At 31.3% G+C, this 57,671-nt stretch carries 51 protein-coding genes (1 of these 51 running past the window's edge); 19 read left to right on the top strand and 32 right to left on the bottom strand.

Translation table 11 applies throughout. The annotated features are described in order from the left end of the window. The 5 genes in view from mgtE to AC2FB1_RS05035 are tightly spaced (at most 18 nt apart) and all read right to left on the bottom strand, a layout consistent with a single transcriptional unit that may run on beyond the window. A protein-coding gene (gene mgtE / locus AC2FB1_RS05055; RefSeq protein ID WP_490674197.1) for a magnesium transporter crosses the window boundary here: on the bottom strand, window positions 1–1,276 show its 5' portion. The gene continues 110 nt to the left of window position 1, outside the view; 1,276 of the gene's 1,386 nt are visible here — the first part of the coding sequence; the start codon lies at window positions 1,274–1,276; its stop codon lies off the left edge, out of view. An 18-nt stretch (window positions 1,277–1,294) separates the two neighbouring features. Further along, window positions 1,295–2,161 carry an RluA family pseudouridine synthase gene (locus tag AC2FB1_RS05050; protein WP_490674196.1) on the bottom strand — a complete coding sequence of 289 codons (867 nt, stop codon included), beginning with the start codon at window positions 2,159–2,161 and terminating at the stop codon, window positions 1,295–1,297. Next, a complete protein-coding gene (locus tag AC2FB1_RS05045) occupies window positions 2,158–2,967 on the bottom strand; it encodes an NAD kinase (protein ID WP_490674195.1) in 810 nt (269 codons plus the stop codon). Before AC2FB1_RS05045 ends, AC2FB1_RS05050 begins: the two co-directional genes overlap by 4 nt. A gap of 13 nt (window positions 2,968–2,980) precedes the next feature. Further along, entirely contained in the window at window positions 2,981–3,610 is a 630-nt protein-coding gene (gene yjbM / locus AC2FB1_RS05040; RefSeq protein WP_490674194.1) for a GTP diphosphokinase, read from the bottom strand. A gap of 16 nt (window positions 3,611–3,626) precedes the next feature. Continuing rightward, a complete protein-coding gene (locus tag AC2FB1_RS05035; RefSeq protein WP_490674193.1) occupies window positions 3,627–3,974 on the bottom strand; it encodes a UPF0738 family protein in 348 nt (115 codons plus the stop codon). Between the two features lie 205 nt (window positions 3,975–4,179). On the opposite strand from AC2FB1_RS05035, the gene AC2FB1_RS05030 reads away from it, so the two are divergent. From AC2FB1_RS05030 to yjbH, 3 genes are all read left to right on the top strand, one after another. Beyond that, window positions 4,180–4,755 (top strand): CYTH domain-containing protein, encoded by a 576-nt coding sequence (locus AC2FB1_RS05030; RefSeq protein ID WP_490674191.1) that lies wholly within the window; start codon window positions 4,180–4,182, stop codon window positions 4,753–4,755. 93 nt (window positions 4,756–4,848) lie between these two features. Next, window positions 4,849–5,214 (top strand): truncated hemoglobin YjbI, encoded by a 366-nt coding sequence (locus AC2FB1_RS05025; protein ID WP_490674190.1) that lies wholly within the window; start codon window positions 4,849–4,851, stop codon window positions 5,212–5,214. A gap of 23 nt (window positions 5,215–5,237) precedes the next feature. Then, entirely contained in the window at window positions 5,238–6,035 is a 798-nt protein-coding gene (gene yjbH / locus AC2FB1_RS05020) for a protease adaptor protein YjbH (protein WP_490674189.1), read from the top strand. A gap of 266 nt (window positions 6,036–6,301) precedes the next feature. Here yjbH and pepF read toward each other — a convergent pair whose 3' ends face one another. From pepF to spxA, 4 genes are all read right to left on the bottom strand, one after another. Then, complete coding sequence (pepF, locus tag AC2FB1_RS05015; protein WP_490674188.1) at window positions 6,302–8,110, bottom strand: oligoendopeptidase F; 1,809 nt, start codon at window positions 8,108–8,110, stop codon at window positions 6,302–6,304. A 48-nt stretch (window positions 8,111–8,158) separates the two neighbouring features. Then, on the bottom strand, window positions 8,159–9,133 hold the full coding sequence (locus AC2FB1_RS05010; protein ID WP_490674187.1) for a competence protein CoiA: 975 nt from the start codon (window positions 9,131–9,133) through the stop codon (window positions 8,159–8,161). 111 nt (window positions 9,134–9,244) lie between these two features. Then, window positions 9,245–9,964, bottom strand: coding sequence for an adaptor protein MecA (gene mecA, locus AC2FB1_RS05005; RefSeq protein ID WP_490674186.1), 720 nt, complete (start codon window positions 9,962–9,964; stop codon window positions 9,245–9,247). Between the two features lie 198 nt (window positions 9,965–10,162). Next, complete coding sequence (gene spxA, locus AC2FB1_RS05000) at window positions 10,163–10,558, bottom strand: transcriptional regulator SpxA (protein ID WP_002448146.1); 396 nt, start codon at window positions 10,556–10,558, stop codon at window positions 10,163–10,165. A gap of 267 nt (window positions 10,559–10,825) precedes the next feature. Here spxA and trpS point away from each other — a divergent pair, with 267 nt between their 5' ends. Further along, window positions 10,826–11,815 (top strand): tryptophan--tRNA ligase, encoded by a 990-nt coding sequence (trpS, locus tag AC2FB1_RS04995; RefSeq protein WP_490674185.1) that lies wholly within the window; start codon window positions 10,826–10,828, stop codon window positions 11,813–11,815. 50 nt (window positions 11,816–11,865) lie between these two features. Here the strand turns inward: trpS and AC2FB1_RS04990 are convergent, their stop codons facing one another. From AC2FB1_RS04990 to opp3b, 5 genes are read right to left on the bottom strand one after another with little or no spacing between them, the layout of a single operon-like run. Then, on the bottom strand, window positions 11,866–13,524 hold the full coding sequence (locus tag AC2FB1_RS04990; RefSeq protein ID WP_490674184.1) for a peptide ABC transporter substrate-binding protein: 1,659 nt from the start codon (window positions 13,522–13,524) through the stop codon (window positions 11,866–11,868). Between the two features lie 24 nt (window positions 13,525–13,548). Beyond that, on the bottom strand, window positions 13,549–14,502 hold the full coding sequence (locus tag AC2FB1_RS04985) for an ABC transporter ATP-binding protein (protein WP_490674183.1): 954 nt from the start codon (window positions 14,500–14,502) through the stop codon (window positions 13,549–13,551). Next, a complete protein-coding gene (locus AC2FB1_RS04980; protein ID WP_490674182.1) occupies window positions 14,489–15,574 on the bottom strand; it encodes an ABC transporter ATP-binding protein in 1,086 nt (361 codons plus the stop codon). Before AC2FB1_RS04980 ends, AC2FB1_RS04985 begins: the two co-directional genes overlap by 14 nt. A 17-nt stretch (window positions 15,575–15,591) precedes the next feature. Next, window positions 15,592–16,656 carry an oligopeptide ABC transporter permease gene (opp3C, locus tag AC2FB1_RS04975; RefSeq protein ID WP_490674181.1) on the bottom strand — a complete coding sequence of 355 codons (1,065 nt, stop codon included), beginning with the start codon at window positions 16,654–16,656 and terminating at the stop codon, window positions 15,592–15,594. Continuing rightward, window positions 16,656–17,582, bottom strand: coding sequence for an oligopeptide ABC transporter permease (opp3b, locus tag AC2FB1_RS04970; RefSeq protein WP_037554449.1), 927 nt, complete (start codon window positions 17,580–17,582; stop codon window positions 16,656–16,658). The genes opp3C and opp3b overlap by 1 nt, the downstream gene beginning before the upstream one ends. A gap of 234 nt (window positions 17,583–17,816) precedes the next feature. Here opp3b and AC2FB1_RS04965 point away from each other — a divergent pair, with 234 nt between their 5' ends. Continuing rightward, a complete protein-coding gene (locus AC2FB1_RS04965) occupies window positions 17,817–18,194 on the top strand; it encodes a DUF3899 domain-containing protein (protein WP_490674180.1) in 378 nt (125 codons plus the stop codon). Between the two features lie 300 nt (window positions 18,195–18,494). Here the strand turns inward: AC2FB1_RS04965 and fabF are convergent, their stop codons facing one another. Continuing rightward, window positions 18,495–19,742 (bottom strand): beta-ketoacyl-ACP synthase II, encoded by a 1,248-nt coding sequence (fabF, locus tag AC2FB1_RS04960; RefSeq protein ID WP_490674179.1) that lies wholly within the window; start codon window positions 19,740–19,742, stop codon window positions 18,495–18,497. A 13-nt stretch (window positions 19,743–19,755) separates the two neighbouring features. Further along, on the bottom strand, window positions 19,756–20,697 hold the full coding sequence (locus tag AC2FB1_RS04955) for a beta-ketoacyl-ACP synthase III (RefSeq protein WP_490674178.1): 942 nt from the start codon (window positions 20,695–20,697) through the stop codon (window positions 19,756–19,758). A gap of 223 nt (window positions 20,698–20,920) precedes the next feature. On the opposite strand from AC2FB1_RS04955, the gene AC2FB1_RS04950 reads away from it, so the two are divergent. Next, entirely contained in the window at window positions 20,921–21,121 is a 201-nt protein-coding gene (locus tag AC2FB1_RS04950) for a DUF2929 family protein (RefSeq protein ID WP_490674177.1), read from the top strand. Window positions 21,122–21,218: 97 nt separating this feature from the next. Here AC2FB1_RS04950 and clpB read toward each other — a convergent pair whose 3' ends face one another. The 3 genes from clpB to AC2FB1_RS04935 all read right to left on the bottom strand — a co-directional run bounded on the left by clpB (window position 21,219) and on the right by AC2FB1_RS04935 (window position 26,721). After that, window positions 21,219–23,828, bottom strand: a complete 2,610-nt coding sequence (gene clpB, locus AC2FB1_RS04945) for an ATP-dependent chaperone ClpB (protein ID WP_490674176.1) — start codon at window positions 23,826–23,828, stop codon at window positions 21,219–21,221. 290 nt (window positions 23,829–24,118) lie between these two features. Beyond that, complete coding sequence (locus AC2FB1_RS04940) at window positions 24,119–25,933, bottom strand: acyltransferase family protein (RefSeq protein WP_490674175.1); 1,815 nt, start codon at window positions 25,931–25,933, stop codon at window positions 24,119–24,121. Window positions 25,934–26,412: 479 nt separating this feature from the next. Next, complete coding sequence (locus AC2FB1_RS04935) at window positions 26,413–26,721, bottom strand: metal-sulfur cluster assembly factor (protein WP_002448080.1); 309 nt, start codon at window positions 26,719–26,721, stop codon at window positions 26,413–26,415. Window positions 26,722–26,840: 119 nt separating this feature from the next. On the opposite strand from AC2FB1_RS04935, the gene AC2FB1_RS04930 reads away from it, so the two are divergent. Both AC2FB1_RS04930 and AC2FB1_RS04925 read left to right on the top strand, forming a co-directional pair. Further along, a complete protein-coding gene (locus AC2FB1_RS04930; RefSeq protein ID WP_490674174.1) occupies window positions 26,841–27,662 on the top strand; it encodes a Cof-type HAD-IIB family hydrolase in 822 nt (273 codons plus the stop codon). Window positions 27,663–27,743: 81 nt separating this feature from the next. Beyond that, the gene (locus tag AC2FB1_RS04925) at window positions 27,744–29,066 is read left to right on the top strand and encodes a CoA-disulfide reductase (protein ID WP_490674173.1); all 1,323 of its coding nucleotides are present in this window, start codon (window positions 27,744–27,746) and stop codon (window positions 29,064–29,066) included. A 453-nt stretch (window positions 29,067–29,519) separates the two neighbouring features. Here AC2FB1_RS04925 and AC2FB1_RS04920 read toward each other — a convergent pair whose 3' ends face one another. The 8 genes from AC2FB1_RS04920 to AC2FB1_RS04885 all read right to left on the bottom strand — a co-directional run bounded on the left by AC2FB1_RS04920 (window position 29,520) and on the right by AC2FB1_RS04885 (window position 41,702). Continuing rightward, window positions 29,520–29,921, bottom strand: coding sequence for a YisL family protein (locus AC2FB1_RS04920; RefSeq protein WP_490674172.1), 402 nt, complete (start codon window positions 29,919–29,921; stop codon window positions 29,520–29,522). Between the two features lie 124 nt (window positions 29,922–30,045). Next, complete coding sequence (locus AC2FB1_RS04915) at window positions 30,046–30,951, bottom strand: fumarylacetoacetate hydrolase family protein (RefSeq protein ID WP_490674171.1); 906 nt, start codon at window positions 30,949–30,951, stop codon at window positions 30,046–30,048. A 126-nt stretch (window positions 30,952–31,077) separates the two neighbouring features. After that, window positions 31,078–34,743, bottom strand: coding sequence for a helicase-exonuclease AddAB subunit AddA (gene addA / locus AC2FB1_RS04910; protein ID WP_490674170.1), 3,666 nt, complete (start codon window positions 34,741–34,743; stop codon window positions 31,078–31,080). Then, window positions 34,736–38,224 carry a helicase-exonuclease AddAB subunit AddB gene (gene addB, locus AC2FB1_RS04905; RefSeq protein ID WP_490674169.1) on the bottom strand — a complete coding sequence of 1,163 codons (3,489 nt, stop codon included), beginning with the start codon at window positions 38,222–38,224 and terminating at the stop codon, window positions 34,736–34,738. The genes addA and addB overlap by 8 nt, the downstream gene beginning before the upstream one ends. A gap of 187 nt (window positions 38,225–38,411) precedes the next feature. Beyond that, window positions 38,412–38,978, bottom strand: coding sequence for a signal peptidase I (gene lepB, locus AC2FB1_RS04900; protein ID WP_490674168.1), 567 nt, complete (start codon window positions 38,976–38,978; stop codon window positions 38,412–38,414). Window positions 38,979–38,992: 14 nt separating this feature from the next. After that, a complete protein-coding gene (gene lepB / locus AC2FB1_RS04895; RefSeq protein WP_490674167.1) occupies window positions 38,993–39,517 on the bottom strand; it encodes a signal peptidase I in 525 nt (174 codons plus the stop codon). Window positions 39,518–39,521: 4 nt separating this feature from the next. After that, complete coding sequence (locus AC2FB1_RS04890) at window positions 39,522–40,097, bottom strand: TVP38/TMEM64 family protein (RefSeq protein ID WP_490674201.1); 576 nt, start codon at window positions 40,095–40,097, stop codon at window positions 39,522–39,524. Window positions 40,098–40,370: 273 nt separating this feature from the next. Beyond that, window positions 40,371–41,702 carry a glucose-6-phosphate isomerase gene (locus AC2FB1_RS04885; protein WP_490674166.1) on the bottom strand — a complete coding sequence of 444 codons (1,332 nt, stop codon included), beginning with the start codon at window positions 41,700–41,702 and terminating at the stop codon, window positions 40,371–40,373. A gap of 327 nt (window positions 41,703–42,029) precedes the next feature. Between AC2FB1_RS04885 and AC2FB1_RS04880 the strand changes: the two genes are divergently transcribed. The 3 genes from AC2FB1_RS04880 (at window position 42,030) to AC2FB1_RS04870 (ending at window position 45,820) form a co-directional block, all read left to right on the top strand. Beyond that, on the top strand, window positions 42,030–43,232 hold the full coding sequence (locus AC2FB1_RS04880; protein WP_490674165.1) for an argininosuccinate synthase: 1,203 nt from the start codon (window positions 42,030–42,032) through the stop codon (window positions 43,230–43,232). After that, window positions 43,225–44,607 carry an argininosuccinate lyase gene (gene argH, locus AC2FB1_RS04875; protein ID WP_490674164.1) on the top strand — a complete coding sequence of 461 codons (1,383 nt, stop codon included), beginning with the start codon at window positions 43,225–43,227 and terminating at the stop codon, window positions 44,605–44,607. The genes AC2FB1_RS04880 and argH overlap by 8 nt, the downstream gene beginning before the upstream one ends. A gap of 187 nt (window positions 44,608–44,794) precedes the next feature. Further along, window positions 44,795–45,820 carry a glycerophosphodiester phosphodiesterase gene (locus tag AC2FB1_RS04870; protein WP_490674163.1) on the top strand — a complete coding sequence of 342 codons (1,026 nt, stop codon included), beginning with the start codon at window positions 44,795–44,797 and terminating at the stop codon, window positions 45,818–45,820. 85 nt (window positions 45,821–45,905) lie between these two features. Here AC2FB1_RS04870 and AC2FB1_RS04865 read toward each other — a convergent pair whose 3' ends face one another. From AC2FB1_RS04865 to AC2FB1_RS04845, 5 genes are all read right to left on the bottom strand, one after another. Further along, window positions 45,906–47,150, bottom strand: coding sequence for a Glu/Leu/Phe/Val family dehydrogenase (locus AC2FB1_RS04865; RefSeq protein WP_490674200.1), 1,245 nt, complete (start codon window positions 47,148–47,150; stop codon window positions 45,906–45,908). Window positions 47,151–47,256: 106 nt separating this feature from the next. Continuing rightward, window positions 47,257–48,447: an ornithine--oxo-acid transaminase gene (locus AC2FB1_RS04860; protein WP_490674162.1), complete on the bottom strand. Its 1,191-nt coding sequence runs from the start codon at window positions 48,445–48,447 to the stop codon at window positions 47,257–47,259. A gap of 266 nt (window positions 48,448–48,713) precedes the next feature. Continuing rightward, a complete protein-coding gene (locus AC2FB1_RS04855) occupies window positions 48,714–49,841 on the bottom strand; it encodes an NADH-dependent flavin oxidoreductase (protein ID WP_490674161.1) in 1,128 nt (375 codons plus the stop codon). Window positions 49,842–50,015: 174 nt separating this feature from the next. Next, complete coding sequence (gene ygs, locus AC2FB1_RS04850; RefSeq protein WP_002455545.1) at window positions 50,016–50,399, bottom strand: S1 domain-containing post-transcriptional regulator Ygs; 384 nt, start codon at window positions 50,397–50,399, stop codon at window positions 50,016–50,018. A gap of 224 nt (window positions 50,400–50,623) precedes the next feature. Then, window positions 50,624–51,226, bottom strand: coding sequence for a peptidylprolyl isomerase (locus AC2FB1_RS04845; protein ID WP_490674160.1), 603 nt, complete (start codon window positions 51,224–51,226; stop codon window positions 50,624–50,626). A 68-nt stretch (window positions 51,227–51,294) separates the two neighbouring features. On the opposite strand from AC2FB1_RS04845, the gene kapB reads away from it, so the two are divergent. The 8 genes from kapB to AC2FB1_RS04805 all read left to right on the top strand — a co-directional run bounded on the left by kapB (window position 51,295) and on the right by AC2FB1_RS04805 (window position 57,567). Next, window positions 51,295–51,675 carry a sporulation phosphorelay system protein KapB gene (kapB, locus tag AC2FB1_RS04840; RefSeq protein ID WP_490674159.1) on the top strand — a complete coding sequence of 127 codons (381 nt, stop codon included), beginning with the start codon at window positions 51,295–51,297 and terminating at the stop codon, window positions 51,673–51,675. Window positions 51,676–51,807: 132 nt separating this feature from the next. Then, window positions 51,808–54,210, top strand: a complete 2,403-nt coding sequence (locus AC2FB1_RS04835) for a Na+/H+ antiporter subunit A (protein ID WP_490674158.1) — start codon at window positions 51,808–51,810, stop codon at window positions 54,208–54,210. Further along, window positions 54,203–54,631, top strand: coding sequence for a Na(+)/H(+) antiporter subunit B (locus tag AC2FB1_RS04830; protein WP_490674157.1), 429 nt, complete (start codon window positions 54,203–54,205; stop codon window positions 54,629–54,631). Before AC2FB1_RS04835 ends, AC2FB1_RS04830 begins: the two co-directional genes overlap by 8 nt. Continuing rightward, a complete protein-coding gene (gene mnhC1 / locus AC2FB1_RS04825) occupies window positions 54,631–54,978 on the top strand; it encodes a Na+/H+ antiporter Mnh1 subunit C (RefSeq protein WP_490674156.1) in 348 nt (115 codons plus the stop codon). Before AC2FB1_RS04830 ends, mnhC1 begins: the two co-directional genes overlap by 1 nt. Continuing rightward, the gene (locus AC2FB1_RS04820; RefSeq protein WP_490674155.1) at window positions 54,965–56,461 is read left to right on the top strand and encodes a Na+/H+ antiporter subunit D; all 1,497 of its coding nucleotides are present in this window, start codon (window positions 54,965–54,967) and stop codon (window positions 56,459–56,461) included. The genes mnhC1 and AC2FB1_RS04820 overlap by 14 nt, the downstream gene beginning before the upstream one ends. 2 nt (window positions 56,462–56,463) lie before the next feature. Next, entirely contained in the window at window positions 56,464–56,943 is a 480-nt protein-coding gene (locus AC2FB1_RS04815) for a Na+/H+ antiporter subunit E (RefSeq protein ID WP_490674154.1), read from the top strand. After that, the gene (locus AC2FB1_RS04810; protein ID WP_490674153.1) at window positions 56,943–57,233 is read left to right on the top strand and encodes a Na(+)/H(+) antiporter subunit F1; all 291 of its coding nucleotides are present in this window, start codon (window positions 56,943–56,945) and stop codon (window positions 57,231–57,233) included. The genes AC2FB1_RS04815 and AC2FB1_RS04810 overlap by 1 nt, the downstream gene beginning before the upstream one ends. Beyond that, entirely contained in the window at window positions 57,211–57,567 is a 357-nt protein-coding gene (locus tag AC2FB1_RS04805) for a Na+/H+ antiporter subunit G1 (RefSeq protein ID WP_490674152.1), read from the top strand. The genes AC2FB1_RS04810 and AC2FB1_RS04805 overlap by 23 nt, the downstream gene beginning before the upstream one ends. The last annotated feature ends 104 nt before the right edge of the window (window positions 57,568–57,671 follow it).

Below are 57,671 nucleotides of genomic sequence, written 5' to 3'. Positions count from 1 at the left end.
GAATCTTATTCATTAAAATTGGAATCATTGATCCCACTAACGTGCCCACTGTCATAGCAATAGTTAAACTTGCACCTACAATAAGTGCTAAGAATGGTTGACGATAAATAATAACAATAATTAAGGATAAAATCACTGCACATACAAAACCTGTTATTAATCCACTTCCCGCTTCTTTTAAAGCTATTTTCAGTTTACTTTTTTCTTTAATATCACCATTAGAAATATTACGAACAGAAACCGCTAATGATTGGGTACCAGAATTACCTGACATCCCACTTATAATAGGTATAAATGCCGCTAATAATGCAACTTGAGATAACGTATCTTCAAAGCCACCCAGAATGGTTGCTGTTATCATGCCTAAAAATGTTAAAATAATAAGCCACGGCAATCTTTTCAATGCTTTTTTAAATACTGATTGATCAGTAGATTTAGTATCAGAAACCCCTGCTAAACGTGAGTAATCTTCATCTGCTTCTTCATTTACAACATCTAAAATATCATCTATTGTGATAATACCTACTAAATGATGTTGATAATCAATAACAGGCATCGCAATAAAGTCGTAATCTTTCATTTTTTGAGCAACGAGTTCTTGATCTTCTTCTACATTTACGCTTACAACACGTTGAATCATTACTTCTTCAACATGATCATCAATATTTGCTACAATTAAATCTTTCAAAGATAAAACACCTACGAGTTGACCGTCAGTATCAACAACATAAATCACGTATATCGTTTCTGCATCAGGGGCTTGACTTTTAACTAACATGAGTGCTTCTTTTACAGGTGTACCAATATCTAATGATATGTATTCAGTAGTCATTATACCGCCAGCAGTATCTTCTTTATAATGTAATAACTTTTTAACTTCATCCGTAGCTTTGTTATCCATCAACGCCAATAAACTTGCAACTTTTGAGTTGGATAATTCGTTTAAAATATCAACTGCATTATCTGTAGACATATTTTCTAATACTTCACTGGCATAATGTGCATGCATGGAATCAAATAATGTTTCATATTCTTTTCCCTCAATATCTAATTGATTAAAAAAACGACTCACTTCTTGAGGAGACAAATATTCGAACAATCTTTGTCTATTCTGATCAGTTGTGTTCTCGAAATACTCACTTTGTTCATATTGATGTAAAGTCAGAAACTCTTTTCTGAATTGATCAATATCATTTCGGTTTAAACTATCATCCAATGACTCTTGATTATATACTCTATTATGTTTTATGTCATTTGTTTCTATATTTAATGACATCAAGCGTACCTCCTAATTTTAGTTAATATTTTTATATATTTTTTCTAAGTTTTTATAATCTATAGTAATCTCGATTTCTTTATTATAAATTGGATGTATAAATTTTACTTTATAACACTGTAAAGATTGTGTTTGAATATGAGGATGAAAACCATCATATAAGTCATCTCCAATAAGTGGATGGCCAATATACTGAAAATGAACCCTAATTTGGTGTGTTCGTCCAGTATGTAATTTAACTTCACATAGACTAGCACTTTGATGACTACTCAACGTTTTATATTCCGTTTTTGCATATTTACCAGATGATGTAATACATCGAGTAATAATACTATCTTTATTTCTACCAATAGGTGCCTCTATTATAGATTGTTCCTTAGTTTTACCGTGACACACACATATATATCGCTTATCTATTTCAAACGTCGAGATGAGATGATGAATATGACCATGTTTAGTTAAGATAACGATTCCCGTCGTATTACGATCTAATCTGGTAACAATATGAGGTACTACATATTGTACTGTATTCGTAGAATGATTTAAATAATACATCACGCGTTCAATCAAACTATCATGAGGATGTTCTCTTGAAGGTGCACAATTTAAATGCACTGGCTTTGAAACGATAATTAAATATGTATCTTCATATAATATTTCAATATGCTTATTTGATGGAAGAAGATATGTACTTGGAACTTCATCAGGAAGTTGAACAGTAAGGTGATCATCTTTTTCTAACATATATCTAACTGTCACAGGTTGATTATTGATAATTAAAGCGCCATCACGTTTAATGGCGCTAATTGTTTTCTTTGAATAATTATGACGTTGTAAAAATGTCTTAAGCATTTCTTCGCTGCGAATATGGTATACAAATTTCATCGATCATCTTCACTTTCAATAAATGAATCATGAACTCTTTTCCAAAAAGGAAATGGTCTAAATCTGGCAAAACGAACTTTTTTATTTGCAACTCTAAATTGAATATCACTCACATTTTTATGTTTTAGACTGACGTGATCAATTGTTGTTCGAATTGTATTATGATTTACAGGTGTAATCAAACATGTATGATGCTTTGGTAATACTAATGGAGAACCTACCGTTCTAAATACTCTATTATTAATTGATGCAATTTCAGCAATTTGTATGGCTTCAAGAGAAGGATGAATAAGTGCACCACCTAGTGCTTTATTATAAGCTGTCGACCCAGAAGGAGTGGAAATACATAGACCATCTCCTCTAAATCGTTCAAAGTGTTTACCTCTAATTGCGACATCTGCTACTAATGTCGATCCATTTTCAGTTTTCATAGTTGCTTCATTTAGTGCTAGATAGTGTGTTTCATTCTTCGTATTGTTATATTTAACAATAATTTCAAGTAATGGGTATTCAATTACTTGAAATTCAGAATGTTGAATTTCATCAATTAACTTTTCAACTTCATGAGGTAACCAGTCTGCATAAAAGCCTAAATGACCAGTATGTACTCCAACGAATGCTACGTTTGATAACATATGCGTATACTGGTGAAAAGCTTGCAAAAGTGTTCCATCTCCACCGACAGATATTACTATTTCTGGATTTTCAATATCTTCTATCATATGAAATGAATTCATTTGATTCATCATTTTTCGTTTAAGAGTATTTGATTTAGAGTCACCCTTAGATAAAATGGTATAACGCATTATTGACACCTCATCAGTCATGTTTTTTTGAACGTTTTTGAGTATAGTATTTTTGAGCTTCTTGAATCTCTTCTTTAATTTCAGACATCTCTTCATCTAGTAAGTAGGCCGCTTCAGCAGCTCTTTCTAAACGATGTTGTATCTCAGCAGGATAATCTCCATCATATTTGTATCTTAATGTATGTTCAATTGTAGCCCAAAAATTCATTGCTAATGTTCGAATTTGGATTTCAGCTAATATTATTTTTTGGCCATTTAATGTTTCAATTGGATACTCGATAATTACGTGATATGAACGATAACCACTTTGTTTTGTATTGTTAATATAATCCCTTTCTTCTACAACTTTAAAATCTTGACGTTGTCTAAGCATGTTCACAACTACATCAATATCATCTACGAACTGACACATCATTCTTAAACCAGCTATGTCATACATTTCTTCACGCAATCGATCAAAAGGAATTCCCCTTTTATTTGCTTTATCAATGATACTTGTAATAGGTTTCACACGACCAGTTACAAATTCAATGGGTGAGGCGTTTTCTCCAACTTCATATTGCTTACGTAAGCCTTTTAATTTCACCTTTAATTCATCAACTGCTTGTTTATATGGTGTTAAAAATTGCTCCCATTGATTCATATGGTTCCACTCCGTTTCACTTTAGTTCGAAAGTTTCTTCAACTGCTGAAACAAACTCCTTACCATAGTTATTATTTCCTTCAATATTTTCTAAGAGATAACTTAATTCATCTTGAAAATGTTCTAATTCTAATTCATCATTAATAATTACTTTTTTATCTCTATTATTATGTAGCATTGACCACGTCTCTTGTACAAAAATCAAATACGAATATGACGAGCCATCATCTAATAAATAAGCAAAACTAAAATTATCACTATCTACAAGCATTTGCCCTACTTCATCTAATCCATCAGTTGGATTTTCTGAGTAGCAATAAATGCTATCATCTTTGATTTTAATTTCATTTACATATATACGCATGCTTGTTCCTCCTTATTATTCCTTATTATTTTAACATAATTTATCTTTCAAACACACATTAGAGTGCCCTGGCTCAAGTATGCTCAGTATGATTAACTATTTAGCACTATAAATCTTTTTAATATTGTTATTACTTTAATTTTTCATAAATGTCCGTCATAATGAACTACAATAATATATAAAGGATTTCTAATGAGGTGTAATTATGAGTACTAATAATGAAATTGAATTTAAGCAATTAATTGATTTCAATACATATAACGTGATTAAAGATTCTTATTTTAAACAAATCACACCATTTTCTCAAACGAATTATTATATTGAATCTCCTAGTTTCAAACTACGTGATCATCATTCTGCTTTAAGAATACGTGTTAAACAAAACACATTTGAAATCACACTAAAAGTACCAGCTAAAGTTGGATTGATAGAATATAATCATATCATCGATTTTGAGCCTCATATCGGACAAACAATTGTCAAATCAACTTTACCTACTGATATTCAAAAAATCCTTACTGAATTTAACGTTGGAGAAAATGAATTGAGTATTTTAGGTGCATTGACAACTGAGAGATTAGAAGTTGAATTTCAAAATGAACTATTAGTATTAGACAAAAGTCAATACTTTGATAAAACAGACTATGAGCTCGAATTTGAAGTCAGTAATTATCAAATAGGCTTTGAAAAATTTCAAAATTTATTAAATCAATTTAACTTAGTTCATGAACCACCTAAAAATAAAGTTCAACGATTTTTTGAATATCAAGCTCAATTTTGACAAATGCGAGATAAACTTGTAAAAAGTCGAATTACTTTTAAATGTAAAAATTCATGTTATATTAGAAATATATTAATAGAAGTCGGTGATATTATGGCTACAACACCTTATGATGTAATAGGAGACAAAGCTTTGTATGATATGATTGATTATTTTTACTATCTTGTAGAGAATGATCAAAGAATCAATCATTTATTTCCTGGAGATTTTAATGAAACAAGTAGAAAGCAAAAGCAGTTCTTAACCCAATTTCTAGGAGGTCCTAATCTATACACTCAAGAACATGGTCACCCAATGTTAAAAAAGAAACATATGGAATTTAGAATTACTACTTATGAAAGAGATGCATGGTTAGAAAACATGTATAAAGCAATCAATAAAGCTCAATTTCCAGCAGGAGTTGGCGAATACTTGTATGAAAGATTGCGTTTAACTGCTAACCATATGGTGAATTCCTAAATATAATTGAAGGTGAGTTAAACATGGCTGAAGAACTTAAAATTTTAGATAATGCGAGTCGTGAAAATACTAATCTGTCACCTATAAATAAAATAGAAATTTATTCATTCTTTGATCCTTTTAATAAAGATTGTTTTAAATTATCCGCAATTATTTCTAAATTAAGAATTGAATATAATCAATATATTCGTATCAGACATATTTTAAATCCTTCATTGAAGGTTTTGACTAAATGTCAAGCTCAAAGTACTTCAGACTTTGATAATATTGCTTTAGCATATAAAGCGGCTGAATTACAAGGAAGATTAAGAGCGGAACGTTTTATTCATTTAATGCAGAATGAAATTATACCTAAAAAAGATATTATCACTGAAGAAATGATTTGTAATTGTATTAAAAATGCTGGCTTAGATTATGATGTTTTCAAAGAAGACTTACAAAAAAATAAACTAACTGAAAGTTTAAAAATAGATTTGCATATTGCAAGAGAGATGGAAATTGAACAAGCGCCTTCACTTGTATTTTTTAATGAAGATGTACATGAAGAAGGTTTGAAAGTCGAAGGTCTTTATCCTTACCATATTTACACATATATTATTAATGAATTAATGGGATGTCCTATCGAAAAAGAATTGCCGCCAAACCTCGAATCTTATATTCAATCCAAGCAATTAGTTACAATGGAAGAGTTGCTTACTATTTATGAATGGCCGGAAAAGTTGCTCATAAAAGAATTAAAAAAATTAGTTTTACAACAAAAAGTGGAAAAATTAAATTATCCCGACGGTGAATTTTGGCAGTCTAAAATGCCTAAGAAATAACAAAGAGCGATCACTTATTTGAAGTGTATCGCTCTTTTTATATTAAATTAATTTAATAATTAAGCATAAAAAAACGCCGTGTCTGATTACACGACGCTAAACAAAGGGGATGGGAGAAATTTTTCACTTCAAACAAAGGGGTATGTTTGTTATGTGATTAATTTCATGTATATAATATAACACGCTCAAAAGTACGTTTCAATATTAAACTACATTCCCATCCAAAATGTCACAAATTAGACATATTGAAAACGAATACATCGTTTTTAGTGCTTCATAAGTTTTTCAAATGCTTCTAATTTTTGTTCAAAAACTTCACAAGCTTGCTCTATAGGTTCTGGCGTAGTCATATCTACGCCTGCATTTTTAAGAATCTCAATTGGGTAATTAGAACTACCTTTTTTCAAGAATTCGTTTATATATCTTTCAACAGCTGGCTGCCCTTCTGTTAAAATTTGATGACTTAAACTTTGAGCTGCACTATATCCTGTAGCATATTGGTATACATAATAATTCATATAGAAGTGTGGAATGCGAGACCATTCTTTACTGATGTGGTCATCTGTTTCTACAACATCGCCAAAGTATTGTTTGTTTAATTTCGCATACTCTTCATTCATACGAGTTGATGTTAATGGTTCCCCAGCTTCCTCAATTTGATGAATTTTATGTTCAAATTCAGCAAACATAGTTTGACGGAATAATGTCGCTCTGAAACGTTCAAGTTCTTGGTTTAATAATAATAGACGTCGATCATAATCTAAATGTTTATCCATATAATCACTTAGTAAAGCTTCATTACATGTTGAAGCAACTTCAGCTACAAAGATAGAATAATCACTAGAGTTTGACGGTTGGTTTTTACGACTAAAGTAACTATGTGCAGAATGTCCAAATTCGTGAACAAGTGTATATAAATCAGAAATTGTGTCCGACCAGTTTAATAAAATAAATGGATTAGTCAAATGTGCTCCTGAAGAATAACCACCTGATCGTTTTCCTTTATTCTCATAAACATCTACCCAACGATGATTTAAACCTTCTTTAACTACATCTAAATATTCTTCACCCATTGGTTCTAGTGCTTTTAGCATCCATTCTTTAGCTTCATCATATGGCATATCAAATTTGACATTTTTAACTAATGGAGTATAAAGGTCATACATTTTCAAATCATCAATACCCAAAAGTTCTTTTCTCAATTGAGTATATTTATGCAATAACGGAAGGTATTTGTGCACTGTTGCAACTAAATTATCATATACTTCTTCAGGAATATGATTATTACTTAAGGCGCGTTCACGTGCTGTTTTATAGTTATGAGCACGCGCATTGAAAATATTTTTCTTAATTTCACCAGCTAAAGTTGATCCTAATGTATTATTATATGCACCATAAGCCTCATATAAGTTATGATAAGCAGATTGACGTAATTCACGATCATCAGATTCTAAATACTTAATAAATGTACCTTGTGTTAAAGGATGTTTCTTTCCATCTTTATCTACTGCGTCTTTAAATTCTAAGTCAGCATTACTAAACATACCATAGACATTTTCTGGAGTTGATAATGCATCTTGTGCTTGTGTTAATAACTTTTCTTTATCAGCATCTAAGATATGTGGGCGTTTTTCATTAATTAATTTCAAATCGAATGCGTAACGTTTTAAATCATCATTACTCTTAATAAAAGATTCTAATTTCTCTTCATCAATTTGCAAAATCTCTGGAACTAAGAAACTCCATGCTGAACTAATTTTTATGATAAGTTGGTGCGCACGAGATTCAAAACCAGTATATTTATCATTAGATGTGTCTTGGTCTTGTTTTAAATGTGCATAAACATAAACCTTTTCTAATTGTGTACCAATGTCGTCTTCTAAAGCTAAAGCATTATATAATGTTTCAGCACTATCTCCTAGATGTCCTTTAAATTGTTCTTCTTTACCCAGATAACTTTCTACCTCTTTTAATGCCTGTTCAAAAGCTTCATCATTTTCAAAAATTGTTGTTAAATCCCAAGTTTCATTTGGGTATTTTCGTTCTTGCTCTTCTCTAGTAAGTTGTTGACTCATACGTATACCTCCTAATTGAGTTAATGCTATAATTTTCTCATTCTTTTATCAATTTTGCACGTTTAAACGTCCACTTACTTGCTTAATATAATCATCTATTAATTTTAAAGTAATTTCTTTCTTATTAATATCTTGTAAATAAAATTGTCTAAATTTCAAATACGACATTAAGTAATGCTTAGGAAGATTATATTTTAACAGCAACTTAAGCTTTAGTTGCCATTGTACTGGATGATTTTCAATGAAAATTTGATAAGGAAAAATATAACCTGTATCTCTACATACTTCATCATCATTCATTTGTAATTGATACATAGCACTTAAAGACGGTTCTAGCACTGAACGCTTTCTTCTACAATTTATAATGTAACGATAAATATGTCTATTCGATAATTTATAACAATATAAATAATTCTCTTTTTCATTGAATGATAACAATTCAGAAATTTGAATGATTTGTCTATGTGCAATAAATTTTCGTCCACCAATATGTTGTATATTAATGTACTTTACTATAACTTGTTCTTCATGATCCCAGCTATATAGCGTTCGATCAATCGGATTAATAAAATAAGCTTGAAACGTGTTTAAGTATAAATATCCCTTATTATATTGTAATTGTTCGATAATCCAAATCACGGTAATCCCAATTTGTTTAAACCCTCTTGATCGAGTTTTTATTTCTTTCATACTTATTCTTGAAAATTGAACTTCTATAGCTACTTTAGCGTTTACAAGAATATCAGGATACTGCATTATTTTAGAAAAATAAGGTTCTATTTCAACATTAAGGTGATGTTTTTTTAAACGTTGAGCAATAAGAAATTTAACATAGTAATGTTTTTCGGTTTCATTTTTTGCACATTTTCTTTTAGATTGATAGACATGGGCAAAATGTGGAATCTTTTTTAATCCTTTTTTCAAGAGAAGTTTTTCTTTACAATATGGACATCGATATTCTTCGGTAATAATTGCTTGATAGGCATATACGGTTTCATTATTACGATTAATCGCTACTAACATGCACTCACCTCATACTATAAAACGTTTAAGATGAGACATTTACTTTAAAAAAGAGAGTAGAGAAAACATTTATTTTGAATGTCTTCTCTACTCTCGTTCACTCGTTATATATTATTCTACTGAATCAGTAAAATAACGACGTACTTGTGAAGTAACATTATGACTCATAATAATTTTAGCGTAATCATTTAAATACACTTCTGTTTTATCACTAGGATAAGCAAATTCAAGTAATTGACTATAACTATCATTAATTGTCTCTTGGTTAACAGTACTATCAAAGTGAATTGCATAATAGTAACGTGAATCACTCATATACAATAAATCTTCAAATTCATCTGTAGATAGATTATGATGATAAGCGTAATTAATGACTTCCTCTAAGTCTTCAAATTTCACAATAATTGTTCTTAGACTTGAACGTTGTTGTGATGATTTATGTTTAGATTTGTGTGCTTTCTTTTGTTGCGCACGTTGCTCAAATAAATCTTCAATACTCTCTTCTTGTTCTAATGTGTTAGCTAGCAACTCATTCACTTGTTCCTCAAACTGCTCATTTGTATGATCATCTGCCATGTTCATTGCTTCTTCATTTTTAGATTTAGAGATTGTTACTTCCACGCCTTTTTCAAATGCATGTACTTGAATCCAAAGAGGACCTTCAACTACAAAATCTTCTTCTTCATTAATCTCGTCCATCATTGACCAAAAGAATTCCTCACCACGCTTACGATTTGTCCATAAATCTTCACGACTAAATCCTCTTGCTTCAATATCACCATAAGTTATAAATAATTTCACAGTTGTGTCGTCAACGCGTTCTATTCTCATATCATCTCACTCCTTACAGTCGATGAATAGTAACCATATTGTATTAGAACGTAAGTTAAATTACAATTGATTTGTTTGATTAAATTTAACTATTTTTAATAGGACACTATATCATAGTATATTCCCTTTTTCTATTATAAAAAACAGCACTATAGCAAAGCCAGTGCTGTTTAGTAATATGTTCTTAAATTTTAAATATCAGTCAACTAGACGTTGAGCTTCTTGTAATTGGAAAGTACGAACCTTTCTAGGTAAGAAACGTCTAATCTCATCTTCATTATATCCAACTTGCAAGCGTTTTTCGTCTAAAATAATTGGACGACGTAATAGTCCAGGATTATCTTGAATAATTGTATATAAATCTTGCAATGGTAAAGAATCAATATCTACGTTTAACTTTTGATACGTTTTAGAACGAGTTGAAATAATTTCATCTGTTCCATCTTCAGTCATTTTTAAAATTTGTTTAATTTCATCAATTGTTAAATGTTCAGAAAAAATGTTACGCTCCGTATACGGAATGTCATGTTCTTGTAACCATGCTTTCGCTTTACGGCAAGATGTGCAACTTGGTGATGTAAATAATGTTACCATACATCTCACTCTCCTATTGAATAAATATTATTCATTATATTAATAATTATGCTAATTCATCTTAAGCTTATATTATAAGTATAACGTGTTAACATTAAAATTAAATGAGAAAATCCTAGTTATTTTGAGAAATTTCAAATTTTCTAAAATTTCTTTGAATGTTTTAGTATTTCCTATACATCACTATCATAACATAACTTACAATTTAAAAAAATACTGTTATAATCTAGTTAAGATGAATTATTTTTAAAGAAGGTAGGCATCTATATGGAAACATTATTTTCAGGAATACAGCCAAGTGGGATACCTACATTAGGTAACTATATTGGTGCATTAAAACAATTTGCAGAAGTACAAAATGATTATAATTGTTACTTTTGTATTGTAGACCAACATGCAATTACTGTCCCACAAGACAAAATCAAATTACGTAAACAAATTCGTCAACTCGCAGCAATTTACCTTGCTTCAGGAATTGATCCAGAAAAATCAACATTATTTATTCAATCAGAGGTTCCAGCTCATGTACAAGCCGGCTGGATGTTAACGACAATTTCAAGTGTCGGTGAACTTGAACGTATGACACAATATAAAGATAAAGCGCAAAAACGTACAGATGGTATTCCAGCTGGTTTATTAACTTATCCACCTTTAATGGCAGCAGATATTGTTATTTATAATACAAATATCGTTCCTGTAGGTGAAGACCAAAAGCAACATATGGAGCTTACTAGAAATTTAGTTGAACGCTTTAATAGCCGTTATAACGATGTATTAGTAAAACCAGAAATTCGTATGCCAAAAGTTGGCGGACGTGTAATGAGTTTACAAGACCCAACAAAGAAAATGAGTAAGAGTGATGATAATCAAAAAAACTTTATCTCATTGCTAGATGAACCAAATGTTGCAGCGAAAAAAATCAAAAGCGCTGTTACTGATTCAGATGGCGTTATCAAATTCGATAAAGAAAATAAGCCAGGTATTTCTAACTTGCTTACAATTTATACAAGTTTAACTGATCAATCAATTAAAGATCTTGAAACACAGTATGAGAATGAAGGATATGGAAAATTCAAAACAGATTTATCTGAAGTTGTTAAAGACTTTTTAGTACATTTCCAAGAAAAATATAACGAATTTTATAATTCAGATAAGTTAGATGACATCTTAGATCAAGGTCGTGACAAAGCTCAGAAAGCTTCATTTAAAACATTGAAAAAAATGGAGCGTGCAATGGGTTTAGGACGTAAGAGATAAACCATTATAAAAAAGACCACGAGTATAAGTAAATTACTCGTGGTCTTATTTTAGTTATCCTTCTTTTTCCCTGTTTCACGATCAATTGATTTGTCGATATATACATGTTTAAGTGTAGTATCTGGACCAATTTTATGATACTGTAATCCTTTAACCTGTGGATTAGTTAAGTGTGCTTCACCTTTTTGATAAACAGGAGCTACTGGTGCATCATGGAGTAAGATACTTTCCGCACGTTGTAGCGCTTCATTTCTTTTTTCTGTTTCATGTAACAATGAACTATTTGCTTCTTTTAAAAGCTTGTTATATTCTTTGTTATCCCAATCAGTATTATTTTGAGCATTATCCTTAGTCATTGTTTCTAAAAATGCTGTTGGATCAGGATAATCTGGACTCCAACCTGAATAAGTCGCTTCGTAATTATTAGCTAATTCTAAAGTGGTTTTTTGTTTAAATGGCATTTGTTTAATTTTTAATGTAACGCCTGGTAAGTTTGTTTCAATTTGAGATTTAATATACTCTGCAGCTATTTTAGAAGCTGGTGTATCTTGCGTATTCATTGTAAATGCAAACTCTTTTTTACCTAATTCTTTTTTCGCCTTTTCCCAATTTTGTTTTGCTATCTTAGGATTATATTTTAAAGGAGACTCAACTGTACTTGCGAAGTCTTTTTCGTCAGGCGTCTTCGCTGTACCTACTCCTGTGAAATTATTTGACGCAATAGACCCATCATTTAAAACAGTTTTTACATACCCTTTTTTATTGATAGCTTGCGCAATAGCTAATCTCAAATTTTTATTTTTAAATTCAGGCACTGTTTTTTCATTCATTTTAATATAAAAAGTACCAGCAGTTAAACGGTAGTTCAATTCTTTACTGCCTTTATATTTATCGACTTGTTCAGAAGTGATGATTGTATCATCGATTGAATTAGTATCATATAAAGAAGCGCCTGCTTGTTGATCTTTTAAAACTTTATAATTTACTTTATCTAATTTAACATTTTTCTTATCCCAATATTGATTATTTTTAACCAATTGTATTTTATCTTCTACCTGCCAATTAGTAACTTTGAATGGACCATTATAAACTGCTCTTTCAGCATTCGTTCCATATTTTTTATCATATTTTTTGGCGATTTTAGCATCTTGTGGATAAAAGGTACTTAAAGCAAGTAATTCATTTATGTACGGTACCGGTCTTTCTAAATCAATTTGAAGTTTATATTTATTTAACGCTTTGACTCCTAAAGAATTTAATGGTTTTTTTCCAGTATTAACTAAATCTGCATTTTTTATATCACTCATTATATATGCAAATTCAGAGGCAGTTTTTGGATCTACAACTTTTCTCCATGCATAAACAAAGTCATGCGCTGTTACAGGATCTCCGTTTGACCATTTTGCATCTTTTCTTAAATTGATAGTCAGAGTTTTACCGCCATTACTTTTTTGTGGTGTTTCTTTTGCTACACCTAAAGTTACTTTGTCATTTTTATCTATTGAATATAATCCTTCGAAAGTTTGACCAGCAACATCGCTAGAAACAGCATCTGTAATAAGAGCCGTATCTAAAGTAGTTATATCTTGAGAAATTATTTTTCTGAATACCTGTCCTTCATCAGAATATAAACTTTTGTTATTACTACACGCTGATAGTATTAAAGTGACAATAACTAAAAGTGTTAAATATTTATATTTTTTCTTCACATTCTCGTCCTCCCTTCCTCAGACTTAATTATGTTGAAGATGAGTTTGATCTTGTTCTTTTAAATTCACTGCCTCTTCCTCTGTCACAAATACATAATGGCCTGGTCTAATTTCTTTTAGACTCCGTTCTGAATTTTTGGATTCGTCTTCTTCATAAACGATACGTTTTCTTGTTCTTTCACTATCTGGATCAGGTTGAGGAATTGCAGATAATAAAGATTTTGTATAGTCATGTAAAGGGTGATAATAGATTTCATTAGCTGGCCCTAATTCAACAATTTTTCCAAAATGCATCACTGCGATACGGTCTGAAATATATTTCACCATTGATAAATCATGGGCAATAAATAAGAAAGTAATACCTCGTTCTTTTTGTAATTTCATCATTAAATTCACAACTTGAGCTTGAATTGACACGTCAAGTGCAGAAATAGGCTCATCTGCAATAATAAATTCCGGTTCTACTGCTAGTGCACGAGCAATTCCAATCCGTTGACGTTGTCCACCTGAAAATTCATGGGGATAACGATTCGCATGTTCTTTACTCAATCCAACAGTTTCAAGTAAATCATATACTCGACGCTTTCGATCTTTCTTATCACTTGCTAACTTATGAATATCAATACCTTCAGCCACAATATCCATGACTTTTAGTCGAGGATTAAGTGAAGCATAGGGATCTTGGAAAATCATTTGAATTTTTTTATTAAATTTCAATAGTTCTTTTCTTTTAGTAATTTTTTGAATATCTTTACCCTTATATATAATTTCTCCATCAGTAATATTATTTAATTTAATAATCGCTTTTCCGGTTGTTGATTTTCCACAACCAGATTCTCCTACTAAACCTAATGTTTCCCCTTTATAAATATCAAATGAAATACCTTTTATTGCTTTTACTTCATTACGCTTACCCTCATTAAAATATTGCTTCAAATTTTTTATTTCTAATAATATCTCTTTACTATTCTTCTCCATCGAACGACACCCTTTCTACTCGACGTGGCTTTTCATAATTATTAGGTATTTGACGTTGTATCTTTTGAACCATTTCTGGTGGTTCAACTTTTGGAGCGCGTTCATCTAATAACCATGATTTCACAAAATGCGTAGGCGATACTTTAAACCAGGGTGGTGCTTCTTTAAAATCGATATTTAATGCGTATTGACTACGTCTTGCAAATGCATCACCCGTTGGTGGATGTAATAAATCTGGAGGCGTGCCTGGAATAGCAACTAATTCTGTTTCATTACTTGTTGTTAAATCTGGCATTGAAGACAGTAATCCCCAAGTATAAGGATGCTTTGGATCGTAGAAAATTTCATCGACATTGCCGGTTTCAATCATTTGTCCGCCATACATCACTGCTACTCTATCAGCAATATTTGCTACTACCCCTAAGTCATGTGTAATAAAAATGATTGACGTATCAATTTTTTCTTGTAAATCTTTCATTAAATCTAAAATTTGTGCTTGCATTGTAACATCAAGTGCTGTAGTTGGTTCATCCGCAATTAGTACTTTTGGTTCACATGCTAAAGCTGTGGCAATAACAATCCTTTGACGTTGTCCACCTGAAAATTGATGTGGATATGCTTTAAAACGTTTTTCAGCATTAGGTAAGCCCACTAAATTTAAAATCTCTAGTGCTCTTTTTTTTGCATCAGATTTATTATAGTTACGATGTTTCATTAAAGGCTCCATCACCTGTTTACCAATTTGCATCGTTGGATTTAAAGAAGTCATAGGATCTTGAAATATCATTGAGATATCTTTTCCACGTAACTTATTCAATTCTTTTTCTGATTTAACTGCTAAATCTTCTCCTAAAAAATCGATTGTCCCTTTTTTTATTCTCCCAGTATCCCCTTGGAATAACTTAGTAATTGCTTTAGTAGTGACTGATTTCCCAGAACCAGATTCTCCGACAATTGCTAAAGTTTCCCCTTTGTTCAAATAAAAATCTACACCTCTAACTGCTTGTACTTCCCCTGCTGTAATGTCAAAGGAAACATGCAAGTTGTTGACTTCTAATACTCTTTCTGACATCACTTATGCCTCCTTTGTTATTTACGCATTTTAGGATCAAATGCATCGCGTAAACCATCACTAAATAGATAAAAGAATAAAATTAATAAACTCAATACTGTAGCTGGAATAAATAACTCGTGTGGATGAATAAGTAACATTGCACGACCGTCATTTACCAATGAACCAAGTGATGTCTTAGGTGCTGGTACCCCAATTCCGATAAAACTTAAAAATGCTTCGAAGAAAATAGCACTTGGTACAGTAAACATAGAGGTTACAACAATGGCACCTAATGCATTCGGTAAAATATGTTTAAAAATTAATTTTAATTTTGAAGCTCCTAATGTTCTAGAAGCCATGACGAATTCTTGATTTTTTAATTTTAAAAATTCACCACGAACAACTCGACTCATTCCTAGCCAACCAGTAATAGACATGGCCAAAATAATCGTCCAAATTGATGGTTCAAAAATTAATACAAATAAAATAACCACGATTAGGTTAGGAATCGATGCTATAATTTCTAAAATACGCTGCATGATATTATCTATGCGTCCTCCGAAAAATCCGGAAATAGCACCATATACGACACCAATAAAAATATCAAGAGCCGCTGCAACAACACCAATAAATAATGAAATTTGAGCGCCCTTCCAAGTACGCGTCCAAAGATCTCTACCTAATTGATCTGTACCAAACCAGAAATTTTCTTTCACTTCTGCTTCTTTATACGCGTTTTTTCCATCTGCTCCAGTTCCATCAAATGGTAGAAATGGAACTTTATCTAGAACAGGAACTTTGGCAGGTAAATTACGTCTATTGACATCTTGTTCTGTATAGTCGTGTTTACTAAATGCTGGACCGACAAAAGCAAGAATGACAATTAAAATAAGGCCAATTAAACCGACAATTGCTAATTTGTTTCTTTTTAACTGTGTCCAAGCATCTTGCCAAAAGTTTTTACTTTCTCTTTGAATTTCAGGTTCTTTATTTAAGTCATGTTCTCTAATAACAAAATCTGATGCGACCGCGCCTTCAGAGGTATGCGTCATTGCTGCATTTGAATGATCATCAAATGGTTTATTAAAATTGTCAGTCATTACTTTTTACCTCCTTGTACACGAATTCTTGGATCAATAACACCATAAAGAATATCTACGATAAAAATTGAAACGATGAATAACGTACTAAATAAAATCGTTGTTGCCATAATCACTGAGAAATCATTTGTTGTAATCGATCTAACAAATTGGTCCCCTAAACCGGGTACACCAAAGATATTTTCAATAGTCAAAGTCCCTGTTAAAATACCGGCTAACATTGGAACAATAATTGTAATAATAGGAATTAATGCATTTCTTAATGCATGCCCAAAAAGGACTCTTATCGGCGAGTTACCTTTAGCTCTTGCTAATAATATGTAATCAGAACTTAGTACCTCTATCATTTCAGCTCGAATATAACGAGCTACTGTGGCCATTACACTTGCTGATAATGCTAAGGAAGGCAACACTGCAGTTGAAAATCCTTCCCATCCTGCCACTGGAAACCATCTTAAACGTACTGCAAAAACGTATTGTAATAGTACTGCTAAGACGAATGAAGGTACTGATACTGCTATAACTGAAATAACAGTAGTTGTATAGTCTACCCAAGTGTTTTGTTTCGTAGCAGCTGCTACGCCTAAAATTAAACCTAAAATCACTCCAATAATCATTGCAGTAATACCCATTTCCATAGAAGGAATCAATCTCGGTCTAATTAATGACCAAACTGGTTGATTATGATATTGGAACGAATAGCCAAAATCCCCAGTTACTACATTTTTTAAATAATGAAGATATTGCACTGCTACTGGATCGTTTAATCCATATTTTTCGTTTAAAATTGCTTTTTGCTCAGCGCTTAATTTAGCATCATTAAATGGTGATCCAGGCATCATTTTCATTAAGAAAAATGTAATTGTGATGATAATAAATAACGATAAAACCATATATCCCAAACGTTTTAATATATATCGCGTCATCATACAGTCCCCCTTTACTAAATTTTCAAAATTAACATTCCCTTCAAAATTTTCAGAAATATTTATACATATTATATATACTTTTTTCATATAATTGCAATATAATTTTACATTTTATTAATATAAGTGTAATTTTTATATATATTATTTAAAAGAAATTTATTTTTAGATTTTAATTTGTAGTAAACTTACAATAAGTTAGACTATATAGTTTTAAAAAAGATGGAGGCGTATATGAAAAATTTTAAAACTTGGTTGATATGGCTATTCATTCCACTTTTAATTGCTTTTATTGTCTGGGTAGCTTTTACTCAACGTTCATTTATTTCTTTTCTTGATATATTGTTTTATATTTCTCTTATTTTATTTATTTGTCTATTTTTAATTCTTCTAGTACAAGAAGGGATATTTGATGCTACTAGTTTTGGCTTTAGACGTATGCGTTATCAACTCTCTTCTCGTTCAAAAAAGAAAACTTTAAAAGATGATGAATTTTTTAATCCGAAACAAGTAAAAAAAGATAATTATATTATTTCAGCATGGATACTCCCCGCTCTTATACTTTGTGCATTTTACTTCATATTGATCATTCTTATTTCACTTTTACTATAAAAAGTAATGAGATAGAATTCATTATCTTGACCCATTAATTCAACTCCCTTACAAGATGTTGATTTTTTCGAATACTAAATCACATCTCACATTGTACGTGAACTTTCATAAGAAAATCTTTTAGCTTTTATTGTAAGATTAGAATGGAAAATAATTAATATCAATACATTCTCAATTTAATCACCAACTGCTCTCACATAAAAAAATGGCTGATTTTGCATAAAACAAAATCAGCCAACTCTATTAATTATTCATTTAATGAAATGTACTTCAAATCTATATTTCAAACTTTATATTTCGTTATTCATCTTTAAATTTTTTAAATACTAATACTGCATTATGTCCACCGAAACCTAAACTATTACTCATAGCATATTCAATTTCTAAATCTTGCGCTTCATTAGGAATAATATCTAAGTCACACTCTGGATCTGGTGAGTCTGCATGAATAGTTGGTGCAACTTTAGAATCACGAATAGATAATGCAGAGAAAATAGCTTCAACTCCCCCTGTAGCACCTAATAAATGCCCTGTCATCGATTTAGTTGAGCTAATTTTCAAGCTTTTAGCAGCCTCTCCGAAGGTATTTTTAATTGCTTTAATTTCATACAAGTCACCTACTGGCGTACTTGTTCCATGTGCATTTAAGTATTGAATATCTTTAGCTTCAATACCTGCATCATCTAAAGCCGCTTGCATTGCACGAGAACCACCTTCACCTTCAGGAGCTGGCGCAGTGATGTGATAAGCATCTCCAGTTGAACCATAACCTACAATTTCAGCATAAATTTGAGCACCACGTGCTTGTGCTGATTCTAATGATTCAATGACTAAGATACCAGCGCCTTCACCCATGATAAATCCGTCACGTCCTTCTTGGAAGGGACGACAAGCTGTTTCTTTATCATCGTTTGTTGATAATGCACGACTTGCACTGAATCCTGCAAGTGCCATATGTGTAATAGGTGCTTCAGTACCACCAGTAATCATAGCATCAGCATCGCCTCTTTGAATGATTTTAAATGCTTCACCGATAGAATTTGTACCTGTCGCACAAGCAGTTACTGTTGACCCATTAGGTCCTTTTGCACCTAAATCAATGGATACTTGACCAGTAGCCATATCAGGAATAAGCATTGGTACAAAGAAAGGACTAACTCTTCTTGGTCCTTTGTTTTGTAACATTGTATGTGCTACTTCAAATGTTTCCATTCCACCAATACCCGAGCCAATCCATACACCAATACGATTAGCATTATCATCATTGATAGTTAAATTAGCATCTTTTACAGCTTGTCTTGCAGCTACTACTGCATATTGTGTAAATCGATCCATGCGACGCGCATCTTTTTTTGAAATATGATCTTCAATATTAAAATCTTTTAATTCACCTGCTAAATGAACATTATATCCTTCAGTATCAACGCGTGTAATTGTATCAATTCCATTGACACCTTTTAAGGCGTTTTCCCAACTTGTTTGGGCGTCGTTTCCAATAGGTGATAATGCACCCAGGCCTGTAATTACTACTCTTTTGTTTTCAGTCATACATTAAATCCTCCTATTTACCCCATTTGATTACCATAGCACCCCATGTAAGGCCACCACCGAAACCTACGAGTACTAAAGTGTCATCATTATTAATTCTTCCGTTTTCTAATTCTTGTTGAATACTTAAAGGAATTGAAGCAGCTGATGTGTTTCCAAAACGGTTAACTGAAACACTCATTTTTTCTTTTTCAATACCTAATCTTTCACGTGCTGATTCCATAATTCTGATATTTGCTTGATGTGGTATAAACATATCAATATCATCAGATTCTAAACCAGCTTTTTCAACTACACGTGTAGACGCTTCGCCCATAATTCTTACAGCAAATTTAAAAACTTCACGTCCATTCATTACTAGTTTACCAGTCTCTTTATTTAAATATAAGTATTTTCCACCTGACCCATCTGAGCCCATTTCATAGCTAATAATACCTCGTCCTTCTGAAACTTCACCAATGACTACTGCACCTGCACCGTCTCCAAATAATACAGCAGTTGAACGATCAGTTAAGTCAGTAATTTTAGATAACTTATCTGCACCCACTACTAAAATATTTTTATAATCCCCAGATTGAACATATTGTTTTGCAGTAATCATTGAATACATGAAACCTGAGCATGCAGCAAGCTGATCCATAGTTGGCACTTTTCCAGTACCTAATTTTTCTTGTAGTATATTGGCTACAGAAGGAAATGGCATATCTCCAGTTGCTGTAGCTACAATTATCATATCTATATCGGCTGGTTCAATACCAGCATCTTTAATTGCCTTTTTACTTGCTTCATATGCTAAGTCTGACGTATCTTGATCGTCACGAGACCAACGTCTTTCTTTAATACCAGTCATTTTTGAAATCCATTCATCAGACGTATCTAAAAAACCTTCAAAATAGGCATTGTCGACTACTCTTTCAGGTGCATAAGCACCAAAACCTTTTATACCTACGTTCATGAACGTACACCTTCTTACTTCAATTTTTAATACCAGGTATTAATTTAACATACTTTTTAAATCTAACTCAAGTAGTTAAACTTTTTTAAACGATTTTCTAAAAAGTTGCGAGTCATAATTCATATAAAAATTGGTACAAATTTTCATACATTCTCTACTAATACTATACAAATAATTCACTTTACTTTAAAATAATAATATATATAAATTGGAGGTCGTGTGTATGAAATACCTCGTAACTTTTATTTGGGCGTTAATCTTAACACAAATGGTTAACTTTGTACTTAATAGTTTAAATGGTGGTGGCAGTTTAGATGTTGTTAAACCAATTATTATTGCACTTATCATTACAATTGCAATTGCCATCTTAGGTGCTATGATTAAATCTAATGATTTCGCTCGTAAAGGAAATAGAGACGTCTAAATAGTATTACGTGTTGGAAATAATAGAACACTCTTAACATGTGTAATAATAAGAAAAGGCATTGGAAAGCTTAAGCTTTCCAATGCCTTTTTATATACTATTCAGCTGATGGTTTTTGTACATCAAATGTTAATTCTTGACTATCATTTAAATCAACATTTACTTTTGTACCTTCTGGCATATTTTCTTTAATCATCATACGAGCAAGTGGTGTTTCAATTTGACGTTGTACAAAACGTTTAAGTGGTCTAGCACCAAATTGAGGTTCATATGCTTCTTCACCTAACCATTTTTTAGCTTCGTCAGATACTTCAATTGAAATACGTTGATCCATTAATCGAATATTTAATTGAGTTAAGATTTTATCTACAATCATACTCATATCATTTATAGATAATGGTTTAAATAATACAATGTCATCCATACGGTTTAAGATTTCTGGTTTGAAGAATGCATGTAAACTATCCATAACTGCTTTTTCAGTAATTTCAGTAATTTCACCAGAATCTTTAACATTTTCTAATAATATTTGTGAACCAATATTACTAGTCATAATAATAATTGTATTTTTAAAGTCTACGCTACGACCTTTAGAATCAGTGAGACGTCCTTCATCTAAAATTTGAAGCAACACGTTGAAAACATCACTATGTGCTTTCTCAACTTCGTCGAGTAGAATAACTGAATATGGATTACGTCTTACCGCTTCAGTTAATTGGCCACCTTCATCATGACCTACATAACCTGGAGGGGCACCAATTAATCTAGAAACTGAGTGTTTTTCCATATATTCACTCATATCAATACGAATCATATGTTTTTCAGAGTCGAATAATGATGAAGCAAGTGATTTAGCTAATTCTGTTTTACCTACACCAGTTGGACCTAAGAATAAGAAACTACCTATTGGACGATTAGGATCTTTTATGCCTGCACGTGCTCTCACTACAGCATCTGACACAAGATCTACCGCTTTATCTTGTCCTACGACACGTTCGTGTAAGATATCACTTAAGTTTAATAATTTTTCTCTTTCTGTTTCGACTAATTTAGAAACTGGAATACCTGTCCATTGACTTACAATGTCTCCAATTTCCTCATCAGAAACAACTTCACGAATCATGCGTTCGTTATCGCCTTGTTCATCATGGAAAGCTTCTTCGTATTCTTTTAATTCTCTTTCTAATTGTGGAATAGTGCCATATTGTAATTCTGCCGCTTTTTCATAATTACTTTCTGTTTGAGCATCTTCTAATGCTTGACGACTACGATCTAATTCAGCACGTTTTTCTTGAACTTTCGCGATTTTTTCTTTTTCTTGTTCTACACGAGATTGTAATGACGCTTGTTTTTCTTTTTCATTTGAAAGTTCTTCTTGCAATTCTTCTAATCGATGTTTACTTGCATTATCTGATTCATTTTTTAATGCACTTTCTTCAATCTCTAATTGCATAACACGACGATTAACTTGGTCTAATTCAGTTGGATTTGATCCCATTTCTGTTCTGATAGTCGCACATGCTTGATCGACTAAATCTATTGCTTTGTCTGGTAAGAATCGATCAGTAATATAACGATCTGATAATTCTGCTGCTGCTACTAATGCGCGGTCTTGAATACGTACGCCATGGTACACTTCATAGCGTTCTTTTAAACCACGTAAGATAGAAATTGTATCTTCTACGTCTGGTTCACTTACACCTACTTTTTGGAATCGACGTTCAAGCGCTGAATCTTTTTCAATGTATTCTCTATATTCATTTAATGTTGTAGCACCGATACAATGCAACTCACCACGAGCTAGCATTGGTTTTAACATGTTACCTGCATCCATTGCACCATCTGTTTTACCAGCACCAACTAACATATGAATTTCATCGATAAATAAGATAATACGTCCATCTGATTCTTTCACTTCTTTAAGTACTGCTTTAAGACGTTCTTCAAATTCACCTCTAAATTTAGCACCAGCAACTAGTGCACTTAAATCTAGTTCAAATATTGTTTTATCTAATAATGATTCAGGTACGTCTTTACGTACAATACGTTGTGCCAATCCTTCTACTATTGCAGTTTTACCTACACCAGGCTCACCAATTAATACTGGGTTATTTTTAGTTTTACGGCTTAAAATTCGAATGGTATTACGAATCTCTTCATCTCTACCAATAACTGGGTCCATTTTTCCTTGGCGAACTTCTTCTACTAAATCTCTTCCATATTTTTCTAAAGCTTCATAATTTACTTCTGGGTTTTGTGAAGTCACGTGATTTCCCCCTCTAACTTTAGTAATAATTTCTTTAACTACGTCTATTTTATTTCCTACAAATTGTTTTGTTGTTTCATCAATATCCATAGCAGCACGTAAAATATGTTCCATTGAAATATATTCATCTTCATATTCTTTCATATATGACTCAGCTTTATTTAACAATTCGTTTGCTTTTGAGCCAATATATTGCCCATATTGAACATTATCTCCTTGTACTGATGGATAGTGTTTTAATTTTTCACTATACGCTTGATTTAATTTATCAGTATCTATATTTGCACGTTCTAAAATACTTTTAAACAAGCTTTCGTCTTCTTCTAAAGTTCCCTTTAATATTGCTTCAATTTCAATATTTTGTAATTTATTTTCTTTACTAAATTCAATTGCTTTTTGCAAAGCTTCTTGTACTTTATAAGTCATTTGATTAATATCCAAATTTATTCACCCCTACTTAATGAATAAAAGTACGGTCAAATACTTCTTTTTTGACTTTGACTTTCTTTGACCTTAATTATATTATAGACCCTATTTACTGATTAATCAACAATTTTATTCAACTTTTTAACAATTTAATAAATACTATCATATCAAGCTTTCATAAATGTTTCACTCATTATTTAACACATAACTTTATTATTCAAACATAGTAATATTACATTTTTCTTAAAGTCAAAAAAGGGACTAACTTTGTGAGCCTCCTCAACTAGTTAATCCCTTTTAATTATTTATTTTTTAGTTATATTTTTAATTATTTCGTCCGATAATGCTTGTACACCACTATTTTCTAAGTGAACACCATCAGATGCAAAATATTCAGTGTGACCAGCAGATCGTTTATACCAATCTACTAAAACAACGTTTTTATGTCGTTTAGCTGCGTCTGCAAATTGTTTATTTACATTATCTTGCCAGCTTCTCGGTACTCTCGTATTAACTAAATATATTTTTGCTTTACCAAATTTACTAATAAGTTGGTCAAGCTCATCTTGAGTAAAATCGCCGTTTGTACCAAGTTCTAATACCACTTGATCTGACGATTTATTATAATTAGTGTAATTATTTGCAACTGTCAACGCTTCTTGTAAGTGACGACCTACTTTACCATCTATAGTTGCTTTAGGAACTTGAGATTTAAATTGTTCACCAATATCTACCATAACTGAATCACCAATAAGTAATGGACTAATATTTGTATATACTTTATCTTTTTTCTCACTCTTACTTGTTTGTCCATTTAACTTAATATTTTCACCAGGCATCAGGTTGACTAAATATTTATCGGCAGTACTTGTATTAAAACTATTTACTTTATTTGCAATCTCATCTTTTCCAAATCGATCAAATGCACCCATAAATATTAATAGTAATGGAATCAAAGCTACTATTGTAACTATTGTTCTTATAAATTTAGGTGTACGTAATCGATCAAAAGAAAATGCTCTTAACCCTTCACGTCTAAATGGCGTTTCAATATAACGATAAGATAATTCCGCAAATAACACAGTCAATATCATATCTAAGAGATACACATATATTGGTAATTGACCATCAACAAAATGTATATGTAGAAAACTAATGACAGCAAAATGCCATAAATATAAACTATATGATCGTTTTCCGATATACACTAACAAAGGATGCCCTAGAACTTTAGCAATCATTGTAGATGGATGAACGACACTTGCAATAACAAATAATGTCATTAAAGATATCAAATAAAATCCACCATTATATATCCAATCGCTATCGTCATTAACTGTAAAGAATAAAATAATTAAGATAAGTAGACTACCTATACCAATACCATCTATTGCACGACGTAATATTTGTGGCGGATTAGCTTTTAATTTAAATGGTGGCCAAATAAATGCTAATATAACGCCCAATAATAAAGTTTGTAAACGTGTGTCTGTTCCAAAATAAACACGTGAATATCCCACATTTGGTTGTGATATAATGATCATTTCTAATAAAGAGGCCAATGATACAATCCAAAATATAAGTGTCACATTCCGATATTTTTTAATCGTAAGTAATAATATCACCAAAATAAATGGGAAAAATAAATAAAATTGTTCTTCGATAGCAAGAGACCATAAATGTTTAAGAGGCATGAATGAAAATTGTTCAAAATAGTTAACATCTTTAGCAATATACCACCAATTTGAAACATAAAATAGCGCTGCAATAATATCATGTTTAACTCTTACAATTTGTTGAGGTTCAAATAATAAGGTCGCAATACCTACCGTTATCAATAAAGCTATCACTGCTGGCAATAAACGTTTTATACGTCTAATCCAAAATTGTCTGAGATTAATAATACCTTTTTCTTCATACTCTTTCATAAGTAAACTAGTAATTAAGTATCCTGAAATGACGAAAAAGGTATCGACACCAATAAAACCACCAGTAAGCCATTTTCTATTTAAATGATATATAATGATGCCTAATACGGCAATTGCTCTTAGACCATCTAAACCAGGCATATAACGCATTTTTGTTTTTTCATGCACGCCCTTTTCTAAATTTTGTTTCATTGTTCACATTCTTTCCCTACTAAATAATAAATTCATTAGATATAAAAGCACTAAAATCAGAATAACAATAAAGTTAATTATAGAAATTTATATGTATGATTGGTCATTCTATAGTTTATGAATTTAAATACACTGTATAATATGATTTTGTGTTTTATACTAAGTTGACTGACAATTGATATACAATTAAATAAAATATAAATTCATTTTCATTGATTAATTCTTAATTGTTGAAAATTATACTTTTCTTAAGGCATAAGTCTTATGTATTGTAGTATAACCTAGAAGTAAATTCAATTTATATTACAATTATGTCATTTCTTTTTTACTCATCTAAGATAAAATTGTCACATTCTTATATATATATTAAAAAACAAGAGAGTAGAAGAAAATTTATCCCCCTACTCTCTATTAAATATTGAGTCTAGTTCTTAAAATAAACTACTTTATATCATTAATGATGACAAAATCGCTTAAATTTATCCAACACCTAATGCGATTTTAGCATATCTAGACATCATGTCTTTATTCCATGGAGGATTCCAAACAATATTAACTTCTGTATCTTGAATCTCTGGAATTTCGGCTAAGACTGTCTTAATTTGATCAATGATTTGTGGTCCAAGTGGACAACCCATAGATGTAAGTGTCATTTCGACAGTACATAATCCTTCATCATCAACATTTACTTTATATACTAAACCTAAATTAACAATATCTATACCTAATTCAGGGTCAATTACCATTTCTAAAGCGCCAAGGATACTATCTTTTAATGCTTCTTCCATTAGTATCACCTCTCAATACTTATCTTTACACTAATATATCAAATATCCGACAAAACGCCAATAAAATGCTATGATACAACTAAAATAATATTTATGAATCGTAATACAAGGAGATATTTATGAAACCTTATTTAATTTGTTTAGATTTAGATGGAACTTTATTAAATGATAATAAAGAAATTAGTAATTATACCAAAAAAGTTTTAACATCCTTACAAAAACAAGGTCATTACTTAATGATTGCCACTGGACGTCCTTATCGCGCAAGCCAAATATATTATCATGGACTTAACATGGATACACCTATTGTTAATTTTAATGGTGCATACATACACCATCCAAAAGCAGATGATTTTGAAACAAAACATGAGGTACTAGATGTAGATATCGCCAGAAGTATTATAGAAGCACTTCAAAAAGAAAATGTAACAAACCTTATTGCTGAAGTTAGAGACAGTGTCTTTATCAATAATCACGATCCTCGATTATTTGAAGGTTTTTCAATGGGTAATCCCAAAATTCAAACAGGCAATTTATTAGAGAAACTTGATGAGTCTCCAACTTCTATATTAGTCGAAGCTGAAGAAGTCAATATCGCACGTATTAAACAGATGTTAACACGCTTTTATGCTGAAAATATTGAACATCGTCGTTGGGGCGCTCCTTTTCCTGTTATTGAAATTGTAAAACGAGGCATTAATAAAGCTCGTGGTATTGACTATGTTAAATCATATTTAAATATAGATTCTTCCAATATTATCGCATTTGGAGATGAAGATAATGATATAGAAATGATTAAATATGCTCAATATGGAATCGCTATGGACAATGGATTAGATGAATTAAAACATATTGCTAATCATGTCACTTACTCCAATAATGAAGATGGGATTGGACGCTATCTAAATGAATTTTTTAAACTAGAAATACCTTATCAATAATAAAATTGTAAAACTTAAAATGAGGTTCTAAAGAATATAATTATATCTCATTTGTTTACTTCAGAGTTACGGAGGATATTTATGTCTAAAATTATTGTAGTTGGTGCAGTTGCTGGTGGTGCAACATGTGCAAGTCAGATTCGTCGTTTAGATAAAGAAAGTGACATTATCATTTTTGAAAAAGATCGAGATATGAGTTTTGCTAATTGTGGTCTACCTTACTATATTGGTAATCTCGTTTCTGATCGTCATAAAATATTGCCTATTACACCCGACACTTTTAAAGAAAAGAAAAATATTGTAGTTAAAACACATCACGAAGTAATTGAAGTAAATGATCAACAACACATCGTACGTGTATTAAATCATCGAACTGGCGAAACATTCTATGAAACTTATGATAAGTTAATATTAAGTCCTGGTGCTAGTGCAAATACTCTTGGATTTACTAATGATTTTATTTTCACTTTAAGAAATGCAGAAGATATGGACCAAATTGATCAATATATCACCCATCATAAAGCTAAGCGTGCCTTAGTTGTCGGTGCTGGATACATTTCATTAGAGGTATTAGAAAATCTTTATCAACGTGGTCTTGATGTGACATGGATTCATCGTTCAGATAAAGTCAATAAATTAATGGACCAAGATATGAATGCAGTTATTTTTAGTGAAATCGAAAAAAGAAACATTTCATATAGACTAAATGAAGAAATTGAATCTATTCAACATCACACTGTTTATTTTAAATCTGGGATAAACGAAGACTTCGATATTATTATTGAAGGTATAGGAACTCATCCTAATTCATCATTTTTACGTTCTTCAAATATTCACTTAGACAAAAATGGTTTTATCCCTGTTGATGACTGTTTTAAAACAAATATACCTAATATTTATGCTTTAGGTGATGTCATCACCTCGCATTATCGTCATGTAAATATGTTTGCTCAAGTACCTCTAGCTTGGGGCGCTCACCGTGCAGCAAGTATTATAGCAGAGCAACTCTCAGGTAAAAAGACGATTACATTTAAAGGTTTTTTGGGTTCAAATATTGTGAAATTTTTTGACTATACTTTTGCGAGTGTAGGAATCAAACCTGAAGAATTGAATCAATTTAATTATGAGATGGTTGAGATTAATTCAGGTGCACACGCCGGATATTACCCAGGTAATACACCATTACACTTACGAGTCTACTTTAATAAAAAAAATAGACAATTATTACGCGCTGCAGCAGTTGGAAAACAAGGTGCAGATAAACGTATCGATATTTTATCAATGGCTATGATGAGTCATCTTACAGTAGATGAATTGACTGAATTTGAAGTTGCCTATGCGCCTCCTTATAGCCATCCTAAAGATTTAATCAACTTGATTGGTTATAAATCACGTAATATATAGAGAGTCTGGGACATAAAGTTTCTGGATAAGTGAAAAAAGACAAGTTCTATATTATTTCAATAGAACTTGTCTTTTTTATAAATTTTTGATTATTTTCAACTCGTTGAGTTGCTCGTTTTCTTATATTGAGTGCTATTTAGTAGAGTAAGTTGAGTCATGTTATATTTTTTATATATAAGAAACCTTGTTAATTTAGTTTATTGGTATTTATTAAATGATACGAAAGTCCCTTATTTTTTAAAGTATGTCGATGTAAAATTACATATAAACACAAAATATTTTGGCGAGACACTTGAGAGAACAGGATAAGCTGAAGACTACAGGCTGAAGCTGTCCCCTAAGAAAGCGAGTCAACAATACGTAGTATTGTAAATAAAGAAGCCAGTAAATGAATTTATAATACACTCATTTACTGGCTATTTTGCTAGGAATTATGTCCTAGTCTTTTTTGACTTAGCTTAAACCAAACATTTTAGTTAATGGGCCCCATGGCAAGATAATTCCAAGAGCCATAGTAATAATAATTAAAATAATTGTTGCCCAAAATAAGCCATGACTAGGTTCATGTTTTTTTCTTTTAGCTATTGATACTTCCATTAAAGCAACAACACCTAATCCACATAACATTTTCAAAGTAAGAAGCATGTGGTTGCCGCCTTCACCATGACTTGCAGCCATAAACTCTTTAATTAATTCCCAAAATCCTGAGAACAATGTAAGGAGCATAAAGACTCTAAGTGCCATATGTAATGATTTAAAAGTTGGTGTTGGTCCTTGTGATTTTGAAATGTGTAAAAATGCAATTATATATAACACAATGGTTAAAACCCAACTCACAATATGCATATGTAACAAGACTTGATTACCTCCAAATATTTATAATCACTTTCTCTCATTTATCATAACATATCTACACTTTTTAAGTATTAAAATTAAAAAAGAGAGAAGCCATAGCTCCCCTCTTTAAACATATCTATCATTATTTTTTGTCAATATACGTTGTCAAAGTACCAATGTTGTCGATAGTTACTTTAACTTCATCACCAGGTTGTAAGAATTTTGGTGGCTGTAAGCCAGCTCCCACACCTGCTGGAGTACCAGTTGCAATAATATCACCTGGATGTAATGCAACATATTTAGAAATTTCTTGAATTAAGTCATCAATTTTATTAATCATTTGACTTGTATTTCCATCTTGGCGAATTTCATTATTTACCTTAGTGACAATATTAACATTTTCTGGAGTAGGTAATTCATCTTTAGTCACAATATATGGTCCCATTGGACAACCGCCTGTTAAACTTTTAGATAAGAAAGCTTGATCTTGCGCATTTTGAGCAGTACGGTCTGTAATATCATTAATAATAGTATAGCCATAAACATAATCTAGTGCTAAGCCTTTAGGAATCTTTTCGCCAGATTTACCGATGACAATTCCTAATTCACCTTCATAATCCAATTGATCTGTAATATCTTTATGATTTGGAATTGTTGCGTTATCACCAGTTAAAGAAGAAGCTGCTTTAGTGAACACATATAAACGTTGCACTTCATGATTTAACTCAGAAGCGTGCTCTTTATAATTACGACCAAACGCAATGACATTATTCGGTGGTGTTACAGGAGGTAAAAATTCAATGTCATTAAATGAGAATTTATACTGATCTGCTTTCCCACTATTTTCAACAGCTACTACTGCTTTACGTACTTGCTCTTGGAAATCGAGTGTTTGGTTTTGTTGTAAACCTTCAAGTAACGTTTGTGGTTGGAAGTCTCCTTCACCAAATTCAGCAAAAATTTGTTTTAAATCCCATACAGCGTCTTCACGCTTTACTTTAACGCCATATGATTCAGCGTCATGGTATTTGAATGATAAAAATTTCATTCATTATCAACTCCTCATCTATATCTTATTTCATATTATAACTTTAAATATTAATAAATAACAAATATATATGTCTGAAATTTTAGAAATTTGGCTCACTTTTTCTAAAACAAAATAATATTGATATTATAATGTATCTTCAATGCCCATCGCACCGAATTGGAAGAAATATAAATAGCCATTTACTCTTTTATTTAGTATTGTTTCTAAAGTATTTTTATAATATTTCATTTGAATTTTATATTTATCACGTAACTGAATCCCAATTTCTTGATCAGTTAGTCCTTTTCTTCGATTAAAAGCATCTGTTTTGTAATCTACAAAATAATATTGATTATCTTTAATAAAAATCAAATCAACCATACCTTGGATAATGGAGACATCTTCGTCTAAATCTGGCATTTCATCTACACGTGCTTGGTTAACTACAAATGGTAACTCTCTGTATACTTCATCAGCTTGTGCAATTTTCATATATAAGTCACTACGAATAAATTCCATAATTCTGTCAAATTGGATATCTTTTTTAGCTTCTTTTTCAATAATGTGTTTATCGATCAACATGAGAATATAGTCATCTAACTCTGTTTCAGTTAATCTTTGCTCTCTAAATGGAAGATGTTGCATAACGGTATGCATTAATGTACCAATTTCATTAGCTTTACGTTTTCGTTCTTGTCTCAAAAATTTAGGACGTTCATAAGTATAAGCACCAATACGATATTGTCTTACTCTATCATAACTTGTTCCATCTTCTTTAGTTTCTAATTGCCGTTTTAATTCAGATACAGATTGTTTTGAAGGCTTTTGAGTATCTTTTATAAATGGATACTTAAACGTTAATTGATGAATCATTTGTTGTTCGCTTTCTTTATTATTTGGAGCCTCTTTTTCAATATCATTGATAGTTCGATGTAATGTTTCATTAGAATCACTTATTAAAGACAATTCATCAAAATAAACCACGCTTAAATCTACATAAGGTTTTAAACTGTCATCTAATTGATTGATAGACGTTTCAAATTGATAATCAGATGTAATAGAATGAGATAAATGTTTCGCTAAAATGCTATATATTAATTTAAATGGTCGTTCTGCTGATAATCTTTTATGAAGTGCAATATGCTGATTTGAAATAGGTAAACGTTCATAATTTTTTAATTTTTCTTCTTTATCTACGGTTCCGATTAGAATGAGTTGTTCTTTTGCACGGGTTAACGCCACGTACATTAAACGCATTTCTTCAGAAATCAATTCTTTTTCTGTTAACGATTTAATAACCACAGATGAAAGTGATGGGTAGGAAATGTTTTCTGCTACATCATAGTACTCCATTCCTAAACCATATTTTTGATTTAGTACTAACGGTTTACGAATATCATCTTTATTAAAATTTTTAGAAAGTCCAGAATAAATAACATATGGGAACTCTAAACCTTTACTACTATGAATCGTCATCATTCGAACTACATTATCATTAGGTCCTATTACATTTTCTTCACCAAAATCTTTTTTACGCTCTATCAATTCATCGATAAATCTTATAAATTGATAAAGTCCTCTAAATGTAGAATTTTCAAATTCTATTGCTTTATTAAATAATCCAAAAAGGTTAGCACGTCGACCTTTACCACCAATAAGTCCACTAAAATATTGGATGACATAATGATCGTTATAAAACTTATCTATTAACTGATACACAGGATGTGTTTGACCATACTCTTGATATAAATGTATATCTTCAATAAAGCGTCGTAATTTATCTACTAATCGTATATTAGCTTGGTCATATTTTATATAGTGTAAAATAGATTGATAAAAGTAATCATCATTTGAACTGACTACTCGAATTTCAGCAAGTTCATCTTCAGTAAATTGATAAATGACAGAACGCATTAACCCAACTAGATAAATATCTTGCAATGGGTTGTCGATAGTTCTAAGGAATGATAATACTAGTCGAACTTCTGTTTGCTCAAAATAGCCTTCCTTACTATTAACATGAAAAGGAATATTATTATCTTTAAATACTTTTTGCAAACGTCTAGCATTACTCATTCCACGCTCTAAAATAACAATATCTTTATAAGTTGCTTTACGATAAGCATTGTTTTTCGCATCATATACTAGTTTATTTTCAAGGATATATTTTACTTGTTCAACCACATAATACGCTTCTTGTTCTTGTCTATCTAAATCCGTTTCCTCATTCTCAGATTTAATAAGCGCATGTAATTCGATTGGCATTGTTTTTTCTGGATAATAATTAGCTCCAAAATATAAACGTGCATCAGCACCATAGTCAATTTCTCCAACCGCTTCATCCATCATATGATTAAAAAGATAATTAGTCGTTGAAAGTACTTCCTTTCTTGAACGGAAGTTATTAGATAAGTCAATTCGAAGACCTGTTTGTTGTCCTTCTTTAGTGAATCGATGATATTTACTCATAAATAATGTAGGATCCGCTTGTCTGAACTTATAAATAGATTGTTTTACATCTCCAACCATAAATAAGTTTCCATCTAATTCATCACCGCGTTTGATAGTAGATATTATTGCCTCTTGGACCTGGTTTGTATCTTGATATTCATCAATGAGTATTTCTTCAAATTGATGACGATAATCTTTAGCAATAGTAGAAGGATGTCCTTTTTCATCTGTTAATATTTGTAAAGCAAAATGTTCATAATCTGCAAAATCGAGGACATTTCTACTACGCTTTTTCTTTGCAAAATCATTAATAATGTCTTTAACAATTTGAACTAAGTATTTTATCCGGGGCGCTAACTGATTCATATCTTCTTTAAGTTGCTCTACTGAACGCATTAAATATTTATTTTTTACATCTTGAATTGTTTCATTATATTCTTTATAGAAAGATTTAATATCTTCAAGTGTCTCTAAATCTTCATTTTCTTTTTTTATTTTTGATGACATTTGTGGGAATTTTTCAGGTTTATGATTAAGAAGTGTGTCTCTATTTAAAACACCATCTTCTAATATTCTTTGACATATTATTTTCTCTCTTTGGACAACTTCTAAATGCTTTTCGATAGCATTACAGTGAGATAAAAGATTTTCTGCTTCAATAAGTGCATCAAATGCTGCTTTCATATATATTTCTGCCAATTCTGTTAATTCTTTAAGATAGTCTTGTTGCTTCTCATCATTTTCATATACATCGACTAATGAATCCAACCATTTAAATGGTGAAGGATTAGCTATACTAAAATGATAAAGTCGCTTTAACAATTCTCTAAATCCATCATCATTTCTATCATTTGAAAGTTGTTCTACCAAAGTCATAAACTCAATATCAGGATCCTCATAATGATGCTCCAGTACTTCATCAATAGATTGCTCTAATAAAAGTATATTTTCTACTTCACTAATTGTTCTAAAATTAGGGTCTAATTGGATAACATCATAATGTTGCTGAATCACTTTTAAACAAAAACTATGGAGTGTAGAAATTTGAGCCTGGTGTATTTTTATACGTTGACTTTTTAAATGTTCATTATTAGGATTCTCTAATGAAGCTTGTTGAATACGTTGTTCTACACGATGCTTCATCTCTCTAGCACTTAAGTTCGTAAATGTCACTACAAGCAATTTATCTACATCTACTTCATCTCTCAAGATTTTTTGAATAATACGTTCAACTAAAACAGCTGTTTTTCCTGAGCCAGCTGCTGCTGCAACTAGTATATCTTGCCCTTTGGCATATATACTGTTCCATTGTGCATCTGTCCATTGTACGTCCTTAGGTTTTATTGGAATATTATTCATTGTCCTCACCGCTTTCTAATTCGACCTCTTGAATGGCTTGAATTGGATTAATCGATTCATCTACATGACGATAATGTTTACTATCAATAAGGCTGTCTACATGACATACTGACTGAAAGCTACAAAATTCACATGGTAATTTATCTTCAAATTTAAGTGGGGATACTTCAGTATGTCCATCCATAATATTTGAAGCAGTCTCAATAAAATTATTTTTATTGTGTTGAATAAATTTATGAATCGTTGTTTCATCAGCAACTTGGCTCCCCCGTGCACTTATACCGCCATCTTTTTTTAATGTCACAGGTACAATATCTGACTTAGATATGTCGTTAAGTCTTATATCCATAGCATCTATGACTTCAGCATCACTATTAATTAGTCCTCTTAACTTATACTCTTTTAGAATAGCTTGATTAATATTTTTCTTATTTAATGCCTCTTCAGTTAAGTCGCCCCATTTTTCAAACTTCAAACGTTCATCATGAACGTGGAAGTATAACAATCCACCTGGTTTAACATTTGAACTTAAGCCTAGTCGTTCTGAATTTTGTAATACGATATCCATATACGTCATCATTTGCATCTGTTTACCATAATAAACTTTTTTTAAGTTTAAATTAGCACTAAAATTAGATGACTTATAATCAATAATATTTACAAAACTTTTATTATTTTTTGTATAAGCATCAATACGATCAATTTGTCCACGAATATTAATTGGTATACCTTGTGCAGTCATTAAAGGATGCGCAATCAATTCTTCTTCAGTTCTTGGTTTCTTTCTAAATGCCGTTTCAAAACGTTGTGGTCTAAATTTTGTATTTTCATTTTGATAACGAAGTGCCTTTAATGTACTTTCAACAATGACACCTATACGTTTAGATACATAACGATAATATGCATTGGAATCCATTAAATTAAATTGCACATGTGGTAAGACATGTTGTAGTGCTTCTTCAGTAAGTGCATGGATTTTCTGATTATCTAGTTGACTAAATTCTCCGTTTACTTTATCTGAAATATATTTCAAAGCATTATGAAAAATATTACCTAAATCAAAACTTTCAAGTTGATATTTGGTACGTTCATTTAAACGAAGCCCATAGGTAGCATAATGCTGGAATGGGCAGTCATTATAACCTTCAAATCGTGAAACACTAGCATTAATAGAAGTTCCATATAACGCTTCTGATAATTGTGGCGTGAGTTGAATAGTTTCATTATCATACGTTAATGCTGTTAATAAGTAGTCCATACTATCATTTAATTCTTTATTTTCACTTATCACTTTGTAAGCATCAAGCCATGTATCTGCTACTGTTTCTTCTTCCAACCATGATTTCAACGCTTCAAATAAATGAATTTTAGTTTGATGTGAATGTTCCATTAATGTAAGAGGATAAGCATGATGAAGATAATGAATATTTTTAATATCTAAATTACTGAACAGTCCTTGAATCTGATCTAAAAATGGACTTTTCTCTTTTTCATCCCCTTGCATCCCCATAAGACTATATGAAAAAGTCATTTGTTCACATGCACGTGTCATAGCAATGTAGCATACAAATGCTTCGTCCATTTGTAAGATATCAGAAGTTGGACTTAGTTCAACACTTCCCTGTTCCTCTAACAAGCGCTTTTCTTCATCAGTGATTAAGCTTGAAGATGAAATAGACTGTGGCATCACTCCGTCATTCATCCCAACCATATAAACGTGTTTTTTATTATCAACTTTTGCTAAATCCATTGTCCCTATACTGACTTGATCCAACGTTTGAGGAATCATTACAAATTCGAGTTGTTCAAGTCCAATGTCAAAGACTTCTAAAAATCGATTTAAATTCATTTCTTCTTCTTCAAATACTGTAACTAAATCATCTAGTATTTGTATCAAACCATTCCATAATTGATCAATTTCTTCTGCCTTTTCATGCTCCCCTTTTAAATCTAGTTCATCACGATGTGCCATTAAATATTTAGGTAAATCAAAAGCTTCCATTGTTTCATAAAAAGCAGTCGCATAATCTCTAACACTTTTAGAGTGATGCATGGCTTGCTCAAAACGAAGTATTTTATTTACAATATCATTCTTCAAGCGTACGACATCTTCAAATGCTTCTCTTTCTTCTTCAGTTAATTGGTGCTCTTTGCGCCCCATCTTTGTAAAATTATCGATATTAAATAATTTATCATCTAGCCATCTTTTACCATAAATGCCTCGTTCAATGACAAAGTTTTCTAACAAATCAATTAAGTAACTACTATTTTTAAATTGATTAGACAGAATATTAGTTTTAAATAATCTCATCATTGGACTAAGTCCCATATTAGTTTGGATGACTTCTAATAAAGAACGTATCATTTCCATGATTGGATGATGTGTCATTGATTTTTTAGTATCAATATTATAAGGAATGTCGTACTGTGGCAAAATAGATTCAAATAAATAGGCATAGGCTTCATCTCTATATAAAATTGCAATATCTTGATATCTAAAGTGCTTATCACGTGTATCTTTAATAATACGTCGTGCTATTTCATTAACTTCTTCGCGCATATTCGATGACTCTAGTAAATCAATATCACCTTGAGATTGAGTTGGATTAACTTGGAGCGCGTCAAATTGTTGTTCTAATTGTAATAAATCCTTATTTTTGAATCGATGTGGTGTTGTAAAGTAGTGTTCATTTAAAGGTATATGTAATTCATTTGCAATTTCTTTTAAATGAATAAGGACGTCAGAAGGTTTTCTAAACATACTAAAGTGATCTTCATTACCATCTGTAGTTAATAATATAGTGACTTGTTTAGCGTTTTGTACTAATGCTTTAATAATTTGATATTCAAGTGTTGAAAAGTTATAAAATCCATCTATATAAATATCAGCATGTTTAATCCATTCGGATTTGTGCATTATTTCAATAAAATAATTAAGACTATCTTCAGCGGTAATAAATTCTCCACTTAATCGTTCTTCAAAATAATGATAAATAAGCGAAATATCTTCTAGTTTATGGCGTGTTCTTGTTTGTAATTCATTATCTTCTAAAAATGAATCAAGTTGATGTGGTGTTACAGAATATTTCTTAAAATCTTGGATTTGTTCACTTAATTTCTCACTAAAACCATAATAATTTGCTTGAGATTGATATAATTTCATTTCTGATTTATGTTGTTGCACAATATTGAATATCATCATTTCAATAGCTGCTTTAGTTAAACGTGTTTCGGTTAATCCACCGAGTTCTTGGAATATTCTATAGCTTAAGCGTTCAAAGTGTAAAACTTCCGTTCTTAAACTCCCGTTTAACTCTCGATCATTTACGAAAGATTGCTCTAATTGAAATGTACTTTGAGTAGGTGCAATTAAAATAATAGGATCTCCAAGAGGATTTTCTTTCATTTGTTGTTTAATATTTTTAATCATATGATACGATTTACCAGTACCGGCTCTTCCAAGATATGTATTTAATTCCATTATCTACACGCTCCTTCTAATTCATTTTATCACGGAACATACGTTCCTAAAAAGTGAAGTAGATAAAAAAATAAAAGTAGAATGCAAATTCACTTAAATTGATGTAACCCTTATAAAATTAGATTTAAATCCAACTTTTGAGATGCACATCAAATTGACATTCTACTTTCATTTTTAAATTTATATACTACTTATCTGGATTAAAATTAAATTTAAAATTATTTAATGGCCAAAATCTAAATGATACTTTACCAACGATTTGTTGTTTATCTATTAATCCAAATGCTCTACTATCTTTGCTGACTTCACGGTTATCTCCTAACACTAAGTATTTATTTTTAGGAATAACGTCAGAGTTAGGATTAGCATTAAGAAGATCTTTAGTTTCAAAAGACCCTGTAATGTACTCACCCTGTTTATGTTTTTCATTATAGTCTAAATATGGTTCATTTATTTTTTTTCCATTAACATATAGCTGATCTTTTTTATATGTCACACTATCTCCTGGTGTTCCTATTACTCTTTTAACATAGTCATCAGATTTATTAGCATGGAAAACAATAACATTTCCTTTTTTTATATCTCCTACTTTATAGCCTAGTATATTGACTATTACGTGTTGACCATCTTTTAATGTTGGATCCATTGAATCGCCTTTTATCGTATAAGATTTCGCAACAAAAGTGACTACAAGCCATACTAGTAATAAACCTACAGCTATTGCAATAATCCATTCTGTTATTTCTTTTTTCAAATATAACACCTCATCTATTGATTAAACTGATAGTTGAATGATTTAAAAGGATAATATCTTAGACTTACATCTCCTATAACGTCACTTTTTTTTATTAATCCATATCTTCGCGAATCAGTTAACGTATTACTATTATCATTCAATACTAGAAATGAATCAGTAGGAATGATATCACCATCAGTATTTTCTAAATCTCTCAAAGCAAAATCATTAATATCTCTATTTTTAGCATAATATTTATTCATTTGTCTATCATCTTTATATAATTTACCATGCTTTACTTCTATTGATTCGCCCGCTTTTCCAATGATACGACTAAAATGAATCTGATTATGGTGACGATACATAATAATATCGCCTTGATTTAACAGATTAAATGTTACTTTCAATTTATTAATCATTACATAATCATTTTTATTTAAAGTGGGTGCCATTTCATTAGTATGAACAATAGCACTTCTTAGTAAAAAGGTTTGAATAAAAATCACAAAAGCAATTGCTAAAATAATGGATATACTGGTATTTATAATTTTACGCAAATTCTCACTCCTCATGTGTTCCCATAAAATGTTTTTCAACTCTTTTTCCAATAAACCATATTGCTATAGTAACGACAATTAAAATAATTGCTCTTATTGGATGTGTCAGAAATGTAGTAACCTCTCTACCCATCACAGCTAAAAAAGAGATTGAGATAAGTTTTGATAATAATAAAATAATAAAGTAATTTTTCATTTTAATATAAGAAAAACTAGCTACAAAGTTCACTATGGTATTAGGTGTGAACGGAAAACACATGAGTATAAAAATAGGTACAAGTCCTTGTTTATCAATAAAATGAGTAAGTTTTTTAACACCTTTTTTTGCTTTAACTCTTTGCATAAACGATGCATCAACAAATTTTCTAAAAAAATAAAATACTGTGAAGGTTCCAGTGACAACACCTAACCAACTGATGATTATTCCAGTTATCAGTCCATAAACATGGACATTTAATACAACATAAAGTGTTAAAGGAAACACAGGTACAATTGCTCTTAAATAGAGAATAATAAAACCTGCAAAATATCCTAATTGTTGCAATATATTAAATAAGTGTTCAATTTGATGAAACATAATATCATCAAATCCTTTCTCAAATTTCATAACTCTCTATTTAGTATAAATTTTATTTTACACTGTTTATATTAAAAATCTATTAAATCATTTATAAATCAGTAGCAAGTAGGTAAAGTAAATTCTATGATGACTAACATTCTATACATTCGCACAAATATATATTCATAATTATTCTCTATAGTGTATTTAAAATAAAACAAAAGCCCGTCATTAGAGCATTCACTGCTCTTGACAGGCTAAATCAAATCATAATATAGACTTCATATGATATGATTATAAACGTTTTTCTAATTCTTTTTTCTTATCTTCATAACCTGGTTTACCAAGTAAAGCGAACATATTTTGTTTATAAGCTTCTACGCCAGGTTGGTTAAATGGATTAACACCTAATTGATAGCCACTCATTGCACAAGCTAATTCAAAGAAGTAAACGACGTAACCGAAAGTTTCTTCATCTAAACGTGGGATATTCACAACGATATTAGGCACACCACCATCAGTATGAGCTAATAATGTACCTTCAAATGCTTTTGTATTAACTTCATCGATTGTTTTTCCAGCTAAATAATTTAAACCATCTAAATCATCATCATCTTTTTCGATTGTAATGTCATGTTTAGGTTGATTTACTTTTACAACTGTTTCAAATAAGAAACGACGTCCTTCTTGAACATATTGACCTAATGAATGTAAATCAGTAGTATAGTTTGCACTTGAAGGATAAACACCTTTGAAATCTTTACCTTCAGATTCACCGTATAACTGTTTCCACCATTCATTAAAGTATTGCATTGACGGTTCATAGTTAATTAACATTTCAGTTGTATACCCTTTACTATAAAGAACGTTTCGAATTGTTGCATATTGATATGCAATATTCTCTTCTAAATTTTCAGATGAAAGTTCTTTACGCGCTTTATTTGCCCCATTCATTATTGCTTCAATATCAATACCTGCAGTCGCAATTGGTAATAATCCTACTGCAGTTAATACTGAATATCGACCGCCTACATCATCAGGTACAACAAACGTTTCATAATTTTCATTATCTGCTAATTGTTTCAATGCACCTTTTGCTTTATCAGTTGTAGCAAAAATACGTTGTTTTGCTTCTTCTTTACCATATTTTTCTTCAACTAATTGTTTAAATAATCTAAATGCTACAGCAGGCTCAGTAGTTGTTCCTGATTTAGAAATAACATTTACTGAAAAATCTTTATCAGATAAATAATTCACTAGTTCTTGTGTATAACTTGAAGATAAGTGATTTCCTACAAATACAATTTCTGGATATTCTGTACTGTTACGGAAAGACGAAGTAAGCATTTCAATTGCAGCACGTGCACCTAAATATGAACCGCCAATTCCGATAACTACCAATACATCTGAATTAGATTGAATATGTTTTGCTGCTTTTTGAATTCTTGAAAACTCTTCTTTATCGTAATCTTCAGGTAAATTTACCCACCCTAAGAAATCATTTCCAGCACCTGTACCTTCATGAATCGTTTTATGAATTGTTTTTACAATATCTTTTTGTTGATCAAGTTCATGTTGACCAAAAAATTCTAATGTTTTGTCATAATCTAATTGAATATGAGTCATTTCTAAATCCTCCAATGCTTATGAATTAGTTTCATTTTACTAACTTTAAGTTATCTATTCAATGAACAAGTTCAATTATTCAAAAAATAGTCTGTTTTTTTTATCGAATAATTAAATAACTTTATCTTGTAATGAATAAACAATTGCAAAATCAATACACTATTTATTTCTAATAATATTCAATAAATACAGAAACAGCAATAGATGATTAATTATATTCTAAACATCTTGATTTTGTATAAATATGTAAAAAAATGGTTTTATTTTCATATTAAATCTGTTAATATAGAATTATATTAATTTTCAGAAAAAAATTGAGGTGACAATATGAAAGATAAAATTGTTTTAGCTTATTCAGGTGGATTAGATACTAGTGTAGCCGTTAAATGGCTTATAGATAAAGGATATGATGTAGTTGCAGTATGCTTAGATGTTGGCGAAGGTAAAGATTTAGATGTCGTTTACTCTAAAGCGTTAGATATGGGTGCCGTCGAATGTCATATTATTGATGCAACTAAAGAATTTAGTGAAGATTACGTAAGTTATGCGATAAAAGGAAATTTAATGTATGAAAACAGTTATCCTTTAGTATCAGCACTTTCTAGACCATTAATAGCGAAAAAATTAGTAGAAATTGCCGAACAAACAAAGTCAATCGGTATCGCACATGGTTGTACTGGTAAAGGTAATGACCAAGTACGTTTTGAAGTAGCGATTAAAGCGCTGAATCCTAATTTGAAAACATTTGCTCCTGTTAGAGAATGGGGTTGGAGTCGTGAAGAAGAAATTGACTATGCAGTCAAACATGGCATTCCTGTAAGTATTAATCATGATTCACCTTATTCAATTGACCAAAATTTATGGGGACGTGCAAATGAATGTGGTATTTTAGAAGATCCATATGCTGCTCCACCGGAAGATGCTTTTGATTTAACCGCTGAATTAGAAGATACACCGAATACACCAGATGAAATCGTTTTAACATTTAAAAATGGTATTCCTGTTCAACTGAACCATAAAGACTATGATTTAGATCAGTTGATTTTGACATTAAATGATTTAGCTGGTAAACATGGCATCGGACGTATCGATCACGTAGAAAATCGTTTAGTAGGTATAAAATCACGTGAAGTATATGAAACACCTGGTGCTGAGGTTATATTAAAAGCTCATAAAGCTTTAGAAACATTGACATTAACTAAAGATGTGGCACATTTTAAACCAGTCATTGAAAAACAATTTGCTGAACAAACATATAATGGTTTATGGTTCTCACCTTTAACAGATAGCCTAAAACAATTCATCGATAGTACTCAACAATATGTTGAAGGAGATGTCAGAGTTAAATTATTTAAAGGTAATGCTATTGTTAATGGTAGAAAATCACCTTATACACTTTATGATGAAAAGTTAGCTACTTATACTAAAGAAGATGCTTTTGATCAATCAGCTGCAGTCGGCTTTATCGATATTTATGGACTACCAACTCAAGTAAATGCTTATTTACACGGAGGTTATAGTAATGAGTAATAAAGCATGGGGCGGTCGTTTCCAACAACAACCTGAAGAGTGGGTAGATGAGTTTAATGCTTCTATTGACTTTGACCAAACGCTTTTAGATGAAGACATTCAAGGTAGTATTGCACATGCAACAATGCTTGCGCACCAAAATATCATTTCTGAAGAAGAAAAAAATGCGATTGTAAAAGGCTTGAAAGATATTCAAGCAGATTTTCATAATCACAATATTGAATTTAAACATTCTTTAGAAGATATACATTTAAATATCGAACATGAACTAATACAACGTATTGGAGATCCAGGTGGTAAGTTGCATACAGGTCGTAGCAGAAACGATCAAGTAGCAACAGATTTACATCTTTATGTAAAGAAACAAGTCATTGAGATTCAAGCTCTAATTCGTTCATTCCTAGATTCTATTTTAACTCTAGCAAAATCTCATATAGACACAATTATGCCAGGTTATACGCACTTGCAACGTGCTCAACCTATTTCTTTTGCTCATCATATCATGACATATTTTTGGATGTTAGAAAGAGACTATACACGTTTTGCAGATAGTTTAAAGCGTATTGACATATCGCCTCTTGGTGCCGCAGCATTAAGTGGCACTACACATCCTATTGATAGACATGAAACTCAAGAATTACTTGATTTTGAATATATTTATGAAAATAGTCTTGATGCAGTGAGTGATCGTGATTACATTATTGAAACATTGCATAATATATCACTAACTATGATTCATCTATCACGTTTTGCCGAAGAAATTATTTTTTGGTCTACAGATGAAGCGAAATTTATTACTTTATCTGATGCGTTTTCTACTGGTTCATCTATTATGCCTCAAAAGAAAAATCCAGATATGGCTGAACTCATTCGTGGTAAAGTTGGACGTACGACAGGACATTTAATGAGTATGCTTGTAACATTGAAAGGCTTACCTCTTGCATATAATAAAGACTTACAAGAGGATAAAGAAGGTTTATTTGATTCAATTCGTACTATTAAAGGTTCATTACGTATTTTTGAAGGTATGCTTAACACTTTAACTGTGAATGAAGACCGTTTAAATCAAACCGTCCATCAAGATTTTTCTAATGCAACAGAACTTGCAGATTATTTAGTAGCCAAAAATGTACCGTTTAGAACAGCACATGAGATTGTTGGAAAAATTGTCTTTGAATGTATTCAACAAGGTATCTATTTATTGGATGTGCCTTTTGAACGCTATAAAGAATTAAATGATAAGATCGAAGACGATGTATACGACTATTTAAAACCAGAAAATTGCTTAAATAGAAGAAAAAGTTATGGTTCTACAGGCCAAGATGCTGTACGTCATCAATTAGATGTTGCAGAAAATATTTTAAACAAACATTAATTATAAAACAAAGCGCATTTAATGCTTAGAGCATTAAATGCGCTTTGTTAGTTAAATTTAATTTAATTATTTTAATTTTTTCTATAAATATTGTTAATAAATTAATAGTTTTTTTAATCTTTTGAAAAGTTTATTCTCACGTGATTTTTCGTCTGCTAAAGTTTAAATGTAATTTCAAATTGAAAGGATGAACGTTTTGAAAGTTTCTAAAAAAACAATAGTTTCTAATTTGACATTAGCAAGTATTAGTTTAGCGATATTACATAATCCAGTAGAAGCAAGTACTAATGATAATAATAAAAATAATCAATCTTCTCATTCTACTTCAGCACACCAACAATATAATCAGTCACAAAATAAGTATACTTCAGCAGCAATTAGTAAACATCGTCATCCAAATCATTCTAATTGGATGACTAATCTCACTGACGAACGTTATACTACTATCGCTCATCGTGGTGCAAGTGGTTATGCACCCGAGCATACTTTTTATGCGTATGATAAAAGTCATAATGAATTAGGTGCTTCATATATTGAATTAGATTTACAGCGAACTAAAGACGGACACCTTGTCGCAATGCATGATGAAACTGTTGATCGTACAACAAACGGTACTGGTCGTGTAGAAGATTATACATTAGCACAACTTAAACAGCTAGATGCTGGATCATGGTTTAACAAAACTCACCCTGAATATGCGAAACCAGAATACAAAGATGCTAAAGTACCTACTCTAGATGAGGTTTTATCTCGATATGGTATAAGCGCAAACTATTATATTGAAACTAAAACTCCTGATGTATACCCAGGAATGGAAGAACAATTACTTAAAACATTAAAAAAACATCATATGTTAACTGGTAATTCTTTAAATAACGGCCATGTGTTAATTCAATCATTCTCAGAAGAAAGCTTACTAAAAATGCACCAATTAGATTCAAGAGTGCCATTGATTCGTTTGCTAGATAAAAATGAATTGCAACAGCAAAGTGAAGCGGATTTACAACGTATCAGCTCATATGCCATTGGTGTGGGACCAGAGTATACTGATTTAAATGCTGAAAATACTAAACATTTAAAAGATTTAGGTTTCTTAATTCATCCTTATACAGTGAATGAAACTGCAGATATGCAACGTTTAAATCAATATGGCGTTGACGGTATATTCACAAACTTTGCTGATAAATATAAATCTACCATTCTTAATCAATAATTACATTACTTAAATCATTCTAAAAAGCTCCTAATGGTAAGTATGTCATCCTTACCATTAGGAGCTTCATGATTAATAGTTATATTTAAGCCCATCCTCGATAGCGTGCTGCTTCAGCGGTACGTTTGATTCCTATGATATAAGCAGCCAATCTCATATCGATTTTTCTATTTTGTGCTAATTCATAAATAGTATCAAACGCATCGATTAGTTTTTCACGTAATTTTTCATTTACTTCTTCTTCAGACCAGTAATAACCTTGATTATTTTGTACCCATTCAAAATAAGATACTGTCACGCCACCAGCACTTGCTAATACATCTGGTACAAGTAAAATGCCACGTTCAGTTAGGATACGTGTTGCTTCTGGTGTAGTTGGTCCATTTGCAGCTTCTACAACAATATCAGCTTTAATATCGTGTGCATTATCTTCTGTAATTTGATTTGAAATTGCTGCCGGAACTAAAATATCACAATCAATTTCAAATAATTCTTTATTCGAAATTGTATCTTCAAATAAGTTAGTTACAGTACCGAAACTATCACGACGATCTAGTAAGTAATCAATATCTAAACCATTAGGATCATGTAATGCACCATAAGCATCTGAAATACCAACGACTTTAGCACCCATATCATTTAAAAATTTAGCTAAGAAACTTCCAGCGTTTCCAAACCCTTGAATAACAACACTTGATCCTTTAATTTCTTTTCCTCTACGCTTAGCAGCTTGTTCAATAGCAATCACTACACCAAGTGCAGTCGAACGATCACGTCCTTGTGATCCACCTAAGACTATTGGTTTACCAGTAATAAAACCTGGAGAATTAAACTTATCTAAAGCACTATATTCATCCATCATCCAAGCCATAATTTGAGAGTTTGTAAACACATCTGGAGCAGGAATATCTTTAGTTGGTCCTACAAATTGAGAAATCGCACGTACATATCCACGTGATAAACGTTCTACTTCATGAATACTCATTTGACGTGGGTCACATACAATACCACCTTTACCTCCACCATAAGGTAGGTTGACAATACCACATTTTAAAGTCATCCACATTGATAAAGCTTTGACTTCTTCTTCATCTACATCAGGATGGAAACGAACGCCACCTTTAGTAGGACCTACTGCGTCGTTATGCTGTGCACGGTAGCCAGTAAATGTTTTAACTGTACCATCGTCCATACGCACTGGAATACGTACTTGCAAGAATCTTAATGGTTCTTTAATTAAATCATACATACCATCATCAAATCCCAATTTATGCAATGCTTCTTTAATGATGCTTTGTGTAGAAGTCACTAAATTATTATTCTCAGTCATAATCACTTTCGCCTCTTTTTTCGCAAATGTTTTCGCTTTCATAAGTATTGTAACATGTCTATACTTTTTAAAGAAATTAAATTATGTCATATTACATCATATATATTTACTCAAATACACTTTTAATTCGATTTAACGCTTCATCTAATTCTTCTTTAGTAATGACTAAAGGTGGCGCAAAACGAATCACCGTGTCATGTGTTTCTTTACATAATAAACCTTTTTCCTTCAGTGCTTCGCAAAATGGTCTTGCGCTTTCGTGTAATTCCATACCAATAAATAAACCGCGTCCACGAACTTCTTTAATTGCGGGATGATTAATCTTTTGTAATTCTAATTTAAAATATTCACCTAACTCATTTGAACGTCCTGGTAAATCTTCATCGATAATAACATCTAAAGCCGCAATTGACACTGCACAAGCAAGCGGATTACCCCCAAAAGTAGAACCATGAGAACCAGGCGTAAATACATCAAGTACCTCATTATCTGCTAATACAACTGAAATGGGTAATACGCCTCCACCAAGTGCTTTTCCTAAAATATATACATCTGGTTTAACATTATCCCAATCACATGCGAATAATTTTCCAGAACGTCCTAATCCAGCTTGAATCTCATCAGCGATAAATAAAATATTATGTTCATCACATAAATCTCTAATCGTTTTTAAATAACCTGCTGGAGGAATATTAATACCCGCTTCTCCTTGAATAGGTTCAACTAAAATGGCTGCTGTATTCTTATTAATTGCTTCTTTTAATTGTGTTTCATTACCAAAATCTACTTTACGAAAACCATCTAATAAAGGACCATATCCACGTTGATACTCAGTTTCAGATGATAAAGAGACAGGGGCCATTGTACGACCATGAAAATTCCCATTAAATGCAATAATCTCAGCTTTATTTGGTTCAATACCTTTAACATCATAGGCCCAACGACGTGCTGCTTTTAATGCTGTTTCAACTGCTTCAGCACCTGTATTCATTGGAAGTGCTTTATCTTTACCAGATAATTTACAAATTTTTTCGTACCATTCCCCTAAGTTATCACTATGAAAAGCGCGAGAGACAAGTGTCACTTTATCAGCTTGTTCTTTTAATGCTTGAATAATTTTTGGATGACGATGACCTTGGTTAACAGCTGAATATGCTGATAACATATCTATATATTTATTACCTTCTGGATCAGTAACATAAATTCCCTCTGCTTCTGAAACAACAATTGGTAACGGCACATAGTTATGAGCGCCGTAATGATTTGTTAGTTCGATAATTTGTTCAGATTTAGTCATAATATCTCCCCTTTGCTTATTGTTATATTAAAACTAATCACTATATTTACTGGCTTTCGAAATTCTATTTTAAAACATTAAAATCTCTTTAACCCTATTTATGAAAGCCCTTACAAACATAATGACATATCCCCTTATCATTTTACAAGTAAATTATTTATATTATCTAAAATTTTAATATAACCTTTTTTTCTTAATAAAAAAGGTAGTGGACAAAATTCACTATAAATTCTGTCTCACTACCATACTATTTCATATTTTATTTATTATTTATCTTTACGAGGTAACGGATAAAATCCTTTATTAAATTGTTCCCATAAATTTGGTGGTAACGCATGTTTATCTTCACGATTTGGATCAAAGTACGAGATAATTTCCTCTTCTTTACCCTCTTCAATTTTATTGACAAAGTTATAATCTAGAAGAATTCCACGACCTAATGCTACGAGTTCAATGCCTGTCGATTCTACTGCATCTAAAGCATCATCAGCAGTAAATACAGAACCTATACCAATGACTGGCATACGTCCATCTACCCATTGATGGATAAGTTTTAGACGTTCTTCTCCTTCATATTTACCCTCACGTGTTTTTGAATGAATATCCATAATTGAAATATGAACATAATCAATCGCTTTTTTTGTAATTGTTTTAATTAATTTTTCTGTGTGTTCCATTGAAATACCAGGTGATTCTGCTTCTTCTGGTGATAATCTATAACCTACAATAAAATCTTTATTTGCAAAAGTTTCTTTAACTTTTAATACTTCATCAATCACTGCAAGTGGGAATTTTAAATGGTCTCCCCATTCATCTTCACGACGATTATAATATGGAGAGAAGAATTGATGAATTAAGTAATGATTCGCTCCATGTATTTCTACGCCGTCAAATCCAGCTTCAATGGCGCGACGTGTAGCTTCACCGAAATCTTTAATTGTTTGTTCGATTTCTTCAGTGGTGATTTCTCTTGCATGATGTTCCTGTTGTTGACCAAAACTTTTCATTGAAACGGGGCTCGGTGCCACAACATCTCCATTAGGAGTCAATTCAGGTAAAGCTTGTGCACCACCATGATGAATTTGGACTAATGCTTTTGCGCCATTTTTCTTCATCGCTGTCGCTAAGCGTTTTAAACCTTCGATATCTGAATCATGTGCTACAGATGGTTGGCCTGGGAAGGCCTTACCAATATCATTTACATTACTTGCAGCATTAATTGCAAGACCTACATCTTTTGCACGTTTTTCAATGTAAGAAATTTCGACATCTGAAATGGTACCATCATCATTTGAAGATGTATGTGTTAAAGGTGCAAGTACAAAGCGATTTCTTAATGATACACCATTTGGTAGTGTAACAGTTTCAAATAACTTTTTATATTTATTATTCATAAGTAATTCCTTTCTAAATCTTTTAGTTTTATTATTTTCAAACTATAACATGAACATTTTTATGTCTCTACTTTTATGCTTATATGCATTAATCGTCTTTTTATATTTAGCAATATATTGACATAATAAAAAACGTTACTTAAAAAAGTAACGTTTTAGCGTGTTGACAGTCATTCAATTATTATTACGAATTGCACGTTTAGACTGCTTAATCCAGACCGGTAGGCGTTCTTCAAGCGTTTGAAACCCATACTTTTCTGTCTCTTTAATTTCATCTAATACAGACTGTTTTTCTTTTTTTCGTTCATAATTCTTAAAGTAATCATTATCTTTAAGTGACAAATTAAGCTTTCCTTCATCGTCTATAGAAAGAATTTTAGCTTTTACAATTTGACCTTCTGATAGAAATTTTTTTAGATTATGGACGTAATCATCCATAATCTCTGAAATATGGATAAGTCCTTCAGTATGGTCAGGGGTCTCAACAAAAGCGCCATACGGTTGAATTCCAGTCACACGCACTTTAATATGCTGACCTTCTTTATAATGAGTATTCAACTTGATAACCCCTTATTTCGTTTTTCTTAACATATTAATAATAGCATAAATCCCATACTTGGACTAACCATAAACTAATAAAAAATTAATTTCTTTAGAAATTATATTTCTTCTTCATAAATTTACATTAAAAAGTTCATTTTTAATAAAAAAAGATGAACGTAAATATCTTAATTAAAACAGTTTACGCTCATCTATTTTTTTAATGATATTTCATTGATGAATTAAGCTTTTTTGTCTTCTACATCAATAGATTCAATAACAATATCATGTACAGGCTTATCTTGTGCCCCTACTTTAGTATTTGCAATATCTTCTAATGTAGTTTCACCGTCGATTAATTGACCAAACACAGTATGTTTTTGATCTAACCAAGGTGTACCACCTTTTTCTGCATAGGCTTTAGCAATTGGTTCAGGCCAGCCGCCATCAACAAGCTGATTAAGCATTGTATCTGGTACTTCTTTCATTTGAACGACAAAGAATTGTGAACCATTTGTATTTGGACCAGCATTTGCCATTGAAAGTGCACCATATAAATTAAAGGCTTCTAATGAAAACTCATCCTCAAATGAGCCACCATAAATACTTTCTCCACCCATACCAGTAGCAGTAGGATCTCCACCTTGAATCATAAAATCATTAATGACACGATGGAATGTAATGCCGTCATAATATCCATTTTTTGCATGTGTCACAAAATTTTCAACTGTTTTTGGAGCAATCTCAGGAAACAGTTTAAATGTCAAGTCTCCTTTATTTGTATGCATGATTACTTTAATTTCATTATCTTGTATTTCTTTATTTAACTGTGGATAGTTAGTCATTTAAATTCTCCATTCATGTTATGATGATATAGATACATATTAACATATTTGAAAGGAAGTAATATAGCATGTTATATCGATTCTCTCATAAAACAGGTACTTATGGTGTGACTATTAAAGAAGCTGATGATCATCAAGTTCTAGTACAAGTTGAACAAGTCATTAAGCACCCTAAACAAGGCGATTTACATCATCTTGGTGAAACTGAAGGTGTTTTTTTTCATGAAAGACGCGCCTTAAGTCATTATGAAAAACGTTATGCAACACGTTCTCAATTGAGAGACTTTAATGTAGAAGAAATGAAATATGAAGATTCTTTACAACAAGCAATTACTAAAATGGAAAACGATTTAAAAGAACAGCAAACAGAATATGCAACAATGGCATTACACAATTTAAATAAACTAAAAAAAGACTATTCTATTCAATATAAACAAAATTTTTTCTAGTCGATTTTACGTCTTTCTTCCTATTTAACAGGATAAGTAAAATTACTGATTTTACGTCTTTTCACAGTTTTTCAGAATAAATTGATTCATGTATAATGAAATTCATAACTATTTTTAAAGGAGGAAAATATAGTGAGTTTGATTCATATTGCGGTACTTTTACCGTTAATATTCGCACTCATTATTCCAATCCTTTATCGTTTCTTTAAAAAGATACATTTAGGATGGTTTGTATTACCTATTCCTGTTGTCTTATTTATTTACTTTTTATCTTATATTTCAACTACTCAATCAGGTAATACAGTAATAAAAACATTAAATTGGATGCCCCATATTGGCATGAATTTTGATATTTATCTTGATGGCTTAAGTATACTCTTTAGTCTGCTTATAACCGGCATTGGAAGCTTAGTTGTTCTTTATTCAATCGGCTATTTAGATAAATCTGAACGATTAGGGAACTTTTATTGTTATTTATTACTGTTTATGGGTGCAATGTTAGGCGTCGTACTCTCAGATAATATCGTTATTTTATATCTATTCTGGGAATTAACTTCATTCTCAAGTTTTTTACTTATTTCTTTTTGGAGAGAAAAGAAAGCTTCTATATATGGAGCACAAAAGTCACTAATCATTACTGTATTTGGAGGACTTAGTTTACTTGGTGGGTTAATTTTAATTTCACTTGCAGGACAATCATTAAGCTTACATTATTTAATCCATCACGTATCTCAAATACAAGACAGTCCTTTCTTTATACTTGCAATGGTTTTAATTATGTTAGCAGCTTTCACAAAATCTGCACAAGTGCCATTTTACATATGGTTACCTGATGCAATGGAGGCACCAACGCCTGTCAGTGCATATTTACATTCAGCCACAATGGTTAAAGCAGGATTATATCTTGTTGCACGTTTAACTCCATTGTTTGCGGTATCAGAAGGATGGATATGGACCATTACTTTAGTAGGCTTAATCACACTATTTTGGGCTTCATTAAATGCTACGAAACAGCAAGATTTAAAAGGCATTCTAGCTTTTTCTACAGTTTCACAATTGGGAATGATTATGTCTATGCTAGGTATTGGAGCTATAAGTTATCATTTTGAAGGTAATGAAAGTCAGTTATATATTGCTGGTTTTACAGCCGCTGCTTTCCATTTAGTTAACCATGCTACCTTTAAAGGTGCATTATTTATGATTACAGGTGCCATTGATCATGTCACAGGCACACGTAATGTAAAAAAATTAGGTGGATTACTTACTATTATGCCAATTTCTTTTACTCTTACTGTAATTACAGCATTAAGTATGGCAGGTGTGCCACCATTTAATGGTTTCTTATCGAAAGAAAAATTCTTAGAAGCTATGATAGATGCTACTCATGCGCCTTTATTTAGTTTAAATACCCTAGGAATTATTTTCCCAATTTTAGCAATTGTAGGTAGCATATTTACTTTTGTTTATTCAATCAAATTCGTACTACATGTATTCTTTGGTAAACATCATTCTGAATCATTACCTAAGAAAGCACATGAAGCATCATTGTTAATGTTAATTTCACCAGCAGTTCTAGCAATTTTAGTCATTGTTTTCGGACTATTTCCTGGACTATTAACACATTCTATAATTGAACCCGCTACTAGGTCTATAAGTGGAATATCAACAGTACATGCAGAATTCCATATGTTCCATGGTATTACTCCTGCGTTCATCTCTACTTTAACGATTTGGATTGTAGGTATTATCTTATTATTCACTTTTACTTATTGGATTCGTTTATTAAAAGCACAACCAAACAAATTAAAATTAAATTATTGGTACGACACCACTGGCAAATGGTTACCAAATCATTCCGCTTCTCTAACTAATTATTATGTTAATGGATATGTACGTGATAGTTTAGTCATTATTTTTGGGTCATTAATTGTGCTGACATTCATTACATTAATGAGTGTACCGTTTAGCTTTAATTTTAAAAATATAAATACGATTCATATATATGAAATGATTATTATCATAATACTGACTATCTCAGCATTTTTAGTTGTTATTGCGACATCACGTTTATTTAGCATTATTATGCTTAGTGTTGTTGGCTATGCCGTATCAGTCTTATTTGTCTTCTTTAAGGCACCTGATTTAGCTTTAACACAATTTGTCGTTGAGTCTATCTCAACTGGTCTATTTCTATTATGTTTCTATCATTTACCTAACTTAAATCGTTATAATGAAAAAACAACATTTAAATTGACGAATGCTATCATCTCTATTGGTGTTGGTTTAGTAGTGACCATTTTAGGTCTTATCGCTTATGGTAATAGACATTTTTCTTCTATTGGAGAGTATTACAAAGCACATGTTTATGACTTAGCACATGGTAAAAATATGGTTAATGTAATTCTTGTAGACTTCCGTGGGATGGATACTTTATTTGAATCCTCTGTATTAGGTATTGCAGGTCTTGCTGTTTATACAATGATTAAATTACGAAACAAACATAATAAAACAAGTGAGGTGGAAAGCGATGAATAGGCAAAACAACAATTTAATATTCCAATATTCAGCTGTAATTATTGCTTTCTTAATTGCTTTGTTCGGCATTTCTTTGTTTTTAGCAGGACATTACACACCCGGCGGAGGATTTGTTGGTGGATTACTTCTATCCACTGCTTTAACTATTATTATGATTGCATTCGATATCAAGACAATGCGTAAAATCTTCCCGTGGGATTTCAAAATCTTAATTGGGATTGGTTTATTGTTCTGCGTAAGTACTCCAATGGCAAGTTGGTTTTATGGAAAAAGTTTTTTTACACATACAGAATTTAATCTTCCCTTACCATTACTACACCCTGTTCATATGAATACGCCAATGTTCTTTGACTTTGGGGTTATGTGTGCAGTAATTGGTACAGTAATGACAATTATTATAACGATTGGAGAGAACGAATAGTGGAAATTATCATGATTATTGTATGTGGCATACTTACATCCATCAGTGTCTATCTCGTTTTATCTAAAAGTTTAATCCGTATTATTATGGGAACTACGCTGATTACACATGCATCAAATTTATTTTTAATCACTATGGGTGGATTGAAGCATGGTGAAATGCCAATATATGAAAAAAATATTAATCACTATGTAGATCCAATCCCCCATGCATTAATACTTACAGCAATTGTTATTGCATTTGCTACTACTGCTTTTTTCTTAGTCTTAGCTTTTAGAACGTATAAAGAATTAGGCACAGACAACATAGAACAAATGAAAGGAGTGCCTAGTGATGATAGCAACTAATATGGTCGTTCTTTCATTAGTTATACCAATTATTACCGCTATTATTCTTATCTTTTTAGGGCAACGCTATCAATTAAAGCGTGCGGTTACATTAATAGGCTTAGTTTTAACTTTAATTGTAGCGATGATTAATTTAATCAATGTTAATAAACTTGGACCCCTTAAAGTAGAATTAGGTTCTTGGCCTGCACCATATGGTATTATCTTTTTACTTGATACATTTGGGGCAATGTTGATTGTAACGAGTATTATCATTACTCTTCTCATTACGATCTATTCCTTTACAACTGCTGGAATCGATAGAGAGCGTTATTATTTTCATTTTTCAATCATCTTTATGCTAGTAGGTATTATTGGTGCTTTTACTACTGGAGATATTTTTAACCTTTTCGTATTCTTTGAAGTCTTTTTAATGTCTTCCTATGCTTTGCTTGTATTAGGAGGTACACGTATTCAACTTCAAGAAACAGTGAAATATTTACTTATTAATGTTGTAACTTCGACATTTTTCGTTATTGCTGTTGGTATCTTATATTCGATAGTCGGCACTTTAAATATGGCTGACATTAGCGTAAAACTTAATGAATTATCTCATTCTCATCAAGGATTATTAAGTATTGTATTTATTTTGTTCATCTTTGTGTTTGCAACTAAAGCTGGTGTCTTTCCATTATATGTTTGGTTACCTGGATCATACTATGCGCCACCTTTTGCCATCATTGCATTCTTTGGTGCTTTATTAACTAAAGTTGGCGTCTATGCTATTTTAAGAACACTTAGTCTTTTCTTCCATAACACAATGAGTTTTTCTCACTATACCATTTTATTCTTGGCACTATTAACGATTATATTTGGATCAATTGGTGCCATTGCTTATTACGATATCAAAAAAATTATTTTATATAATATTATGATTGCAGTAGGTGTCATACTCATTGGTGTTGCAATGATGAATAAAATAGGCATTATGGGAGCTATTTATTATACTATTCATGATATGTTAGTTAAGACTGCCCTATTCTTAATTATTGGGGTGATATATCAAATCACTAAAACATCCGACCTTAAATCATTTGGAGGACTAATTAAGACATATCCTATACTCGGTTGGTCTTTCTTTATTGCAGCACTAAGCTTGGCTGGTATTCCTCCATTTAGTGGTTTTTATGGAAAATATTTTATTGTTAAATCTGCTTTTGAAAATGGCTTTTATATAAGCGCAATTATTGTATTGCTCTCAAGTTTGGTTGTGCTTTATTCTGTCATTCGTATTTTCCTTCATGGTTTCTTTGGAGAACCAAAAGGATATGAAATGAATAACAAAGTTAATGTAAAACAAGCAACGATTGTTTCAGTAATTGCCGTTGCCATAACAGTATTATTCGGTTTATCTGCTGATATACTTTATCCATTCATATCAGAAGCAGCTAAATCGTTCTATGATCCTAATGTTTATATTAAAAGTGTATTAGGAGGTAGATAATGATGGCCCTTCAATTTGTGTTAAACATTATATTAGCTATTATATGGATGTTCTTAAGTGGTAGTTACACATTTAATAATTTCTTACTAGGATTTATATTGGGAGTTGGGCTTGTATACTTATTTAAAAAAGTGTTGCCTGGTAGCTTTTATTTAAAAAGAGTATATAAAATTATTAAATTGATAGTTGTCTTTTTTATAGAATTAGTGAAAGCCAATATCGATGTTTCTAAACTTTTGTTACAACCAAAACTTAAAAATCAACCCGGCTTCTTTATTTATCACACAGATTTAAAACACGATTGGCAGATTGTTTTATTGTCTAACTTAATTACTTTAACACCAGGAACTGTCGTATTAGGCATCAGTGATGATAGAACTAAACTATACATTCATTCCATTGATTTTAGTACGAAAGAAGAAGAAGTTGAAAGTATTAAATCGTCACTTGAAAAAGTAGTTAGAGAGGTGGGCGAAGCATAATGGTAAAAACAATTATTATTATTGCTTTAATTATCGTAGTATTATCGATGCTGGCAATGTTTATTCGTATTATTAAAGGTCCCACTTTACCTGATCGTGTTCTGGCACTAGATGCCATTGGTTTACAACTTATGGCCTGCGTTGCTTTATATAGTGTATTTGTTGGATCTAAATATTTACTTGTAGTGATTTTACTTATAGGTATTTTAGCTTTTCTAGGTACAGCAGTCTTCTCTAAATTTATAGATAAAGGTAAGGTGATTGAACGTGATAGCAAACATCATCATTAGTTTATCCATCCTTTTCATTATATTAGGCGCTTTGATAAGCGTAATTACTGCTATCGGTATTATTCGTTTAAAAGATGTCTATTCACGCGGTCATGCTGCAGGTAAGTCTGCTACTTTAGGGGCCATATTTCTATTATTTGGAACGTTTTTATATTTTATTGGAACTAAAGGATATGCTAATATGGAGCTCATATTCGGTATCATCTTTATTTTAATTACTGGTCCTCTTTCCAGTCATTTAATGATGAAAGCATCATATAATAATAAAACACCTTATACTAAAGATACGAAAATTGATGAACTTAAAGATGAGTTTGGTAATAAAAAAATATAATATGATAAAAAAGTGAAGTACTTTGTTAGGCACTGAACCCTTAAAATGGGAACTTAATAAAAACACTATGTTCTAGGCTGCTAATTCTCTGTATTTTACAGGGG

The sequence above is a fragment of the Staphylococcus sp. CoH_129_LAB_1 genome, assembly GCF_058191515.1.
The sequence above is the reverse complement of the archived record's forward strand: the minus strand, read 5'-3'. Positions and strand labels throughout refer to the sequence as shown.

Excerpts from the sequence above, each read along its gene's own strand:
- AC2FB1_RS05050 (WP_490674196.1), bottom strand. The coding sequence starts at position 2,161 with ATGAAATTTGTATACCATATTCGCAGCGAAGAAATGCTTAAGACATTT.
- AC2FB1_RS05045 (WP_490674195.1), bottom strand. The coding sequence starts at position 2,967 with ATGCGTTATACCATTTTATCTAAGGGTGACTCTAAATCAAATACTCTT.
- yjbM (WP_490674194.1), bottom strand. The coding sequence starts at position 3,610 with ATGAATCAATGGGAGCAATTTTTAACACCATATAAACAAGCAGTTGAT.
- AC2FB1_RS05035 (WP_490674193.1), bottom strand. The coding sequence starts at position 3,974 with ATGCGTATATATGTAAATGAAATTAAAATCAAAGATGATAGCATTTAT.
- AC2FB1_RS05030 (WP_490674191.1), top strand. The coding sequence starts at position 4,180 with ATGAGTACTAATAATGAAATTGAATTTAAGCAATTAATTGATTTCAAT.
- AC2FB1_RS05025 (WP_490674190.1), top strand. The coding sequence starts at position 4,849 with ATGGCTACAACACCTTATGATGTAATAGGAGACAAAGCTTTGTATGAT.
- yjbH (WP_490674189.1), top strand. The coding sequence starts at position 5,238 with ATGGCTGAAGAACTTAAAATTTTAGATAATGCGAGTCGTGAAAATACT.
- pepF (WP_490674188.1), bottom strand. The coding sequence starts at position 8,110 with ATGAGTCAACAACTTACTAGAGAAGAGCAAGAACGAAAATACCCAAAT.
- AC2FB1_RS05010 (WP_490674187.1), bottom strand. The coding sequence starts at position 9,133 with ATGTTAGTAGCGATTAATCGTAATAATGAAACCGTATATGCCTATCAA.
- mecA (WP_490674186.1), bottom strand. The coding sequence starts at position 9,964 with ATGAGAATAGAACGCGTTGACGACACAACTGTGAAATTATTTATAACT.
- spxA (WP_002448146.1), bottom strand. The coding sequence starts at position 10,558 with ATGGTAACATTATTTACATCACCAAGTTGCACATCTTGCCGTAAAGCG.
- trpS (WP_490674185.1), top strand. The coding sequence starts at position 10,826 with ATGGAAACATTATTTTCAGGAATACAGCCAAGTGGGATACCTACATTA.
- AC2FB1_RS04985 (WP_490674183.1), bottom strand. The coding sequence starts at position 14,502 with ATGGAGAAGAATAGTAAAGAGATATTATTAGAAATAAAAAATTTGAAG.
- AC2FB1_RS04980 (WP_490674182.1), bottom strand. The coding sequence starts at position 15,574 with ATGTCAGAAAGAGTATTAGAAGTCAACAACTTGCATGTTTCCTTTGAC.
- opp3C (WP_490674181.1), bottom strand. The coding sequence starts at position 16,656 with ATGACTGACAATTTTAATAAACCATTTGATGATCATTCAAATGCAGCA.
- opp3b (WP_037554449.1), bottom strand. The coding sequence starts at position 17,582 with ATGACGCGATATATATTAAAACGTTTGGGATATATGGTTTTATCGTTA.
- AC2FB1_RS04965 (WP_490674180.1), top strand. The coding sequence starts at position 17,817 with ATGAAAAATTTTAAAACTTGGTTGATATGGCTATTCATTCCACTTTTA.
- fabF (WP_490674179.1), bottom strand. The coding sequence starts at position 19,742 with ATGACTGAAAACAAAAGAGTAGTAATTACAGGCCTGGGTGCATTATCA.
- AC2FB1_RS04955 (WP_490674178.1), bottom strand. The coding sequence starts at position 20,697 with ATGAACGTAGGTATAAAAGGTTTTGGTGCTTATGCACCTGAAAGAGTA.
- AC2FB1_RS04950 (WP_490674177.1), top strand. The coding sequence starts at position 20,921 with ATGAAATACCTCGTAACTTTTATTTGGGCGTTAATCTTAACACAAATG.
- AC2FB1_RS04940 (WP_490674175.1), bottom strand. The coding sequence starts at position 25,933 with ATGAAACAAAATTTAGAAAAGGGCGTGCATGAAAAAACAAAAATGCGT.
- AC2FB1_RS04935 (WP_002448080.1), bottom strand. The coding sequence starts at position 26,721 with ATGGAAGAAGCATTAAAAGATAGTATCCTTGGCGCTTTAGAAATGGTA.
- AC2FB1_RS04930 (WP_490674174.1), top strand. The coding sequence starts at position 26,841 with ATGAAACCTTATTTAATTTGTTTAGATTTAGATGGAACTTTATTAAAT.
- AC2FB1_RS04925 (WP_490674173.1), top strand. The coding sequence starts at position 27,744 with ATGTCTAAAATTATTGTAGTTGGTGCAGTTGCTGGTGGTGCAACATGT.
- AC2FB1_RS04915 (WP_490674171.1), bottom strand. The coding sequence starts at position 30,951 with ATGAAATTTTTATCATTCAAATACCATGACGCTGAATCATATGGCGTT.
- addA (WP_490674170.1), bottom strand. The coding sequence starts at position 34,743 with ATGAATAATATTCCAATAAAACCTAAGGACGTACAATGGACAGATGCA.
- addB (WP_490674169.1), bottom strand. The coding sequence starts at position 38,224 with ATGGAATTAAATACATATCTTGGAAGAGCCGGTACTGGTAAATCGTAT.
- AC2FB1_RS04885 (WP_490674166.1), bottom strand. The coding sequence starts at position 41,702 with ATGACTCATATTCAATTAGATTATGACAAAACATTAGAATTTTTTGGT.
- AC2FB1_RS04880 (WP_490674165.1), top strand. The coding sequence starts at position 42,030 with ATGAAAGATAAAATTGTTTTAGCTTATTCAGGTGGATTAGATACTAGT.
- argH (WP_490674164.1), top strand. The coding sequence starts at position 43,225 with ATGAGTAATAAAGCATGGGGCGGTCGTTTCCAACAACAACCTGAAGAG.
- AC2FB1_RS04870 (WP_490674163.1), top strand. The coding sequence starts at position 44,795 with ATGAACGTTTTGAAAGTTTCTAAAAAAACAATAGTTTCTAATTTGACA.
- AC2FB1_RS04865 (WP_490674200.1), bottom strand. The coding sequence starts at position 47,150 with ATGACTGAGAATAATAATTTAGTGACTTCTACACAAAGCATCATTAAA.
- AC2FB1_RS04860 (WP_490674162.1), bottom strand. The coding sequence starts at position 48,447 with ATGACTAAATCTGAACAAATTATCGAACTAACAAATCATTACGGCGCT.
- AC2FB1_RS04855 (WP_490674161.1), bottom strand. The coding sequence starts at position 49,841 with ATGAATAATAAATATAAAAAGTTATTTGAAACTGTTACACTACCAAAT.
- AC2FB1_RS04845 (WP_490674160.1), bottom strand. The coding sequence starts at position 51,226 with ATGACTAACTATCCACAGTTAAATAAAGAAATACAAGATAATGAAATT.
- kapB (WP_490674159.1), top strand. The coding sequence starts at position 51,295 with ATGTTATATCGATTCTCTCATAAAACAGGTACTTATGGTGTGACTATT.
- AC2FB1_RS04830 (WP_490674157.1), top strand. The coding sequence starts at position 54,203 with ATGAATAGGCAAAACAACAATTTAATATTCCAATATTCAGCTGTAATT.
- AC2FB1_RS04820 (WP_490674155.1), top strand. The coding sequence starts at position 54,965 with ATGATAGCAACTAATATGGTCGTTCTTTCATTAGTTATACCAATTATT.
- AC2FB1_RS04815 (WP_490674154.1), top strand. The coding sequence starts at position 56,464 with ATGGCCCTTCAATTTGTGTTAAACATTATATTAGCTATTATATGGATG.
- AC2FB1_RS04810 (WP_490674153.1), top strand. The coding sequence starts at position 56,943 with ATGGTAAAAACAATTATTATTATTGCTTTAATTATCGTAGTATTATCG.